This is a genomic window from Methylobacterium sp. 77, from assembly GCF_000372825.1.
GTDB lineage: Bacteria > Pseudomonadota > Alphaproteobacteria > Rhizobiales > Beijerinckiaceae > Methylobacterium.
In genome coordinates this window covers 3557216-3612778 of record NZ_KB910516.1, presented here as the reverse complement: position 1 = coordinate 3612778, position 55563 = coordinate 3557216, and the positions used below count along the sequence as shown (strand labels likewise).

Here is a 55563-nt window from a genome sequence, read left to right as displayed (position 1 = left end):
ATCGAATCCTCGGAAGACGGACCAATCCTGTGCCGATTTCTTCGTTCGCACGCCTTGGCGCGTCGGTCCTCACGCTGGCGCTGCTCGTTGCCGTGGGGCCCATCATCGCCTTAGGGCCAAGCGAGGCCTTTGCCGCTCCGAAGCCGGCTCGCTCGGCGGCCGCTGCAAAAGCCTCAAAGGCGAAATCCGTCGAAAGGACGAGATCGGTGAAGGCCAAGCCGGCCCCCGCCGCGACCGGATCCCTCGCCAAGGACGCCGGTCCCTCGGACGCGAACTCGACCGACGCGCCGGGTGTGACCTGGGCATCGGCCGAGCCGGACGAGCTCCGGTGCGGGCGCAGCCGCCGCAAGCTGTGGCAGCCCGGCGAGGGCTGGGTGGTCAAGACCGTGACCGTCTGCCGCTGACCGCGAGGGGGCCGGGTAGGACGCGTCTCGGCGACGCGCTACAAGGCTCGGCCCTCGGCGAGCATTTCTGTGCGAAATGGCTCGGGCAACCTCGTTGGGGCAATCTTGGAGCGATGACGTGATCCGCGTGCTGCATACGGGCGACTGGCATATCGGGCAGTCCCTGCGCGGCTATTCGCGCCATCACGAGCATGCCAGAGCGCTCGCCCATCTCGAAGCCATCGTCATCGGCCATGAGGTCGACGCCCTGGTCGTGGCGGGCGACGTCTACGACAGCCAGAACCCGTCCGGCGAGGCGCAGGCGCTCCTCTACGACGTGCTGGTGCGCCTGCACCGGGCGCGCCCCTCCATGACCATCGTCCTCACTGCCGGCAATCACGATGCGGCGGGACGGCTCGAGGCGCCGAGCCCGATCCTGGCGGCGATCGGCGTGCGGGTGATCGGCAACGTCCGCCGCCGCGACGGCGCCCTCTCCATCGAGCGTCACCTCGTGCCGATCCTGCGGAACGGGGACGTGGCGGCTCAGATCCTGGCGGTGTCCTATCCCACCGCCGCCTGCCTGCCTCCGATGCGGAAGGACGAAGGCTCACCCATCGTGCGGGCGGTGCGCGCGCTCTACGCCCAGGTGATGGAGGCCGCGACGCCGCATCTCTCCGGCCTGCCCCTCCTCCTCACCGGGCACCTGCACGTGGCCGGGGGAACCGAATCGGAGGGAGCCGAGCGCCGCATTCTCGTCGGCGGCGAGCATGCCGTTCCGCCCGACGTGTTTCCGGGGGAGGCCGATTACGTGGCTCTGGGCCATCTCCACAAAGCGCAGACCATAGGCGGCGGAATGGTGCGCTATTCCGGCTCGCTGTTTCCGCTCTCGGCCACCGAGCAGCCCTATGCCCATGGGGTCAGCCTCGTCACCCTCGGCGACGGGCCGGCACGGGTGGAGCACATCCCGATCCCGCGCCCGGTCCCGTTCCTGCGCCTGCCGCCGCGCGGCGACATGCGGCTCTCCGAGCTCGGCGATCATCTCGCGGCGCTCGGCCTCGACCCGGCCCTGCCGATGGAGGAGCGGCCCTACATCCAGGTCCGGCTCGCCCGAGAGGGGTTGGGACCGGGACATCGGGCGGAGGTCGACCGGATCGCGGAAGGCTTCCCCGTGCGCATCGTCGATACCCGCGTGACGGCCGCGGCCGATCCGGTCGCGGAGGCCGTGGACGCGGCCCCGCTCGTCCGCTTGTCCGAGCGCGACCCGGAAGACCTCTTCCGGCTCGCCTTCGAGCGCGTGCGAGGGGCGCCGCCGGAGCCGGCGCATCTGGACGTGTTCCACCGGGTCCGAGCCGAGGCGGAAGCCTGAACGCCACGAGCGGCTCGATCCGCTCCTCCTGATCGGCACGTCTCACGAATACTGGTCACGGGCACTTGTCACGATGCCGTTACCCTGCACATAGTCTAATTCGATTGTGCGCCATCGAGATTCGCCGGCTCATGCCGATGCGAGCTGGGCGACGGGGGAAACTGCGCCATGAGGTCCACGATCTTCGCCAGCGGCTGCGCCGTCGCGTTTGCCCTCGCCTCTCCGGTCCAAGCCGAGGAGGCGGACGCGGCCGCCATCGTCGGCGCCCAGTTCGCCGCCGGTGGCAACAAGCCCGGCGTGCGGGCGAGTGGCGCCAAGGGCGTCTGCGTCACGGGGCAGTTCACGCCCTCGGCCGAGGCGGCGAGCCTGTCGAAGGCACCGCAATTCGCGAAACCCGTCCCGGTGACCGCGCGGTTCTCCATGGGCGGCAGCAACCCGAAAGTGTCCGACAAGGCCAAGCCCGTGACGCGCGGCTTTGCCATGCGCCTGCGTGATCCCGCCGGCGACCTCGTCCTCGTCATCATTTCGGCACCGGTCTTCTCGGCGCGGACACCGCAGCAGCTGTTCGAATTCGCCTCTGTTCGCGCTCCGGGCGCCGACGGAAAGCCCGATGCCGAGAAGATCAAGGCTTTCGCCGCCGCCAATCCGGAGACCACGAAACAGGCCGCCTGGCTGAATGCACGCCCGGTCCCGGCGAGCTATGCCGGCGTCGATTACTGGGGCGTCCACGCCTATACGCTCACCAACGCCAAGGACGAGGCGAACGTGGTGAAGTTGAAGACCGTCGCCGCCGCCGGTCAGCTCGGCCTGAGCGAGGACGACCTCAAGGCGAAACCCGACAGCTTCTATGCCGACGAGCTGAAGGAGCGACTCGCCAGCGGGCCGGCCACGTTCTCCCTGGTGGCGATCCGTGGAGAAGCCGGCGATCCGACCGCCGATCCCACCGTGATGTGGCCCGAGGACAGCCGCAAGACCACGACGCTCGGCACCATCGCCATCACCGCCCTGGAGCCCGACGCCACCTGCGACGCGTCCACCTTCGATCCGGTCGTGGATCTTCCCGCCGGCATCGCCGGCCCGGCCGACGACCCGATCTTCGCGATCCGCTCGCCGGCCTATGCCGTGTCGCTGTCGCGTCGCTCGCAATAGGGGCCGGCGCGACCACCGCCGCCCGATCGCGGGGAGTTCACGCGACCGGGCGGCCGGATGAGGGCGCGGGCGTCAGAAGATGAAGCTGCCGTCCGTCAGGGAATCGGCCGTGACGCCGAGGAGGATGATCTTGTCGGACGGCCCGGAATCGCCGGTGAAGGTGATGATCGCGTTGGCCGCGCCGTGGAACGACCGGATCTCGAGACCGCTCATGTCGTCGGCGAGCGTGCGGACGTCGAGGACGTCGTTGAGCACGTCGAACTTGCGGATCACATCGCGGCCATCGCCCGCGGCGAAGACGAAGGTGTCGGCACCCGCGCCGCCGAAGAGGGAATCGCCGCCGAGTCCGCCGGTGATGACGTCGTCCCCCTTGCCGGCCTGGATGCGGTCGCCGAGGTCGGTGCCGACGATCGTGGAGCCGCCGTCGCTCAGGCTCTGCGAAAAGATCTTCGTGCCGATATCGACGCCCGTCATGGTGATGGACGCCCCGTCGCGGACATAGACTTTCTCGATGCTGGCCGAGATGCTGAACGAGACGTCGGTCAGGGCGACGGTGCTGCCCTTCGCGATGAAGAGCATGTCCGTCCCGCCGCCGCCATTCACGATCACGGGCGAGCTGCTGATGATGAGGCGATCGTCGCCGCCCCGACCGTACAATGCGTCGTCGCCGCCATTGCCGATCAGCGTGTTGGCGTCGCCGTCTCCGGAAAGGACGTCACCGGACGTACTCCCGAGGACGCTCTCGAATCCCGTATAGACATCCCCTTCCGCGTCACCGCCAGAACCGGTTCCTCCCTGAAGACCGATAATCACGCCCGCGCTGGAATGCTCGTAGCTCAAGGTATCGATGCCGCCACCACCTTTGAGAAAGTCGGAGCCGGCACCGCCTTCGATGACGTTGTTGCCGATGTCGCCGTCAATAACGTCATCATATTGCGAGCCGCGAACGTTGGCGATGTTCGTGAATGTATCCTGGACGACAGTCCCTGTACCGTCGTCGGCCTCGCCCGTCCGCAGGTCGATGTTCATCCCGTAGGAAATACCGAAGCTGGGCGCATCGAAATGCTCGTAGCTCAGGGTGTTCGTGCCCGTGCCGCCGTTGAAGATGTTGGAGCCGCGACCGCCCTCCAGCACATCGTTGCCGCCGCCGCCGTTCAGGACGTCGTTGCCGTCGCCCGTGCGGAAGACGTCGCCGAAATCCCCGCCGGTGACCCGCGTGACGTAGTCGAAGTCGCTGGAATCGCCGTAGATGCCGGCCGACCATGTCGTCAGGTCGAAGGCCTGGGACTCAGCGGACATGTCCGGCCCATCGACCACGTATACAAATCGACTTCCGAAAAGTTCATACCCTGAAACCGCCGATCCGGGCCCGAAATCGAGCGTCCTGGCGTCCGTATTAATCGACTCTTGATATCCTAAATCGGAATTGTCGGGGTCGTAGTTGCCGTTCAACGTATAACGAAAATGAGCCATCTTGAGTCACCACAGAACAGATTCGTGCCAAAATTGCTCTGCTTCGATATGACGCCGCCATTTAAAATACAGTTATGGCTTTTTCTGAAAATGACCGGACAAAGCCCGTCCGAGCCCAATACTCTCCCCTTGCGGGCGGGCGCCGAGCGGCGCCACCCTCGCGCCCGGCCGCACCGAAGGGGGCGAGATCCCTGTCGTCCTCGCCCCTACCCGGAGGCGATCATGTCCTTGATGCGGCTGGCCAGCACTTCCATCACGAAGGGCTTGGTCAGCACCTGCATGCCGGGCTCCAGATGGCCGTTGCCGACCACGGCATTCTCGGCATAGCCGGTGATGAACAGGATCTTGAGGTCGGGCCGCGCGATCCGCCCCGCATCGGCCATCTGGCGGCCGTTCATGCCACCGGGCAGGCCGACATCGGTGACGAGGAGATCGATGCGCACGTCCGATTGCAGCACCTTCAGGCCGGATGCCCCGTCGGCCGCCTCAATGGCGGTGTAGCCGAGTTCCTCAAGCACCTCGGTCACGAGCATGCGCACGGTGGGCTCGTCGTCGACGACGAGCACGGTCTCGCCGAGGAGCGCGCGCGGAGCGGCAGCGAACTCTCCGGCCTCGTCGATCTCCGAGGCCTCGCCGTAATGGCGCGGCAGGTAGAGGCACATCGTGGTGCCCTCGCCGAGTTCGGAATAGATTCGCACCTCACCGCCCGATTGCCGCACGAAGCCGTAGATCATCGACAGGCCGAGGCCGGTGCCCTCGCCCAGGGGCTTGGTGGTGAAGAACGGGTCGAAGGCGCGGGCGATCACCTCCGGTGTCATGCCGGTGCCGTTGTCGGTGACGCAGAGGGAGAGGTACTGGCCGGGTTCGAGGTTGCGCGCGCGCGCACCATGTTCGTCGAGCCACTTGTTGGCGGTCTCGATGGTGAGGCGACCGCCATCCGGCATGGCGTCGCGCGCGTTGATGCAGAGGTTGAGCAGCGCGTTCTCCAGCTGGTTGGGATCGACCAGGGCCGGCCACAGACCGGCCGCGCCGACCACCTCGATGAAGACCGCCGGGCCGACCGTGCGGCGGATCAGGTCTTCCATCCCCGAGACCAGGGCGTTCACGTTGGTGGGTTTCGGGTCGAGGGTCTGGCGCCGCGAGAAGGCGAGGAGGCGGTGGGTCAGGGCCGCCGCGCGCCGCGAGGCACCCTGGGCCGCGTTGATGTAGCGGTCGAGTTCGGTCAGGCGCCCCTGCGCCATCCGCGTCTGCAGGAGTTCGAGGCTGCCCGAGATCCCGGTGAGCAGGTTGTTGAAATCATGGGCGATGCCGCCGGTGAGCTGGCCCACCGCCTCCATCTTCTGGGATTGGCGCAGGGCCTCCTGCGCCTGGGCGAGGGCCGCCTCCCGCGCCTTCTCGTCGGTGATGTCGCGCGCCACCGCGTAGAACACCTCGCCCACCGGCGCGCTGACCCAATCGAACCAGCGATAGGCGCCGCTCGCGGTGCGGACCCGGTTCTGGTGGCGCACGGTGCGGCCCTGCCGCATCGCCTCCACGATCTCCGCGCTGATGCCGAGGAAGTCGGGATGGATGATCTCCCAGAACGGCCGCGCCAGCAGGGTCGCCTCGTCGTAGCCGAGCGTTTCGGTCCAGGCCGGGTTCACGCTGACGAGGCGGCCGTCGAGGGTGCCCGACATCAGCAGATCGGGGATCAGCGTCCAGATCCGGTCGCGCTCCTGGATGCGCTCGGCGATCTCCCGCTCGAGCTCTATCCGCGAGCGGGCCAGAACGTCCCGCGCCTCCACGATCTCCTGGATCTCGGTGCAGGTGCCGAACCAGCGCACGATCCGGCCGCCGGCATCGCGCACGGGCTGCGCCCGCCCCAGCACCCAGCGGTACTGGCCCGAGCGGTGCCGCAGGCGGTACTCGATATGGTAGGGCTCGCCGGTGTCGAGGCTGTGGCGCCAGACCGCCCAGGCCCTGTCCCGGTCGTCGGGGTGGAAGAGGCCGTTCCAGCCCTCGCCGTCGGTGGAACCCGGCGGCACCGCGGTATAGTCGTACCAACGCTGGTTGAAGTAATCGTGGTGCCCGTCCGGCAGCGTCGACCAGACCATCTGGTCGATGGAATCGGCGATGGCCTGGAATCGCCCCTCGCTCTGGCGAAGGCGCTCTTCCGCCTCCCGGCGCTCGTCGATGTCGATGACCGAACCGACATAGCCGAGGAACTCGCCATTCGTGCCGAAACGCGGCGTCGCCGCGTCGATGGCCCAGCGATAGGTGCCGTCCGCCCGGCGCAGGCGGTACTCGACCCGGAAGGGCTCCTGCCTCGCATTGGCGGCGAGGAAGGTCTCCGCCGCCAGTCCCTCGTCGTCCGGATGCGTCGCCTTGGTCCAGCCGAGGCCCAGCGCCTCCGCCTCGCTCTGCCCGGTGAATTCGTACCAGAGCCGGTTCAGGTAGATGCAGGACCCGTCCGGAATCGTCACCCACATCATCACCGGCGCATGGTCGGCCATGTTGCGGAAGCGCGCCTCGCTCTCGAACAGCGCTTCGGCCTGGGCCCTGCGCTGGGTCTCGTCCCGCGCGATCCTGAGGAAGCCGGGCGAGCGTCCCTGCATGTCCGGCGGGAGCCTGTGGAGGGAACCGGCGAGGAACACGCGCGTCCCGTCGGCCCGCCGGTGCCAGCGCTCCGCATCGGCGCGGCCCTTCTCGACCGCCTGGGTCATCTCCCCGGTATCGATGCCGCTCGACCGGTCCTCCTGCGTGAAGATCATCGACCCGTGACGGCCGAGCGCATCGGCGACGCTCCATCCGAGAACTTCGACCGCGCCGGCCGACCAGCTGGTGACGATGCCTTGCGGGTTCATGGTGAAGACGACGTGGTCGCGCGCGCCCTCCATCACGAGGTGCAGGCGCTCCTCGCGCTCGCGCAGGGCCTCCTCGGCCGCCCTGCGCTCGCTGATGTCCCGGTAGAAGACCGAGAGGCCGCTGCCGGAGGGGTAGACCCTCACCTCGATCCAGATGTCCTGCCGCGTCGAGGTGTGGCGGTAGGTGAGTTCCGCCGAGGCCTGTTCCGCCATGGCGCGGCGGTAGAGCGGCCAGGTAGGCATCTGCTCGGCATCGGGCCATATGTCGAGGAGATGGCGACCGAGGATCGCCTCCAGGGATCGCCCGTCGAGGCGCAGGCCCTCGGCGTTGATGCGACGGACCCGGAAGTCGCGGTCGAGGAGGAGGAAGCCCTCGCCCATCCCGTCGAGGACGCCGCGCGCCTCGGCCTCGCTCTCGCGCAGCCGGCTCTCGGCGCTGACGCGCCCGGTCGTCTCGGTGCAGGCGCAGAAGAAGCCGGCGACCGTGCCGTCCTCCTCCCGCACCGGCGTGTAGGAGAACGCGAAATGAGTCTCCTCGGGGAAGCCGTTGCGCTCCATGACGAAGGAAACGTCGTCCATCTGGACGGCGATACCGGCATAGGCATTGGCGACGATGGGCGCGAGATCGCTCCAGATGTCGGACCAGACCTCCGCGATGGGGCGCCCCATCGCCTCGGGATGCTTGTCGCCCATGAGTTGGGAATAGGCGTCGTTGTACAGGACGATCCGCGCCGGACCCCAGGTGATGAACATGGGCTGGCGGGCGGCGACCATCATGCCCGTCAGCGTGCGAAGGGAGACGGGCCACGACCCGAAGGGGCCGAGGGGCGTCGCGGACCAATCGATCGTCTCGATCAGCGCGCCGCACTCGCCCCCATCTGCGAGGACACTCACTGCCACCCTATCTCCGTCGCAAGCCTCGATGCAGGACGGAAACGCGCGTCTGCACAATGGGGATGAGCCCAACAACGGCCAAGGTCGAACCGACGTTCCCCGCCGGAGCCTCCGATGCGGAGACGCGCTCGCTTCGTCATCGCGGCCCGATGGCACGAGCCGGCCTCCGGTGTCAAAATCATCGGACCCTGCAACCGCCGCGGGTTCGTGTTCCGCCGAAGTCCTGAGTCGCATGTGGACATCGGCCCGCCGCGCGGCATCGGCGAAGCCCCGCATCCGTCATCCTGCGCTATGAAGCGGCAGCATTCTTCCGTTCGACCCTCCGCCGACCCGACGCTTCCGTTCCCCGATCGTCCGAGACGAGGCCACGAATCTTGCGCATCCTGGCGATCCGCGGCGAAAACCTTGCGAGCCTCGCCGCGCCCTTCTCCGTCGATCTGTCCGACGGACCCATCGGCGCCACCGGCATCTTCGCCATCACCGGCGAGACGGGAGCGGGCAAGTCCACCATCCTCGACGCCCTCTGCCTCGCGCTCTACGGCCGCTATCCGCGCGTCGCCACGAGCGGACGGGAGAGGGCGCCCGATCCTGGCGGCGACCCCATCACCATCGGCGACGAGAGGGCGATCCTGAGGCGAGGAGCGACGGAAGGCTTCGCCGAGGTCGATTTCATCGGGAAGGACGGCCAGAGCTACTGCGCCCGCTGGTCGGTCTATCGCGCCCGTGGCAAGGCCAACGGGCGGCTTCAGAACAAGTCTCGCTCCCTCAAGCGGCTCGCGGACGGGACCTTCGTCGGCGACAGCAAGGCCGGGCTCGTCGATGCGGCGATCTGCGACCTCACCGACCTCACCTTCGACCAGTTCCGCCGCACCGTCCTGCTGGCGCAGGGCGAGTTCGACGCGTTCCTGCTGGCCGCCGAGGGCGAGCGCGCCGAACTCCTGGAGAAGATCACCGGCACGGCGATCTATTCCGAGATCTCGAAGCGGGTCCATGCCGGTGCCGAGGTGCAGCGCGCGAAGGTGAGGGAGCTGGAGGCGCATCGCGACGCGGTCGGCCTCCTCGACGAGGCCGCGCGAGCCGAGAAACATGCCGAGCGCGACCGGCTTCTCGCCGAGGTGGCGGACGTCACGGGCCGGCTGATGGAGCTGAACGCGGCCCTCTCCCATGCGCGGCGCATCGCCGACACCCGTGTTCAGGTGTCGGCCGTCGCGGCACGGCTCGCCGTTGCGCGCGAAGCTCTGGAAACCCACCGGCACGAGAGCGCCCGCCTGGCCGAACTCGACGAAGTCGAGCGTCTGCGCGAGCCGGCCAGGGCCGCGTCCAGGGCGGCGCTGGATGTCACGGCCGCCGAAGCGGCTTTCGCGCAGGCTCTGACGAAGCGCGGCGAGGCCGAAGCGAGCGCGGGCGCCGCGCGCCTGGCCCATGACGAGGCCTATCGGGCGGACGAGGCCTCGGAAGCAGGGTTCAAGGCGTTCGGCCCGATCTGGACACGAGCGGCCGACCTCGACACCCGGATTGGCGAGGCGGCCCTCGAATCCGCCCAAGCCTCCGAGGCGGCTGGGGCCGCGAAGACGCGCGCGGAGGAGGCGGCGACGGCGCTGATACGGCTGGAGGCCGGCCTCGCGGCAGCGGAATCCGCGCGCGCGGACGTGGCCGGCCGGTTCGAGGCGGACAGGGGCGGGGCCTTTCTCGCCGGGCGGACCGACGAGGCCGAACAGCTCTTCACCAAGCGCGCCAGCTTGAGCACGCAACTCGCGCAGGCGAAGATCGAGCTCCGCAAGGCCGCGGACGAGGCAATCCGCCGCTCCGACCTGATCGCTGCGGGCGACCAGGCGATCACACGGACGAAGGCATCGCGTGCCGACGCGATCGAGCGCCGGGCCGGGCGCAGTGCCGCTCTGAATGAGGTCGGAGAAGCCTCGGCCCGCATGCGCGTCGGCACGCTCGACCGCTTGATCGAGCACCTGCGCGAGACGATCCCCCTGGCGCGGAGCCATGACGAGGCGTCGCTCACTCTCGACCGGGCGCGAGCCGAGGCGGAATCAGCCCGCCATGCCGATGAAGCCGCAGGGTCGGCCGGGGACGAGGCCGCCGCCAAACAGGCGCGGGCCATCGAGATGCGCAAGGCCGTGGCGCCCTTGGCGGAGCTCGCCGAGGAGGCTCTGTCGCAGCAGGCGGCTCATCTGCGCAGCCTTCTGGTAGAGGGTCAGCCCTGCCCGGTCTGCGGTGCCGCGGATCATCCGCATGTCCATGATCGGGGCGGCCTCGGGCAGGTAGCGGAGGCGCTGAAAGCGCAGCGCGCGCAGCACGATGCCGACATCGCCACCGCCCGCGCAGCGATCACGGAAGCCGCCGCCGCCAGGGCCGGTGCCGGCGCACGCTGGCGCAATGCCGAGCAGGGAATGGCGGTCGCCCGAGGAACGCTCGACCAGACGGCCGCCGCCTATGCCGGTCACCATGCCCACCTGCTGGCTGCCCATCGTGATGCCGCGATCGATGGCCGCGTACCGGAGGAGCTGGGCACCGAGGCGCACGCCACGCTCACCGGACTCGTGGAGACCGCCAGGAACGCCCGTACCCCGCTGCTCGCCGCGCTGGAGCGGGCCAAGGTTCTCCGCGATGAGATCGACGCCCTCACCGTGCGGATCGAAGGCGCGGGCCGGGAGATCGAGGCGGCGGAACTGTCCCGTGCGACCGAGCGCGAGGCCCTCCGCCTCGCCGATCTTGCCGCCAAGGGCGAGACGGTTCGGGTCGCGAGCCATACGGAGCGGGTCGAATCCCTCGGCCGCGAGATCGCGCCCTATCTCGCGGCCGCCGGCCTGTCGCTCGCCGATCTCGACCGGGACGGGGCCGGCGTCGCTCGGCGCGTGGCTAAAATCGCGGCCGAGCACCGAGCCCTCGACCAGCGCCGCAAGGGGCTCGAGCAGGAGGCCCAGGCGCTCGCTGCGCGGCGCGCCGGCGCGGCCGAGGCTGTCGGTTTCACCCGGGCTGCCGCCGATGCGGCCGGGCAGCAGGCGCGGGTCCGTTCGGAACGGCTCGCCGCCCTGCGGGCCGAGAGAGCTCCCTTGCTCGGCGGGGAGGAGACCGGCGCGCACCGGACCCGGATCAACGAATCCCGTAAGCTCGCCCGCGAAACGTTGAAGCAGGCCGAAGACGCGCGCGCCTCCGCCCATGCCACCCTCGCCTCGGCCATGACGGCGGCCGAGCACGGTGCCGCGTCCCTCGACACGGCACGGCGCCTCCGCGCGGAGGCCGATGCGACTTTCGAGACCGCCTGCGCGCCGCGTGACGTCGAGACGGTGCGCGATTGCCTGGCGCTGGCGCCCGAAATCCGCTCCTCCCTGCGCCAGGCGGTCGAGGCCCGTGCTTGGGAAGCCCGCGAAGCGGACAGCGCTCTGGCCACGCGGCAGGCCGACCTCGCCCTTCTGCTCGTCGCGCCGGAGATCGACGGCCCCGCCACCGAAGCGGCGACAGCCGGCCTCGCCGAGGCGATGGCCACTCATCAGCAGGGTCTCGGTGCGATCACGGCCGATCTCGCGCGCGACGATGCGGCGCGCGCACGGGCCGCCGGATTGGAGGAGAAAGTCGCTGAGGCGCGCGGCGACTACGCCACCTGGGAGGCGGTGAACGACGCGGTGGGCTCGGCCAGCGGCGTCAAGTTCAGGCTTTTCGCGCAAGGGGTCACGCTGGAACACCTGGTCCGGCTCGCCAACGAGCACCTGCTGGCGCTGAGCCCGCGCTACCGGCTGGTGCGCGGCGACGTGGCGAACCTTTCCCTCTACGTGGTCGATCGCGACATGGGCGAGGAGGTGCGCGCCACCCGCAGCCTGTCGGGCGGCGAGCGCTTCCTCGTCTCGCTCGCTCTGGCCCTCGCCCTGTCCGGCCTGGAGGGCCGCGAATCCTTCGTCGATACGCTCTTCATCGACGAGGGCTTCGGTTCCCTCGATGCCGAGACCCTCGATCTCGCCGTGGACGCGCTGGAGACCCTCCAGGGCCGTGGCCGCAAAGTCGGCGTCATCACCCATGTGGCGGCGATGATCGAGCGCATCGCCGTGCAGGTCAGGGTGGAGAAGCGCGGCAACGGCCGCAGCGTGGTGAGGGTCGTGGAGGCGGGGGCGGGGTGAGGAGGGAGGCGCCTCAGCCGGCCGCGAGTGGCGAGCGATCGAACCCGTCGAGCAGGTCCTGCGGATCACGGTAGATCGCGATGCAGCCGGCCTTGGAGAGGTCCGCTTCGGGGAAACCTCCACAGAGGACGCCGATCGTCGAGAGGCCGGCCTTGCCCGCCGCCTCCGCATCGTAGGGCGTATCGCCGATCACGAGGATCGAGCGGGCGTCGAGCGGCGCGAGTTTCTTTATGGCCGCTTCGAAGATGTCCGGATGGGGTTTGGAGCGCTCCACGTCGTCCGACGAGGTCGCGACGTCGACGAGATCGGCAATGCCCAGGATCTCTTGATAATGCTCGACTTCGTCGCGCTTGCCCGACGACGCGAGGGCAATCCGCTGGTCCGCCGACTTGATCCGCTCGAACAAGGCCCGCACGCCGGGAAACGGGCGCACCCGATGCAGATACTCCCGCTTGAACAGATCGGAGCGGTAGGCCTCGATCGTGTCGCCCTCGCGCTCCACGCGGTCGGGCGGCAGGAAGACCGGCATGAGTTCATCGCCGCCCTTGCCGATCTGGCGCCGGACCTTCTCGGGATCGGTCTCCACGCCGAAATGCGCGAAGGCGTCGACCCAGGCCCGGGCATGCAAGTCGACGCTGTCGAGCAGCGTGCCGTCGATGTCGAAGATCACTGCCCGCATGTGAGGCCCTCCGCGCCGACAACCCTTGGAATCAGGCGCCGTTCCGTCCTCGGCTGAGCCCGACGGGCGTCCAATCGCCGGCTCTCTCCGGTCCGACACGCCTCTATCCCGGCATCAGGGGAGCTCGGAATCCGCAGGCTCGGAGCAGGCAAGTCCGTTGCAGGTGACGTTGTGACGGTATGGCTTGCTGCTAAGGCAGCATGAATTGAGTACCGCCCTGTCTTGTGCTCAAGGCCTAGACTAACGTCTCAAACGGCTGGCGGAGTGGCTGCATCTTACACCGGCCAGGACCGCACTATTAAGGCGGACGTCTCGCGATCCGTTCGAGACGGGATATAGGTATGTGCCGGTGGTTGTTCATGGTGGGGAGTATTGAAGGGCAACTTCAGACCATGTAGGTTCAGTCAAAAAATACTTGTTGTTCAGAGGGCCTTGCCCTGCCGCTTAGCCTCGCGCTCGCGGATCCGCTCGGACCGACGCTGCTCGGCTTCCGCAGCCCTGAGTTCTGCCCGCAGGGCGCGGCGCCGGTCCTTGATCTCGTTGAGGGTGCCCTGCTCGATCTCGTCCCAGGCGGCATTCCCGGACGCGACACGCTTGTCGTCGGCCAGTGCACTGCGGAACGTATTGACGACAAAATCCGAAGAAAATTCATTGTAGCAGAAGTAATTCTCAAATATCTTCATATTTAGATCGATCACCTGCAGGCGTACATGCCGTCGATCCGATCGGAATGGATTGAGAAAGTCGTTCGTTACGATCTCGTAGCTGGGGAAATAGAAGAGCTTGTCGTCGTTCGGTTTTATCTCGCGGTAGTGCTGATCGATCGCGGCCCGCAGGATCGCCTTGGAGACGGAGCTTGCGACCTCGCAGGCGATGGGACGGAACGTTGCCGTGAGGGCTACCGGAGACAGGGTGAAGACGATGGCCGCCGACGGTCTGAAGTGCCGGATCAAGGCGTAGATCGCCCTGATGTTGTCGAGCCTCTCCCCGAACTCGCTGACACGAAACTTGTGTCTCTCGCGATCGAACACCTCCCGGGGCGGCGCTCGCCAGAAGACTTCCCCGGTCACCTCGTCGTACCAGATTTCGCTGAGGCCGAAGGTGATAATGAAGACGTCGGCTCCGTCGAACAACTGCTTCGTCGCGATCCTTGCTTCGTCGTCGTAGCCGAAATCTTCCGCTTTGTAGCCGTGCCAAATGGGCTGCTCGGGAACTCTGTTGAGCCACGCCCACTCGAACTGCTGGCGGATAGCGTGGGTGTGAACTATGCCGTCAGCCATCTGTGTGACGTAGGCTTTGCTGCGCTGCTTGCTCGTCACATTGTAGCCTGCGTCGTGCAGGTAGTCGGCCACGTAGGCGGCAAAGCAGGAGCCGAAGGCTACGATGGACGCCCCCTTATCGATGAAGGGCCGGACCGGCATCAGACCTTTGACGAGGTATTCGGGAACTACGTCGTCACGTTGTAGAGACGTGTCGGTCGGGTAGAATTTCGGGTTCTCGCCGCGAAAATAGCTGTCGGACGTCTTTCGCGTCACGCCATCCTGAAACACGTCGGTCAGTGCAATCGGTGTCTGTCTCCCGTTCCAAGAGCAAAGATCCGTAAGCGGGGTATCGCGTCAATCCCGTATTCCGGATCGGGCGCGAACAGCACGCTCCTCGTCCCGACCATGCAGAGTTTCGCGGCTCTGACGTCGACTGACGTGGTCCTCGACGTGCCGGTCCAGGTGAAGCGTGCGGCCCGCTACAGCCGCCTGCTGTGGAAGCCATCCGTGACCGAGAACATCAGGATCAACATCGCCGTGTGTCGGCGGCTGCTGCGGCAGTCGGAAGTGTTCTGAGCGACGAGGTCGCGAGCTTCAGTCTCTCTAGGCGCCCCGAGCGGAGCAGAGTATGATCCTTCCCATGGCCTTGGATTTTGCCCTGTCCGACAGGGTTCTGGCGCTTTCGGCGCCGCCGCTGGCGATCGTCGAACGCTTGGCGGACACGCATTTATTTCAGGAACGCAATAGACTTGAGTCCCTGCTAGCCCACATGGACTCTCTTTTGAGAAAGCTGGAGGAAGGCGTCAAAAGAAATCACTAGGTTTTCTGGAATTTCATGATATTTGTCGATGACAGGCCGGACGATATCATGGAAATACTTGATAGTCTTATCATGGTCAGCGATGAGCGCATCGAATGCCATGAAAGAATGTCTAAGTGGTTCCGAAGGATTATCAAAGGAGCGAGAAGGCAGTCCGGGAAGCACAACTCGCTAGCCGATCTTGATGAGCGTCTTTTCGCTGTCATTGGCAGAGAGATTGATCTGAGAGTTGAAGTTTCCTCTGAACTCCGGGCAATGCGGGCCGAGGTAAATCCTGAGGCAAGGGGTGGCCCAACATTTGATCAGCCGGGCGATCTGGCCCGATACCTCCTCAATTAGCTTGTGAAGGTTCAGGTCATGCCAAATCCAGCCTTTAAAAACACTGTCAAGAAGTTGCCGCCCCATCGGCAGCGAACAGTTGCAATGTCAATTGACCGGTTTCAATTCGAGCCATCGCTCCCAGGCTTCGACAAAAGAAAACTCGGCGGAGCTCCTGGATACTTCATCATTGATGTCAATCAGAGCGACCGAATCATACTGCATCTTATCGCCGAAGACGTATATGAAGCTGTCGACGTCAGTACTCATGACCTCTATCGGAAATGGAGCCGACGATAAGGCCCTGCTTAAACCGACGCGCGCCCCAGTCGGACCCTCACGGGCTGACAGCAGGACTTCGCCGCTCACTTACTAGAACCGCATCGGTGCCCGCCGAACCTTCGTGGCCGTCAGGGCCTCGGGCCAGTAGCCGGCCCATTCGATGAGGCCGAAGACCAGAGCGAGGGCAATCACAGCGAGGGCGACGGCAGCTTCCGTCCGCGTCCAACGCCGCCGTGTCCACCGGCTCAAGATAATCGTCAGTCGTAGAAGCTGATCCATCCGGACGGCTTACCATTCCCGTCCCGGCCGGTCGCCGCGCAACTCCCCATAATCGAGAGAAGACACCCATGGCAGCCAGCCTGGATCGCGCGGCGTTCTTCGCCAGCGCGCGCAAATCCGTGTTCGGAGGCGCCCTGACGTAGGGGCAAGTTTCCGGAATGGAGGCCATCCTCGACGCCTGTCCGCCCGACCTCGGTAGCGACGCGCTGGCCTACTGTCTGGCGACCGTGCTGCATGAGACCGCGAGGACCATGCTCCCGATCAAGGAGTACGGCGGCACGGCATACTTCACGAAGTTGTACGCCCCGCAGGGGAACCGGCCGGCGGTCGCGAAGTCGCTGGGCAACACCGTGCCGGGCGACGGCGCCAAGTTCGCGGGTCGCGGCTATGTCCAGCTCACGGGCCGTTCGAACTATCGCCGCGCAACCGGAGAGCTTCAGAACCGAGGCTCACCTCACCCGCGACCAAGACCTCACTCAGACGCCCGACAGCGCCATGGTGCCGGACATTGCCGCGGCGATCATGTTCATCGGTATGCAGGAAGGCTGGTTCACCGGCTGCAAGCTGTCCGACCATTTCGGCCCGACGAAGAGCGTCCCGGTCGCGGCCCGCGCCATTATCAACGGCATGGACAAAGCGTCGACCATCGCCGGCTACTTCCGCGACTTCCAGGCGGCGCTGCGGGCTACGGGCCATGTGCCTGGCGGCATCGCACCATTCATCCCCACGCCACCCATCACCACCGCGCCCGTGCCGCCTATCACAAACGACAATCCGCCCGCGACCGATCTCACCAAACCGGTGGTTCGTGACAATCCGCTGCCGGAGCCGACTGTCGTGGCGAGGCCGTCATGGGGTTCTCGTGGCTAGTGTCGCGGCTCTCCCGCCCATGGTTCGGTTGAACGAGGATCGCCGGTGCTCAGAGCCTCCAAGATCAATTCGCACTCATTCTTGGTCTGCTCAAGATCGAACGTACTCAAACCGACTTCAACCGGCTCGGCCGATCCGATCTTTGTGATTGTATATCCGTGACCAAAATTACCGACGGAATAAACTCTCGCCTTAAAGACAGCATTCCCGTCAAGGCTGGCAATGCTCAATATTGCAGCATCATGCCCTCTACTGAACCACGATAAGGCCATTGCAGGCTCCCGCGTCATAGTTCGAAGCATAGACTATAACCGTCCCGGTCGGTCGCCGCGCAACTCCTCCATAATGAGTATTGACATGACCCGCATCATTCTCGCGGCGCTGGCGCTCGCCTGTGCTGTCTCTGCCGTCCATGCTCCCGAAGTCGTCACGACCGTGCCGGCTGCAGCCGTCATTCTTCCGTATGGCGATTGGCTTATCGCCGCCGCCAACCTCTTCACCGCCGTCATCGTGCCGGTCCTCGGCGGCTTCCTCATCCAGGCAGTGACGAAAATTTATCCCTGGGCCGCGCTGTTCCTCACGCAGAAGCGCATGGAGCCGATGGCCAAAGCCGTCACCGAGTACGCGGTGAGCGCCGCCCCTGGCGCGGTGAAGGAAGGCAAGCTGTCGATCCCGGTGGGCTCGGCCGTCATCGCCAAGGCGATCCAGTACGCGGTGGATGCGGCTACGAAGAAAGCGCTCGCGGCGGCCGGCGGACCCGCAGGCCTCGCCAAGTTCATCGTCCGCACGCCCAACCTCGTTGACGAGGCGAACGTGCTCGCGCCGGCCATTGCGGCTCTGCCGAAGAAGTAGACGGCAGCGCTCCCCGTCGGTCTCCGGCAGCAGTGAGATGCAATGGCTTCCGAAGAAAGACGGTTCACGGCTGCCGAGTGGGCGGCAGCGCAATTCCAATATCGCGAGCAGCCAAAACGGGGCGTCCGGGCGATGTACCCGGACCCTGAAGCGGAGTGTGAGCTGGGGCCGCTCGTGCCGGCGGGCGGGTACCGGACGCCGCGCACGGCCGATCCCGTGACCTTCAAGCCGCATCCTCACCTCGAGGTCTGGTTCGCCTCGCTCGGCAAGGAGGACGTGACGCGACCCGAAACGCTGTTTGCCCTCCGGGCCTGAGACGGTTGCCTGGGTCTCGGGCAAGAGCCCAAGGAGCTCGCCAGTATGGACGGCGTCGTCGAGTTCGTCTCGTCGTCACGGACCGCGGCGAAGGTGCTGATGTGGGTCTGCGGAACGACGGCCGCTTTTGTCGGCGGCGTGATCGCACTGACGAAGGGTGGGTTCGATCTCTTCAAAACGATGAGGGGTGGCTGATGGGCCTGCGCATCTTCGGCTACGCCTGGCTGGGGGGCATCTGCCTCGCCATCATCATCCCGGCAGCCTTCCTTTGCTGCCGGCTTGCCGACCGGCATATCTCCGTCGATGTGACCAGCACGGAGGTGCTGACACCTGTCGTGAAGCCCGGCGGCAAGCTCATTATCCGGCAGACGATCCGGTACACGCGGGATTGTCGAGGTCACGTCGACCGCGTCCTGTACGACGCGCACACCCACCGAAAATGGCTGGCCGATGTCGACTATGAGCGCCCACCGCGCGGCTTGGGCGAGCACGTGGTCACCTTCGTCGAGGACGTGCCGGAGACGGTCAGCAAGGCGAGCGCTGCGAGCAACCAGGGCAAGTCGTTCAGCAGAGCGAATAATAGCAAGCCGGTGTAAGCGCCCGCCTTAGAGGTCATGATCGCTGCGACGTAGGGGGTCACCGAAAAACACTCATCGTCGCTCATTTCAAGTACCGAGTATTTCAGACAATAACTGCGGTATGTACAAAAACGTACGCTTCACCCTAAAGCGCGGGATTGCACCATGCGGAATATTGCAATCAGAAATTAATGACCCTAGAATTCAAAAAATAATCATATCTTGGGAGGTGGTATTGTCTTCCGTAACAAATCTTATAGATCTATTACTTAATAAAGCTATCGATCTTATGGATTCTTATAGACCAAACAATAAATTTCGAAAGTTGGAAATCGAGATAGCATCACTGGAGCGACGCATCGAGAAAGAAATGATGCTTAGTTCTCCGAAAGAAGATTATATCAAAAGCCTTGAAGATGAACTAAAGAATAAAATTGCCGAGCGATCTATTATGTGAAGCATTATTCTTGTGTCTGATTTTCGTCTTCGCGATCTTAATCTAAAGAGATGAGCCCTACCGCCGTCAAGGCGGGACATCATCCCAGCGCCTCGTCCATCGCCCGGTTTATGGCGTAGGATGGCGCGTGGCCAGCCAGCATGTTGCCGGTCGGGCTTGGCGACCGCATGAGGCTGTCGCGCTGCTGGCCGACGATGCCGCCTTCTCGGTCTTATCCAGCAACGTCATCCAGAAGCGTTGCCGATGATATTCTTTGCTCACCACGGAAATCTGTAGGTTGGCTACGCTGGAAAACATGCGATTATGAATTCGTGGCAGAAGTGATCAATCGTTCTCGCCAACGAAGTCATGGAGTACGTCGTGAAGGCAGCAATCCTGATTTGCGCTTGGGCTTTGAGTGCCACGACAGCGCAGGCTTTGGAAGCGAATGAAGTCGTTGGCACATGGCGGCTCGTAACAGCAACACGCAAGATTGTTGACACTGGAGAGACCGTGGATGCTTACGGCGGTCCGAAGCCAAATGGCTGGCTTAACTATGATAAAGACGGTAGAATGATGGTTATCTGCGCTTATGAAGGGCGCGATAGGCCAGTCGCCAATGATAAAATGACAGATGAAGACCGGGTAAAGCTTCATAAATCATTCTTTGCTTACGCCGGCACGTACAAAATTGAAGGCAACAAAATTACTCATAACATCGATACGTCGTGGAATGAGGCTTGGACGGGAACCGCACAAGTTCGCGACGTTGCATATCAGAATAATATTGTTACACTCACGACGGTACCATTCAAGTTCAATCTTGATGGAAAGATGAGCGTCATTACTCTTATTTGGGAAAAATATTCTCGACCTTAGTTTTTACGTATATCGAGGGCTTGCTCAGCGATTGAGCCCTCGCCCTGCTTGAGCTTATGCCGAGAGATTGCCCGCACGGCCACTTCAAGCGGTGCCTCTGTTTATTCATCGCACCCAGCCTCGCGGGCCAGTTCCACGAAGCGGCGCTTCTGTACCCCTGGCGTCAGCTTCTGGGCGCCGAGATTGTCCCATTCGTCCAGTCTCGTTCTGCTCACGCCCGGCCGCCGTCAGGGCCTGTCTGGCTCACGCCGTGGCAGGTTTTCACCGTACGACCGGGCCAAAATGATCCTCTGGCCATCTGTCGCGTTCTATTAGCTGGATGCTTACGGCAGAGGAACGGATTGATGAGCGACAGCGCCACTGCAAGCGACAGCCCCTTCATCAAAGGGCGAAATGCCCGCCTTTACGGCAAATCTCGCGATGCATGCCCGTATTCGGAGGGAACCTCGGACTACGACGCGTGGATGCAGGCGTTCGACGAAGCCGCTGTCGATGACACGGCTGCCGATGGTGGAACGGTCGACCCGCAGAAGGAAATTTGAAAGCTGAGAGGAACGCTACCGTTTCCCCGCCCAGCAACAGCTGGAGCGGGGTTTTCTTGTTCATCTGACTGGAATGCCCCCCTTCGTCCTGCTCGTCGTCGGCAGTTAAAAGGTTCATTTCATACTGCGGGCTCGCCCGGCTTACGCTTCAGCGGATTTTTCGCTTGGGTTGCCCTATATCGGCATTTCCATGAACGGAGGAAACCTCTTGCTGAATCGTATCGGCCGCCTGACCCCCCTCATCGCAGGCCTTTCCCTGTGTATTCCCCTTGCATCAGAAGCGCTTGCCCAAGCCGCAGCGCCAGCAGCCAAGCCTGCTACAACGGCGGTACAAGATCCGGCGACGCTGAAGGTGGCGCGTGAGGTCGTGGCGCAGATGCAGGGGGATCGCGCGACGACGCTATCCTCAATGGCCGCTCCCATGGCTGGCATGATGCAGCAGATGGGAATCAAGGAGGCTGACCAGGCGCAGGTCATCGTTCAAGAGGCTGTGCTTCCATTGTTGACGGCCCATTACGACGAGCTCCTCGATATCCAGGCACGCAGCTTCGCAGCCGTCCTGAGCAAAGAGGATCTGCAGGCGGTGGGAACGTTCTATGCCTCTCCGGCTGGTCGCCGCCTTGCCGCGGCACAACCTCAGCTCGTACAGGCTCAGATGGCCGGCACGACGCAGTGGATGCAGGGCCTGATGCCCGAGATGCAGACAAAGATCGTGCAGATCATCAAAGCGAAGGGATGGGGGCCTGGCGCCAAGCCCAAATAATGACTTTCGTTTGGGCGATAGCGGCCTGAAGACGTGGTCATACCCGCCCGGCTTAGACCGGGCGGGGAGGGGCGCTTTCAATTAAACCAGCACCGTGGGGCAGATCCATAGACGGCGAGCCTGGGTCCGCCTTGGCAGGTCACCAAACCTTCGGCCGCGTCACCATCGTATCGACCCTTTTCCGCGGGCCGTCTTTCCGCTCGACCCAGACCTCAGCGCAGCACAGGGCGAGGTCCGGCCCCCAATAGTAGTCGCCCTTCCAGTTGGGGTCGCGGCTCGGTCCGCGCCGAAAATCCACTTCTTCCCGCAGGACCAAGCGCAGCTTGAACTCGCCATTGTGCTGGCGCTGAAGCAAAGCGCGCAGGCACTCCGACGAGGAGAGCCAAGCCGATCCTCCGATGTCGTCGGGGAAGACCTTCGGGCCGTACTCCGAGGTTAGGAGATCGCGCCAGGCCGGCTCTTCGTCGGCGTCAGAAGCTGCCACTCAACGGCACCGGCGCTGATCTATCGGCGTCCTGCGCCGGCCGCCCAGAGTTCAGCATGTCGTCCAGCATCGATAGCAGGCCCAGCAGTTCCAGCTTGCCGTCGTTCGACACGTCCGCCTCATTCACCCGGCGCTGGATCGTGTTTCTGACGTTCGACAGGGCCTCATGGTAGCCATCGGCGCGATCTGTGCTCATGCTCGTTCCTAGCGGTGACCGCGAGGACATAGGGCCGGCTCCAGGATCGGCTACCGCCTCACCGACCAGATCGGCACGGCTCCTTTCGGCTTATCGCGTTGGGCTCAGAGATGCTGATCGGCTGTCATCCGTGATCCGGCTAGGGTGACGCCGCTTCGCGAACCGCGATGTACGTTGCCATAGGCGCCCTCCCGGTACCCTTGACGCGACTGCCGATGGATCGCCTCCCCGAGATCGCCAGCAACCTGCTGTAGGGTTGTCCGATCGCAGGTAGCCGCGACGCGTGTCCCAAGCTCTCGGGTATGGGTCCGCGCGTAGAGGAAGGTGGCCAATCGGGCCCTGGTACGTTCAGGAATGCCGGTCAACAGAGAAGGAAGAGTGCCTACGTTGGCCCGATAGATCCTGCCGAGTTGATCTTCCGAGACCGGGCATCCGTGGTCGAAATCCTCGATGCCAATCGAGCGAGCCTGAAACACACTGGTACCTGCGGGTTGAGCCGACTGCATCAGTGGGAGACTGTGGTTAATGATCGGTTCACGTCCCGGCCGGTTGGCAACGGTGTGTTAAGATTACGCCACTCCCCACTGCTCCCGTGTAGGCGAAGAGGGAATCGACCAACCATCCGAGCTTCGCTTGCATCACTTAGCGTTGTGATCCTGCCTGTCGGGATGCACGGTCGGTTCACTGGCCGCACCCATTGGCGCTCTGTGTTGGCGCACCATTTCAAGATACTCGGCTCTGCGGAGGGCTATATCCGCTTCCCTTTTCTCGGCGCTGGCTATGGTCTGATCGAGCCAAGTTTCAATTCCGGCCGAGATCGCTTTGAGCACGTTCACAGTGAGTCCTTTTAAGCGAGAGCTTGAGCGGCATTATGCGGAGCGTCAAAAAGCGCACGTATCGGAGCGGCGGTCGATCAGATGAAGAGGCAACGCCGATACAGCTCGGCGATAGTCTCAACGATGGCCGTTGCCGGCGGTGCTGACAAGCGTGCGGATCATGGCCCAAAGCGCTTGGTGTTCTGGCCCGCCACTGTCGAGGCTAAGAAAGATCGGGAGGGCCATGTCCACGATGTTGCCACCGGAGGCTTCATTGGCGTTATGCCGCACGAAGGTGTGCCCTGTACTCTCTTCGATGATGAGGTGCCATCGGTCCCCGTTGGAACTGGCGTACAGCTCACGCACGTGATCGTGCCCCCCAGTCAGCTTCGTTATGGCTCCAGCTTCTTGATTTTTGGACCATTTTTCGCGGATGAGCTGATGAGGTCTGGCGTCGCAACCGGCACGCTCTCCACCAGCGCTCTCACCATATCGGTGCGGCTATCGAGCATGATGGCCGGCGGTTCTCCGACAATGGCCTTCCAGCCCTTCACAAATTCCCCCTTTGATAGGTCATCGAGGGTATCCGGCTTCACGGATGCGGAATTGGTTCGAGAAGGGTCGGGCTTCGCCATGCCCCGCGTACGAAGCAGGCGGCCGTTAAGTTTCGCGAGTACGGCACTCGACGTCGTGGGCTAATCGGGACCACGGCTTAGCCTCTGAGTAAGTTGAGTTCGGATTGAGACGCTTCACTGCCCCGCCTTCTCCCGCCTCTCCGCCAGGGCTAGCAACCCCTCAGCGTAAAGCCCGACCTGATCCTGCGGGAAGTAGGCGCCCCTCTCGGTCATCGTTGCGAGGCGGACGGCTGTGGCGCGGAGATCGGTGGGGTCATGCGTCACTCTGCTCAACGAGATCAATACGCAGCTTCCGAGCTACATCGTTGGCTGCCACGCTCCCGGCTTTCATCGCGTCAGGGCGCTTTGCGAATTCCTGTCGAGAGCGGGCAATAAGAAAGTGGCCTGTTCCGCAATAAATGGCCCACGCTCATTCGTTGGGCTGTTCGCCAATCGCTTCAGCTTGGACTACCAGAGAGGTCGAACTATCGTGTAGCAGACCTCATCACGCCACGGTCGCCCAGGCGCCCCAAGGCGAGGTCAGCCTCGACATTTTACGACTTTAACGCACTTTTCGATCCTGGCATGCCCCAAGCGTCGTCGTGACGCTCCTAGTCGAAGGGCAATCCTCCCCATGCTGCGACGCACAGGCGTCGTAGCTACGGCTTGCGTTTAGCTCGCGGTGGGCTGAGTTGCAGGGTTTCTGTCGGGATAGCTGTCGGGGCAGCCATCAGAAACCTAGCTAAATGTTGGTCGGAGTGGCAGGATTTGAACCTGCGACCCCCACGTCCCGAACGTGGTGCGCTACCAGACTGCGCTACACTCCGACGGCCGGCGTTTCCACCGGCGAGCGGACGTATAGCGACGCCGGCGCGGAGCCGCAAGCACCATCGTGACCCTCATTTCGATCCCGCGGGCCAGTCGGGCGGGAGAACATGCCGGACGAAGCCGGCATTGGCCGCCGCGACGGCGATTGCGGCGGCATAGCCCGGCACGGTCGGGACGGCATGCAGGCTCCAGTCCGTCGTTCCGCCCGGCATCGCGAGTAGCGCTGCCTTTGCCGGCGAGACGGAGACGGCGAAGCTGTCGAGGCGCAGCGACAGGCCCTGTCCGGTCGCCTTCGCCACGGCCTCCTTGCGTGTCCAGCAGGCGAAGAACGCGTCCCTCCTGTCGCTGGGGCCGAGAGCTTCGAGCGCGGCGATCTCGGTGGCGGCGAAATGGGCGCGGGCGATGCGAAGCAGATCGGGCATCGAACGCATCTCCTCGACGTCGACGCCGATGTCCGTCGATGGGGAAAGTCCGATCAGGGCACGGGTGCCCGAATGGGACAGGCTGAAGCGGCACGAGCCTGCCACGGCGCCCGCGAGATACGGCTTGCCGGAGGCTTCGGTGGCGAAGGTGAGTTCTCGCGGGTCGGCACCGATGTAACGCCCGAGAACGATGCGCAGGGAGGCATGGCTCGCCGCGTAGCGAAGACGATCCTCGTCGCGGACGAAGCGGGCGGTGCGCGCGATTTCGTCATCGGAGAGGAGGGCGAGGCAGTCGGTACGGTGAGCGACGGCGGGCGTGAGATCGATGTCCCACACCGTCACCGGTTCAGCGGAGACGGGTAGGGTCGCACTCATCTCATATCCCGCCCCAGTCCCTGAGATGTCGGGATGCCCGTTCGCTTCCGGGGACGGCATGCATCCGAGGAGTCGGTTCAGCGGCGGTAGCAGTCTGCCGACCACGGGACGATGCTTCCACCACCAGGTGGCGCATCATCCTTCTCGAAAACCGGGCCCCACTTTTCGGGATGACGCCGTATCCCGCCCGTGGGAGATCACGAGACCGAGATAGGCGAACTGGCAGAGGGCGAGCGCACCGTAGAACGTGCCGAGGCCCGTCAACAGCGAGAAGCGATATTTGATGGCGGCGCCGATGACGGTCGCGGTGCTGATGCCAAAGAGCATAGCGAGCGACATCAAGGGTCTTTGCGTGGCAAGCCTCATCCGCTGAGCCTGCCACACATGACATTACCGGAACAATACTACCCCTCCATTCCGTTGCCGGAATAGAGAAATCCTACAACTTGCGGCCGCGTCCGACGTGCTGCCGACCCGCATCAGACGTAAACGTTGCCCGCACTCTGTGGAAAACGCTCCGCCAACGCACGCCGTAGCTTCTCCAGCGCACGGTTCTCGATCTGGCGGACCCGTTCCTTCGAGATGCCGAGCCGTCGACCAAGGGCCTCGAGGGTAGCTTGATCTTCCGTCAGCCGGCGCTCACGCAGGATGCGCAGTTCGCGCTCGGAAAGCACCGTCAACGCCTCATTGAGCCAGGTGAGCCTGCGCTCGCCATCCACCGATGCGGAGACCGTCTCGTCGGGAAGCTCAGACCCGTCGACGAGGAAATCCATCCGTTCGGACGACGCCTCGCTTTCCTCGCCCACGGGGGCGTTGAGGGACATGTCGGGGCCAGACAGCCTCGCATCCATCAGGGCCACGTCTTCGCGAGAGACACCGATGGCGGTGGCGATGCGGCGATGGATTTCGTCGCCGACATGTTCTTCCGTCGATTGCATGAGCCGGGCGCGCAGGCGGCGCAGGTTAAAGAACAGCGCCTTCTGGGCGGAACTCGTACCGCCGCGGACGATCGACCAGTTGCGCAGGATGTAATCCTGGATCGAAGCCCTGATCCACCACGTGGCATAAGTGGAAAACCGAACCTCCCGCTCGGGCTCGAACCGGGCCGCCGCTTCCATCAGGCCGACATGGCCTTCCTGAACGAGATCGGCCATGGGCAGGCCGTAATGGCGGAAGCGTCCACCGATGGCGATGACGAGACGCATATGCGCGGAGATGAGGCGGTGAAGGGCACGCTCGTCGCGCTCATCCTTCCAGCGGACCGCAAGACCACGTTCCTCGTCTCGCGCCAGGAAAGGCGCCTCCATGGCCGTACGAATGAACTGTCGCCGTATCCCCGCGATGTCCGCCATTCCCGCCTCCGCCTTCTTCCGTTGCATGCGCGCGCCGCAAGGAAGCCGTCGGGTCTAGATGACCCGATTGGTCCAGAAAGCGAGGGCATAGGCCCAGGGGCATGGCCCAGGCATCGGACAACGGAGCCGTTGCACCGATAGTTCCGCGAGCGGGACGCGACAGGGGATGTGACGTTGCGCCACTTCCGGACCATTCGGAGACTGCGCGCCGGATGAGCCGGAAAAGCAGAAGGCCCGGCGCTGGTGCACCGGGCCTTCTGCTGTGTCGCCGAACGTCGTCCTTGGACGAGGGATCGATCAGGCCGCTTCTTCCTGAATGTCGTCGCTCTCTGCATCCGCCTCGCCTTCGGCCTCACCCTTGGCGCGGCGCGGCGACTTGGCGAGGCTCTGCTCGATCAGCTTCAGCGCTTCCGTCTCGGTGATGCGGTTCACCGAAGAGATCTCGCGCAGGACGCGGTCGAGGGCGGCCTCGTAGAGCTGACGCTCGCTGTAGGATTGCTCGGGCTGGGCCTCCGAACGATACAGGTCGCGCACCACTTCCGTCACCGAGAGCAGGTCGCCGGAATTGATCTTGGCCTCGTATTCCTGGGCGCGGCGCGACCACATGGTGCGCTTGATCCGGGCGCGGCCGGTCAGGACTTCGAGGGCCTTCTTGACGAGTTCCGGCTCGGCGAGTTTACGCATGCCGACGCTGTTGGCCTTGGCGGTGGGAACGCGCAGGACCATCTTGTCCTTCTCGAACGAGACGACGAACAGTTCGAGCTTATAGCCGGCGATCTCCTGCTCCTCGATCGCGGTGATGCGTCCGACGCCATGGGCTGGGTACACGACCGCTTCGCCGGTCTTGAAGCCTTGGCGGCCAACCGTCGTCTTCTTAGCTGTGGTCATGCGAGAAGCGCCTCCAGAACATCGCGCGCGTATCGAACCGCGCCGAACCTACAATTCCGGGGTGGGTGACCCGGCTCAAGCCTCTTGTCCGCCGGCCATCGATGCATCTCGCAACGGCCAAGCAGGTCCCAGGCTAGCCGATCATTCACACCATGCGATCAGGGCCGCGGAAGCCGCACGGGCCTCCAGCGAACGATCGCATGCCGCCTCGTCTCGGCGAGGAAGCCTCCCGGAGATGGGAGACAGATCCTGTCGAAAAGTTTGGAAACCACCGCTGGGGTAGCCAAAGGCAGCACGTCAGGCACAAACGACGGCAGGCGGTCTGCATACCACAAACCGGGCCTCGAATCAAAGGATTGCCGACGTAAGGCAAGGGCGTGCGATCGGCGGAGCCGATGTTTTGCACGATTACCGTCCTACCCGGGACGAAGGGCTCCGGGGGCTTGTCCGGAGGGCCATGCCTTCGGGAAGCAGCCCGCCTGCGGCTTCATGCAGCACAGGCGAGCGCGAGGTTTTATCGCGAACGATCACCGCAAAGCGGAGACTGCAAGACGCGGCCCCGATGCGACCGGGGCCGGCGTGTGGCTCAGTCGCCCGTGCCGGGGGCGGTCGAGAAATGCGCTTCGAACTTGCCGCTGACGCCGTCCCATTCCTTGGCGTCGCCCGGTGCGTCCTTCTTCTGCGTGATGTTGGGCCAGCTTCTGGCGTAGTCGGCATTCAGCTTCAGCCAGCTTTCGAGGCTCGGCTCGGTATCGGGCTTGATCGCCTCGGCGGGGCATTCCGGCTCGCAGACGCCGCAATCGATGCATTCGTCGGGGTGGATGACGAGCATGTTCTCGCCCTCGTAGAAACAATCCACGGGGCAGACTTCCACGCAGTCCATGTATTTGCACTTGATGCAATTGTCGGTGACGACGTAGGTCATTTGCCCTTCAGCCTTATCCGTGTCCGGACGGGTTCGCGACCCGAGCCCGTTCCGACCGGGATTCTGGACCCGGCCCCTGCACGGCTCCGTTAACGCGCCCGTGGGTGACGTGCCGCCTGATTATTTCCGCACGGCTCTAGACCCTGCCACGGGGACTGACAAGCAGCGGAGGCATCACGACAACGAAGGCGGTGCAGCGGGGACACACCCCGCGACCCGAGCCGTTGGTCAGCCCGCGTCGCCCGGCTCTTCGTTCCCGCCCGCCGAGAGGTCGAGATAGAGGCGCCGGGCCTCCGGTGCGGGGCCGCGCCGATCGCCGAGATCGACCACCCGCACCGCCGCCGTCACATGTGCGGCGGCCACGGTGATCACGTCCCCGACGCCGATCCCTTTGGCGGGATTGTCGGTGCGTGTTCCGTTCACCCGTACGAAGCCGTCCTCCACCAGTGCGGCGGCAAGGGAGCGGCTCCGCGCGAAACGGGTGAACCAGAGCCATTTATCGAGACGCTGACGTCCCGGCTTCATTCGGCCTCGGCTTTTCCCAAATCAGCGTTTGCCGCCATCGCCGGCTTCGAGCTGCGCCTTGAGAGCCGCGAGTTTGGCGAAGGGCGAATCCGGGTCCGGAGCCCGCTCGCGGCGCGGCGGACGCTGTTCCTGCGGTGCCGCCGAACGCCCCTCGTCGCGGCGCTCGGGACGAACCCGGCCGGGCTCGAACCGATCCCGGCGGGGCGGACGCCCGCCTTCCGGCCGGCCACCGTCACCACGTCCGCCTTCGCGGCGTCCACCGTCCGGCCTGTCGCCCTGTCCGCTGCGCTCACCCTGGCCGCTGCGGGTATTGCGCTGAGCGCCGTCCGGACTACCGGCATGGGCGGGGCGACGGTCCTGGCGGCCTTCGCCGGGAGCGCGGTTCCCCGCCGGCGCACCGTCGCGACCACCGCGCGGGCGGTTCTGGCGCGGGGCGGAGCTGCGCTGATGCCGCTGCAGGCGCCACACCTCGACCACCACCGGTTCCGCAGCAGCCGCTTCGCCCACCGCCTCGGCGGTTTCGGTCGACGTTGCTTCGTCCGGTGCAGGCGCTTCCGCTGCCGTCTCGTCGGTCGCTGTCTCTTCCGGAGCGGTCTCCTGCGCCGAAATCTCGGTCGGCTGCTCGGTCGAATCGGCGCCTGTCGCGTGCTCCGGCTCCGGCTCGACCTGTTCGGAGGGGGGCGCCTCGGCCGGCTCCGCATGACTCTCGGTCACCTCGGCCTCGGCGGGTGCGGCCTCGGCTGGGATCTGCGAATCTTCGGTGGCATCCGGGGCCGCATCGACCTCGCTGGGCGAAGTCTCCTCCGGCGCGTCCTCGAAGGGCGCGTCGTCCTCGGCTTTCGTCGCGGTCTCACCCGACGACGCGGCGACCGGTGCGATGGGCTGGGTCGACGCGGCGGGGAGCAGCGGCACGGTGATCGCCGGACCCGGACGGGTCTCGGGAGCGTAACCAAGGGATTTCAGGATCGAGCCGAAATCCTCGCCCGAGCAGCCCACGAGCGAGGTCATCCCGACGGTAGCGACGAAGGCATCGCCGTCGGCGGTGCCGGCGGGCGCCTCGCCCGGCGTGGTCCCGGGGCGATAGGTGACGGCGGGACGGATCAGGTCGGCGAGGCGCTCCAGGATGTCGACGCGCACGGCGCGTTCGCCGCAGACGCGGAAGCCCGCCGCGCGATAGAGGCCCTTGGCGATCTCGGGATCGACCTTGATCGAGGTCCGGCCCGAGCCGGCCAGATGCGCGATCTCGTCGAGGCCGCGCTGGTCGAGGCCGCCGTTCTTGAGGGCCCAAAGCTGAGCCGCCAGCGTGCGCGGCGCCGGCTTCAGCAGGGCCGGCAGGAAGATGTGATAGGCGCCGAAGCGAACGCCGTGACGGCGCAGGGCGCCGCGGCCCTCCTGATCGAGGGTGCGCATCTCGTGCATCACCTTCGCGCGCTCCAGCACGCCCAGCGATTCAACCACCTGATAGCCGATGCCCTTCGAGAGGCCGACGAGGTCGGCCGCCGTCTCGATCTCGATCAGCGGACCGAGGAGCCGCACCACATAGGCCTTGAGCCAGGCGACCAGCCGGGTCTCGACCTTGTCGCGGGCGGGTCCGGTCAGCTGCTCGTCGGCGAGCAGCCGCACATGCGGCTCGAACAGCTTGTCGCCGGGCGTCAGCTTGGCGACCGGGTCTCCGGTCCAGCGGATGATGCCGTCATGGGACAGAACCAGGGACGAATCCGCCGCGGCCGAGAAGCGCTCGGCGCGCGCCTCGATCTCGCCGCCCAACGCCTTTTCGGCGGCGCTGCGCAGGGTCTTGGCCTCGTGGCCTTCAGCGCCCGGGTCGGCGACGAACTGAAACCCGTGCAGATGGCCGACATGCTGGCCCTCGACGGTGACGTCCCCGCCGGCGGTGATCTCAGCTTCCAACATCGTATTCTCTCTCAGGCGCCGCATCAGGACGCTGGTACGCCGATCGACGAAACGGCTCGCAAGGCGCTCGTGCAGGGCGTCAGACAGCCTGTCCTCTACCCGACGCGTCTCGCCCTGCCAATGCACGGGATCAATGAGCCAGTCGGGACGGTTCGCAACGAAGGTCCAGGTTCGCCCCTGCGCGATGCGCTGGGACAGGGCATCGATGTCGCCGTCGGTGCGGTCGATCATGGCCACGTGCTTGGCGAACCAGTCGTTCGGGATGCGTCCGGCCATCCCCCGCATGAGGAAACGGAACAATTGTGCCACCAGATCCGCATGGGTCTGGGGATGGACCTTGCGATAATCGGGCACGCCGCAGGTCTCCCACAGCCGCTTCACCGTGGTCGGAGTGGACGCCATGTCGCGGATGTCGTCCTCGCGCATCAGGATCTCGAGGGCCGACTGGTCCTCGCCCATGGGCGCACGGGTGAGGCCCTTCTCGCTCGGATGCTCGTCGAGACTCTCCTGCAGGGCCTTCAGCGAGGAAAAATCGAGGTCGGGATTGCGCCATTGCAGCACCCGCACCGGATCGAAATCGTGATTCTCCAGCGCCTCGATCATCTCGGGCTCGAACGGGGCGCAGCGTCCCGTCGAGCCGAAGGTGCCATCCGAGAGGTGGCGCCCGGCACGTCCGGCGATCTGGCCCATCTCGGGCGGCGTCAGCTTGCGGAAGCGCGTGCCGTCGTATTTCGAGTTCGCGGCGAAGGCGACGTGGTCGACATCGAGGTTGAGGCCCATCCCCACCGCGTCGGTGGCGATGAGGTAATCGACCTCGCCCGATTGGTAGAGCTCCACCTGCGCGTTCCGGGTGCGCGGCGAGAGCGCGCCGAGCACCACGGCGGCCCCGCCGCGCTGGCGCCGGATCAGCTCCGCGATGGCGTAGACCTCCTCGGCCGAGAAGGCGACGATGGCGGTCCGTCGGGGCAGGCGCCCGAGCTTCTTCTCGCCGGCATAGGTGAGCTTCGAGAGCCGGGGGCGGGTGGTGGTGTGCACGCCGGGAATCAGCGACTGCACCAGGGGCAGCATGGTGGAGGAGCCGATCAGCAGCGTCTCCTCGCGCCCGCGCTGGTGCAGCAGGCGGTCGGTGAAGACGTAGCCGCGGTCCATGTCGGCGGCGAGCTGGATCTCGTCGATGGCGACGAAGGCGACGTCGAGATCGCGCGGCATCGCCTCGATGGTGGAGATCCAGTAGCGCGGACGGTCCGGCTTGATCTTTTCCTCGCCGGTGACGAGGGCGACGTGGTCGACCCCCACCCGCGCGACCACGCGCAGGTAGACCTCCCGCGCCAGCAGGCGCAGGGGCAGCCCGATCATCCCCGTCGGATGCGCGAGCATTCGTTCGATGGCGAGATGGGTCTTGCCGGTATTGGTCGGCCCGAGCACCGCCGTGACGCCGCGCGAGCGGGCCTGCGGGGGGAGGGAACGGCGCGTCATGTGTGAGGAGCGGGTCCCTTCGGCGAAAGAGGCCGGCGACAGGTTCTTGGGACGGCCCGTTGAGAAGGCCGCCTCGGGTCAGTCGCCGCCGCGCAGGGGCCGTCCGGGCGGCCGGGTCCCACGCTGCGTCTCCCCGCCATATGGGGCGCCCCCGCTCCGATAGCCACCGCCCCGGTGGCCATAAGGGTCGACGTAGATGTCCACCGGAACCGACGGCTGCTGCGGCGCGAGATCGGCGCAGAGCGTGTCGGGCATGGCGATGAGGGGGCCACGCTGCGGTGGACGGCCCTCGACAACCTGTGCGGAGGAATAGGCGTCGCCGCCGCAGGGCGAGGTGTCGGTGCTCAGTTCGCCGGCCTGGCCGGGTCCGACGACCAGCAGGCTGCCGCAGGTGAGCAATCTGCCGAGCATGACGAGGCAGCGGTGCATCAGAGGCTCCCGAGGCCGGAACGATCGCGCCGCTCGCTCGCCGCGGGACGAGGGTATCCGTGCGCGGACGCTGGTAGCCGCGAGGACGATGAGGAACGGCCTTGCCGAGCCGGGACGCGAGACGGGAATGTCGATCTGCACGTCCATGGTTCGGACGATCCCCGCCCGATCTTTCGTCACTGATCGACCAGGGTCGCCTGAACCACTGGAACCGATCCCGGGCCTTCTGGTGCCCGCGCGGTGCCGGTCTGGCCTCCGCCGCGGTTCCACCGGGTCGCCTCGATGATGTTGGTGCCCATCGTCGTGCGCACGGCGATCCGCACCGGCAGCAGCACGCGTGTGCCCTCCACCGGCGCCAGCCACACCGACATGTCGCGGTTGTCCTCCATGAACTTCACGCCCGGCCGGTCAGGACGGTGCCCCGCGATGGCCTGATAGCGGGCGTTGCAGACGAGGACGGGGCCGGCATAGCCCGGCTTCTCGATGCTGCGCGTCTCGCCGTAGCTGAGCACCACGTTGAAGCGCGTCGCGCCATCGAAGACCGGGATGGTGCGGTTGCAATTGGCCTGATCGGTGAGATCGCCCCGACTGACCGCCGGCATCATCAGGGCGCTCGCCGGATCGACGATGCCGCGCTTGTTGGCCGGGGTCACCGGGACACGGTCGCCCATGTCGATGAGGGGCGGCGTCACCTCGGAGAGCGTGACGTTGCCGCGCGCCAGGGCCATTCGCACGGCGATGCCGGAATTCGAGGTCTTGGTGGAGATGGCGAAGGCGCTCGGCTGCGGGCCCTCGGCGATGAGGCCGCTGGCACGGGCCGAGCCCATGCCGCCGGTCACCGCGCCGACGAGGCCGGTGAGACGGGCCGAGACGTCCATGCGATAGCGCGCGCTCTCGAACTGGCCGGAGACCTGCGCGGTGCCGATGGGAATGCCGGCAAGAGCGATGCCGTAATCGACCGTGACCGTCGCCGGCGCGCCAGGCTTCACGGCGGCGGATCTGGAGCGCGCGAATCCCTCGGATGCGGGAATCACGCTCAAGCTGGCGAGAAGACTGGCGCGGAGGAGGCTGGCTCGGAAGTGGCGCATGGCGCACATGGCGTGAGGCTCTGGGGTTCCAAGGCTTGAGGCTGCCCGGCGCGAGACACCGGACGGCATTGTCTCGCCATCGTCCCCGCTCGTGGTTAACACATCGTTTGGCCGCACCGCCGCCGGGGCGGATCGGGGCAGTCGCGATGCGCAAAACTCCGCCCCGCCCTTGACGGATACCCCGGCCGTCACCTATAGGCTCGCGCCTTCAATGAGACGCCGCTCGACCGGAGTTTGGCGTGCGTGAGGCCCGTGGCGCGTTGCGACCGGTCTTCCGCCATCGCCCGGTCAGACGCGGAACGAGACGGGATTTAGAACAATGTCGCGCCGTTGCGAACTCACGGGCAAAGCCGTGCAGACCGGCCACCTCGTGAGCCACTCGAACCGTAAGACCAAGTGCCGGTTCCTGCCGAACCTGTGCCAGGTCACGCTGCAGTCGGACGCCCTGAAGCGTCGGGTCCGCCTGCGCGTCACGGCTCACGCCCTGCGCTCGGTCGAGCACCGCGGTGGCCTCGATGCCTTCCTCATCAAGGCCCGCGAGATCGAGCTGTCGCAGACGGCGCGCCTGATCAAGCGTGAGCTTCACAAGAAGCTTGCCGAAGTCGAGACCCCGGCCGCCGCGGCCTGAGGGTCGCGCCGATCGGAGCATCCGGGCGACAAACCCGCTTCGATCACGCTGATATCCGATTCCTAGCGAATGGCCGCTGCATGCATCTTGCGTGCGGCGGCCATTCGTTTTGCGTCCGGCTCCTCGTCTCACATCGGTCTGGCCTGGAGGGTGGAATCCACTTTTCGGGCTGACGCCTCAGGGTCTCCGGCTCCCCTCGATGACCGTGCTGTCGCTCATCGCCCCGATCTTCGGGCTCATCCTGATCGGCTGGATCGCGGCGCTGGCCGGGTTCCTGTCGGACAAGGTCAGCGACGGCCTGTCCGAATACGTCTTCTCCATCGCCGTTCCCGCGCTGATCATCGCGACGCTGACCCGGCCGGGCCTCTCCGGCGAGATCACCTGGTCGTACTGGTTCAGCTATTTCGGTGGGGCCGGCCTGTCCTGGCTCGTCGGGTCACTGATCGGCCTGCGTCGCGAGGGCGTCGGGCGGACGGGGGCGATCCTGCACGGCTTCGCCGCGAGCCAGTCGAACACGATCTTCATCGGCGTGCCGATGATCCTCCAGGCCTATGGCGATGCGGGCGCCTTTCCGCTCTTCATGCTGCTCGCGGTCCACCTGCCGCTGATGATGGGCTGCGCCACCTTCCTCATCGAATCGGATGGGCAGCAATCGATCCTCCAGCGCGTGAAGGGGCTCGGCCTCGTCCTGTTCCGCAACCCGATCTTCCTGTCGTTGATGATCGGCCTGTGCCTGAAAGGGTTCGGCCTGGCGCCTGTCGGGATGGTGAAGTCGCTGGTCGACGCTCTCGCGGGCACCGCTTCGACCTGCGCGCTGATCGCCCTCGGTGCCGGCCTGGTGCGCTACCGCGTGCTCCACGATCTGCCCGGCGCCATGGTGGTGACCACCCTGAAGCTCGTGCTGCATCCCCTTGCGGTCTGGGTGCTCGCCTTCCACGTCTTCACCATGCCCCCGGCCTATGCCGGCGTCGCGACCCTGTTCGCGGCGATGCCGGTGGGCATCAACTCCTACCTCCTCGCGGCTCGTTACAAGACCGAGACCGGGCTGATCGCCGCCGCCGTCATGCTCTCGACCCTGCTCGCCGCCGCGACCACCATCGCCTGGCTGGCGATCCTCGGCCATGCCTGACGCCCCTTCCACGAGGTCTTGACCCGAAGGCTCCATGTTTGTACCGATCGGTACAGATCATCACAGGAGCCCGAGCCCATGTCCGAATCCCGCCCGCCGCTACCCCCGTTCACCCGCGAGAGCGCGATCCAGAAAGTCCGCGCCGCCGAGAACGGCTGGAACGGCTGCAATCCGGAGAAGGTCTCCCTGGCCTATACCGCCGACAGCCGCTGGCGGAACCGCTCCGACATCTTCTCGGGCCGCCCCGCCATCGTCGATTTCCTCACGCGGAAATGGGCGAAGGAACACGAGTACCGGCTGATCAAGGAGATCTGGGCCTTCACCGAGAACCGCATCGCCGTGCGCTTCGCCTACGAGTTCCACGATGCGGCGGGCGACTGGTTCCGCGCCTACGGCAACGAGAACTGGGAGTTCGACGCCAACGGGCTGATGTGCGTCCGGCATGCCAGCATCAACGACCTCGCGATCTCCGAATCGGAGCGCAAGTTCCACTGGGACCGCAGCGCGCCGCGCCCCGAGGATCATCCCGGCCTCACCGATCTCGGGCTCTGACCGGGGCATGGCGAAGAAGCCGGGAGCGCGGGAGGATGCGATCCCCGCGATCGCCGAGGTGTTTCGTGAATACGGCTACGAGGGCGCGAGCCTCGCCCTCATCGGAGCCCGGACCGGGCTCGGCAAGGGCAGCCTCTACCACGCCTTTCCCGGCGGAAAGGTCGAGATGGCTGAGGCCGTCCTCGACGCCATCGGCGGCTGGTTCGAGGAGCGCATCTACGCCCCCCTGCGCGAAGGCACCGACCCGCAGGCGGCCATCCGACTGATGCTGTCGGAGACGGATTCGTATTTCCGCTCGGGCCGCCGGGTCTGCCTCGTCGGCGCCCTCGCCCTCACGGAGGGGCGCGACGGGTTCGCGGAGCGAATTGGCGGCTACTTCCTGGCGTGGCGTAGTGCCCTGGCGCAGGCGCTGGTCCGCGCCGGCCGGGAGCACGGCGAAGCGGAATGGCTCGCCGAAGATGCCGTCCTGGCGATCCAGGGCGGCCTCGTCCTCGCCCGCGCCCTCGACGATCCGGCGGTGTTCGGCCGGATGCTGGCGCGGTTGGAGAAGCGGCTCCTGGGAATGGATTAGCGCCGGCCGCCGCCGGCTCTCCGCGTCGGCATGGCGCCGCCCCCATCCTCCTCGAACAGCTCCGCCAGCTTTTCCGTCATCGCCCCGCCGAGTTCCTCGGCGTCGATGATGGTGACGGCGCGGCGGTAGTAGCGGGTCACGTCGTGGCCGATGCCGATGGCGAGGAGCTCCACCGGCGAGCGTGTCTCGATATCCTCGATCATCCAGCGCAGGTGGCGCTCGAGATAGTTGCCCGGATTGACCGAGAGGGTCGAATCGTCGACCGGCGCCCCGTCCGAGATCACCATCAGGATCTTGCGCTGTTCGGACCGGGCGAGCAGGCGCTTATGCGCCCAATCGAGGGCTTCGCCGTCGATATTCTCCTTGAGCAGCCCCTCGCGCATCATCAGCCCGAGGTTTTTTCGCGCACGGCGCCAGGGGGCGTCCGCCGATTTGTAGACGATGTGGCGCAGGTCGTTGAGGCGGCCCGGCGCGTTGGGCTTGCCCGCCGCCAGCCATGCCTCGCGCGATTGGCCGCCCTTCCAGGCGCGGGTGGTGAAGCCGAGGATCTCGACCTTGACGCCGCACCGTTCCAGGGTCCGCGCGAGAATATCGGCGCAGGTGGCCGCCACCGTGATCGGCCGCCCGCGCATGGAGCCGGAATTGTCCAGCAGCAGGGTCACGACCGTATCGCGGAAGTTCGTGTCCTTCTCCCGCTTGAACGAGAGCGGCTGGAACGGATCCGTCATCACGCGAACGAGGCGGGCGGGGTCGAGCTGGCCCTCTTCGAGGTCAAATTCCCAGGCCCGGTTCTGCTGCGCCAGGAGGCGGCGCTGCAGCCGGTTGGCGAGCCGGCCGACGACGCCCTGGAGATGGGCGAGCTGCTTGTCGAGATAGGTGCGCAAGCGCGCGAGCTCTTCGGCGTCGCAGAGATCCTCGGCGTCGATCATCTCGTCGAAGCGCGGGTTGAACACCTTGTATTCGGGCCCGCGCATCTCGTTCGGCCGGGTGTTGGGCGGCCGCTTGGCCTCGGACGCCTCTTCCGATTCCGCGTTCTCGGCCTCGTCCGGCAATTCGCCCGAAGGCGCATCGGCGGCCTCCGTCGCGCCGTCCTGCAACTCGTCGGAGGCCTCCTCAGAGGTCTCCATCTCGGAGCGGTCGCCCTGCGACTGTTCCTCGGCCTCGCCCTCGCTCGGGGTCTGCTCGTCGTCCTGCGCGTCGTTCTCGTCGTCGCTGTCGTCGTCCTCGGGGTCCAGCGGCGTCTCGTCCGCCATGTCGAGGGAGGACAGCAATTCGCGCACCGAGCGCGCGAAGGAGCGCTGGTTCTCGATATTGCCGATGAGCCCGTCGAGATTGGTGCCGGCCTTCTCCTCGATATGGGAGCGCCACAACTCGACGATCTTGCGGGCGGCCTTCGGCGGGGCTTCCCCGGTCAGGCGTTCGCGCACCATCAGGGCGACGGCATCCTCCATCGGGGCGTCGGCCCGGTCGGTGATGTCCTCGTATTTGCCGCCGCGATGGTAGCGGTCCTCCAGCATCGCCGAGAGGTTCGAGGCGACGCCGGACATGCGGCGAGACCCGATGGCCTCGACCCGTGCCTGCTCCACCGCGTCGAACACCGCGCGCGCGCCGGCATTCTCCGGCGCCAGGCGGCGGTGAACGGCGACGTCGTGGCAACCGAGGCGCAGCGCCATCGAATCGGCATTGCCGCGCAGGATGGCGACATCCTCCGGCGTCAGCTTGCGCGGCGGCTCGGGCAGGCGCGCCTTGTCGCCGGTGAGCGCCGGGCGGTCGCTGGCATAGACCACCTCGATCTCGGAGCGCTTGGCGATGGCGCGCAGGCACCCGGCGACCGAGCGCTTCAGCGGTTCGGCGATAGGCTCCCGGCGCTCGCCGGCTTTGCGGTTTGAAATGGCCACGATCGCTACTTCTTCACGGAATCGGAATCGAACGAAGAGAGCTCATCCTCATGCCGCACCGGTAGGCGCGACCTTCGGCGATCGCGTTCTCGTGCTTCAGGACCGGATGGGCCATCGCATCCTCCGAGGGATATCCCCTAGCTCAGCGCCACGTTCATCGCGCTCTCGGGCAATTCCTTGCCGAAGGCGCGCTGGTAGAATTCCGCCACCAGCGTACGCTCCAACTCGTCGCACTTGTTGAGGAAGGTCACCCGGAAGGCGAAGCCGATATCCTGGAAGATATCGGCGTTCTCGGCCCAGGTGATGACGGTACGCGGGCTCATGACGGTGGAGAGGTCGCCGTTCATGAAGGCGTTGCGGGTGAGGTCGGCCACGCGGACCATGCGGTTGACGATGTCGCGGCCGCCATCACGCTGGTAATGCGTCGCCTTCGACAGAACGATGTCCACCTCGCGGTCATGGGCGAGATAGTTGAGCGTGGTGACGATCGACCAGCGATCCATCTGGCCCTGGTTGATCTGCTGGGTGCCGTGGTAGAGGCCGGACGTGTCGCCGAGGCCCACCGTGTTGGCGGTGGCGAACAGGCGGAAGGCCGGGTGGGGGCGGATCACGCGCTTCTGGTCGAGGAGCGTGAGGCGCCCCGAGACTTCGAGCACGCGCTGGATCACGAACATTACGTCCGGGCGCCCCGCATCGTACTCGTCGAAGACGAGGGCGACGTTGTTCTGCAAGGCCCAGGGCAGGATACCGTCCTGGAAGGCGGTGATCTGCTTGCCGTCCTTCAGGACGATCGCGTCCTTGCCGACGAGGTCGATGCGCGAGACGTGGCTGTCGAGGTTGATGCGGATGCAGGGCCAGTTCAGGCGGGCGGCGACCTGCTCGATATGGGTCGACTTGCCGGTGCCGTGATAGCCGGTGACCATCACGCGGCGATTGCGCGCGAAGCCCGCCAGGATCGCCAGGGTGGTCTCGCGATCGAAGATATAATCCGGGTCGAGATCGGGAACGTGCTCCTCGCTCTGCGAGAAGGCCGGCACCTTGAGGTCGAGATCGATGCCGAAGGCCTCGCGGACGGAGACCATCCGGTCGGGCAGCGCGGCGGGGGTGTCGTCAGAGAGCATACGGGACCTCGTCGGGGCGGGCGTCGGCGCTGGCCGGGCTCGCGGATCTATCACGGTGGGCATGGCCGTTTCCTGCGACGGGCAGGACGTGGAATGCCACCTTTAAGGGGCTGCGTCGGCGGACGCCAAGGGGTGCAAGGCCTCGATATAGGGCTTCTCGCGCGGTTTGCCGCCTCCCGCCGCACGTCATTTGCAAAAACAGGTCGTTTGCGGAAACGCTGCATCGATCGTGCCGCGTGGGGAAATCCAGCTCAGCACAGGCCGGCGGCACGCAGGGTGTCGTGGGCGCGGATGATGTCGCGCAGGCGTTCCTCGAACGAGCGATCGCCGCCATTGGCGTCGGGATGGAATCGTTTCACCAGCACCTTGTACTGCGCCTTGATGGCGGCGGTGTCCGCGTTCTCGTCGAGGCCGAGCACGTCGAGAGCCTTGAGCGCCGCCACCGAGAGGCGCGGCCGGATCGGCTCCGGCTTTGCCCTGCGGGACGTCTCGCCGACCCCTTCGCTGCGCAGGATGTCGAGGGGATCGACATAGGCCCAGTCGCGCTTCGGCTCTCCGGGTTTCGCCGCATTCGTGCGCGTCGCCGGGTTGACGCCCATCGCCCAGGTCGGTCTGTGCCCGATCACGGCGTCCTTCTGGTAGGCCTGCACGGCGGCGTCGTTCATGCCGTCGAAGTAATTGTAGGTCGCGTTGTAGGCGCGCACGTGGTCGATGCAGAAGCGCCAGTACTGACCCTCCGCCTTGCGACCCTTGGGAGCCCGATAGAGACCGGCATTCGTGCAGCCGGGAGTCTCGCAGCCCTTCTGGGACGCAGCCTTGGGCTCGTCGCAGGTGGGCTTGATACGGATGCTGTCGAACAGGCGCGAGTTGAGATCCATGGTGGGGCGATTATGAGAGGGCGGGTCCGAGACACAAGGGCGGCGGGCCTGATGACGCATGCGGAGATCGGGGGTTGACGACCCCGGAGCCTGCAGGCGCTTACAGGCCGGAATTCATGAGACGGAAACGCGAGGAAACGATGGCCGACACGCTCAAGGATTGGATCACCGGAGTGCTCGGCACGCAACTGTCGCCGCAGGCCCTGACGGTGGTCGACGAATCCCACCTGCATGCGGGTCATTCGGGCGCACGGCCCGAGGGCGAGACGCATTTCCGGGTGGAGATCGTCTCCGCCGCCTTCGAGGGCAAGAGCCGGGTGGACCGTCACCGCATGGTGAATGGCGTGCTCGACGAGGCGTTCAAGCGTGGGCTCCACGCCCTCGCAGTGAAGGCGAAGGCGCCCTCCGAGGCCGCCTGAACGCACCCGACCTCTGAGGAAGATGGTGGCGATGGCCCTGCAATGCACCCCGCATCTCGCCATCGACGAGGCCGAACTCGAAGAGACCTTCGTGCGCTCGTCGGGGCCGGGGGGGCAGAACGTCAACAAGCTCTCCACGGCGGTGCAGCTCCGCTTCGATGCGCGGCGCTCGCACTCCCTGCCCGATGCCGTGGCGGTGCGCCTGATGCGGCTCGCCGGGCGGCGGCTGACGCTGGACGGCGTCATCGTCATCATGGCCCAGCAGTTCCGGACCCAGGACCGCAACCGGGCCGATGCGCGGGAACGCCTCGCCGCCCTCGTCGCCGAGGCGGCGGTGCCGCCGACGCCACGTCGCGCCACCCGCCCGACCCTCGCCTCCAAGAAGCGGCGCCTCGACGACAAGTCCCGCCGCGGCGCCACCAAGCGCCTGCGCGGTGACGGCGGAGGCGATTGAGAGCGTCGGCTCGCTTCAGTTCGACGGTCTGACCGATCCCTGCGCGTCCGGCGGATGGTACTCCTCGGCTCCGGTGACATAGGCGCTGCCGGGCTTCAGGACGGTGAGCACGATCGCCACGAAGGCGAGGAGCGCCGCAAGGGCTGCCGGGAACAGGAAGGCATCCTCGCCGTAATGGGTCTGGAGGAAGCCGCCGATGACGGCGCCTGTGCTCAGGGCGCCCCAGAGCGGTGCCTGAAGCCAGAAGGAAGGCGCCACCTTGCCCATCAGCAGGTTGGCGAGCCCGGTCCCGAACCGCACCACCGCGCCGGTGACGTAGGTGAGTGCGAGGCTGCGCCCGGCTTCGTCCTGCAGCGTCGCGTTCTGGAGGCCGAGCGCGATGACGATGGGATAGACGTGAAGCGGCCAGGAGAAGGTGCCGTAGGGCATGACGAGGCCGACGGCGAGGAGTACCGCCTGCAGCAGCAGCATCACCGAGAGCCGCCACCGCCCGACCCAGGCCGCGATCAGGGTGCCCATGAAGGCGCCGAAGCAGAACATGACGATGACGGAGCTGACGCGCGCCGTGCTCTCCCAATCGAACTTGCTCACCGAGACGCCGAAGCGGGTGGTGTTGCCGCTCATGAACGACATGAAGAGCTGTGAGTATTCGAGGAAGCCGATGGAATCGGCGCATCCTGCCAACGCCGACAGGGCGAGGGCGAAGGGGATGCGCGTGCTCGGACTTGCGGGAAACGACTTGTCGGTCTTGTCGGCCATGCGTCTGTACATGCTCCTTCGGAAGGACGGTGCGGGCTCGGCGAAGCCCGACCTTACCGATCGGGCGCGGCCGGGGAACCGCTCGCGTCCGGTCGACAGGCATCGGTTGGGGAGTGCCGTGCCGTGCAACACATGCCGCAGCGCTTCGGTTCAACCCAATCGCGCACAATTGGGATTAAGGTGCGGGGGACGGGGGTTTGCGCAACACCACGATGCGCCCCGGAACGTCGATCTCACGCTCGCGGCGTATGGCAGCGGGGTCGAGGCTCACGAGATCGAGCCCGGCCTCGTCCGACATCCGGCGCAGGTAGCGGTCGCCATGGGCGTAGCGGGCATCGGCTCCGAGGACGAGCCCGCCCTCCGCTTGCCACTGGACCGTGAAGCCGACGAGACCCGAGGGCCGCAGGATGCGGGCCGTCTCCGTCATCACCCGTCCGAGGCCGCCGACATAGATGAAGACGTCCGCCGCCACGACGAGGTCGGCGCTCCCCGACGGCTCTCCGTCGAGGACAGGGCCGAGATCGCCTTCGACCAGACGGTCGTAGCGCTTCCGCCGCGCGGCCTCGACGAGCATGCCGGGCGAGAGGTCGATGCCCATGAGGCTTCGGGTGCGGCCGGCGAGCGCCTCGCCCATCAGGCCGGTGCCGCAGCCGAGATCGATCACGTCGCCGAAGCTCGCCGGTGCGCCGGCTACCGCGCCGAGAGCCTCCACCAGCAGTTTCGGTCCGCGATAATGCAGGTCATCGACCAGATGGCGCTCGAAGCGCGCGGCGTAGCCGTCGAACAGGGCGCGGATATAGGCCGGCGAGATCGCTCCCAGCGTCGCGCCCTCGCCGATCTGGACGAGGCGCAGCCGCGCCCCGAGTTCGTCATGGGGATCGAGATCGAGGGCGTTGCCATAGGCCCTCAACGCGGCGTGGTGGTGGGCGACATCCGTCGTGGCGAGGTGGCGCGCCTCCCGTGCCCGTCCGAGCAGGAACCAGGCCGCCGCGTAGCGCGGGGCGATCTCCAGGGTCTGCTCGGCCATCTCGGCCGCACCTTCCGCATCGCCCTCGGAGAGACAGGCCTCGGCATAGGCGTAGCGCCGGTCGGCGAGAAGGTCGCCCGAACTGTTCTGGAGGGAAGTGCACGCTCGCGGGTTCATATGGGCGCCCTATATCACGTCGGATGACCCGCCCTCTCACTGTTCGGTCCCGCGCATGAGCCTTCGCGCAGGCGACCTCCTGACCCAGACCCGCGAGGGCTTGTACTGTCCCCTCGGCGGGTTCCACGTGGACCCGACCTGGCCGGTGCCGCGCGCGCTCATCACCCACGGCCATGCCGACCATGCCCGGTCCGGCCATGGCAGGGTGTTGGCTACGGGCCAGACCCTGCGCATCATGGCCGTGCGCTACGGCGAGGATTTCTGCGAGACGCGCCAGGAGGCGAAGCTCGGCGAGGCGATCCGCATCGGCGACGTCACCGTGCGCTTCGCCCCCGCCGGCCACGTCCTCGGCTCGGCCCAGATCGCGATCGAGGCGCAGGGCGTGCGGGTGGTGGTGTCGGGCGATTACAAGCGCGCCTACGACCCGACCTGCCTGCCCTTCGAGGTCGTCCCCTGCGACGTCTTCATTACCGAGGCGACCTTCGGCCTGCCGGTCTTCAGGATGCCGGATACGGCGGGCGAGGTCCGCAAGCTCCTCGATTCGGTCGCCCTGTTCCCAGAACGCGCCCACATCGTCGGCGCCTACGCGCTGGGCAAGGCGCAGCGGGTGATGGCCCTGTTGCGGGAGGCCGGCTACGACGCGCCGATCTATCTTCACGGCGCCATGGAAAAGCTGACCGAGCTCTACAAGCGCGAGGGTATCCCGCTGGGCGAGACGCCGAAGGTGGTGGCCGCCGAACGCGGCAAGCTCCAGGGCGCCATCGTCCTGTGCCCGCCCTCGGCGATCCAGGACGTGTGGTCGCGTAAATTCCCCGATCCCGTCACCTCCTTCGCCTCGGGCTGGATGCGGGTGCGCGCCCGCGCCCGGCAGAAGGGCGCCGAACTCCCCCTCGTCATCTCCGACCATTCCGACTGGCCCGACCTGTGCCGCACCATCCGCGAAACCGGCGCCGGCGAGGTCTGGGTCACGCACGGGCAGGAGGACGCCCTGGTTCATTGGTGCGGGACGCAAGGGATCAAGGCGAAGCCGCTGCACATGCTGGGCTACGGCGACGATGGCGAGGCCGAGCCTGCCGCGCCGGTGGAAGAGGCCGTCGCGTGAACGACTTCGCCGAACTTCTCGACCGCCTCGCCTACGAGCCGCGCCGCAACGCCAAGCTGCGCCTGCTGCAGGATTACTTCGCCCATGCGCCGGACCCGGAGCGGGGCTATGCGCTCGCCGCCATGACGGGCGGCCTGAGTTTTCGCGAAGCCAAGCCCGCGATGATCCGCGGCCTCGTGGAGGCGCGGGTCGATCCGGTGCTGTTCGCGCTGTCGCACAACTATGTCGGCGATCTCGCCGAGACCACGGCGCTGATCTGGCCGGCGCCGGCACAGAACCCTCTCTCCCTCGCAGAGGGGGGAGGGGACGCAGCAGCGCCCATCGGCCACAATAATCCGCCGCCCCACGTGCCGACGCTCGCCGAGGTGGTCGAGACCCTCGCCACCGTGAAGAAGGCGGACCTGCCCGCCCGCATCGCCGAATGGCTCGATGCCCTCGACGAGACCGGGCGCTGGGCGCTCCTCAAGCTGATCACCGGGGCTTTGCGCGTCGGCGTCTCGGCGCGGCTCGCAAAGACTGCGGTGGGCGCGCTCGGCGGCCACGAGCCCGATGCGGTGGAGGAGGTCTGGCACGGGCTGGCGCCGCCCTACGCCACCCTTTTCGCCTGGGTCGAGGGGAGGGCCGAGCGCCCGACGACCCTCAACCCCGCCCCATTCCGGCCGCCGATGCTCTCACACCCCATCGATGAGGAGTCGGATTTCGAAAAACTCGATCCGGCCGCCTTCTCCGGCGAGTGGAAGTGGGACGGGATCCGCGTCCAGCTCGCCGGCGGGCGCGACGAAGCGGGCGCCCAGGTGGCGCGGATCTATTCGCGCACCGGCGAGGACATCACGCACGCCTTCCCCGACCTCGCCGAGGCGGTCACCTTCACCGGCACGATCGACGGCGAGCTGCTGATCCTGCGGGAGGAGCGGGTGCAGAGCTTCAACGTGCTGCAGCAGCGCCTCAACCGGAAAGCCGTCACGCAAAAGCTGCTGGAGGAATTCCCCGCCCATGTCCGGGCCTACGACCTCCTCACCGCCGAGGGCGAGGACCTGCGGCCGCTGCCCTTCGCGGAGCGCCGCACCCGGTTGGAGCGATTCGTCGCCGCCCTCGACCACGCCCGCATCGATCTCTCGCCGCTGGTGACCTTCGCGACCTGGGACGATCTCGCCGCCGCCCGTTCGGACCCGGCGAGCGTCGGTGCGGGCGAGGATGCCGATGCCATCGAGGGGGTGATGTTGAAGCTGCGCGACAGCCCCTATCTCCCCGGTCGCCCCAAGGGGCCGTGGTGGAAGTGGAAGCGCGAGCCGCACCTCGTCGACGCGGTGATGATGTACGCCCAGCGCGGCCACGGGAAGCGCTCGTCCTTCTACTCGGACTACACGTTCGGGGTCTGGCGCGACCAGCCGGAGGGCGGGCAGGAACTGGTGCCGGTGGGCAAGGCCTATCACGGCTTCACCGATGCGGAGCTGGCCAAGCTCGACCGATACGTCCGCAACAACACCACGAAGCGCTTCGGCCCGGTGCGCGAGGTCGCCTATGGGCCGGAGCACGGCCTCGTGCTGGAGATCGCCTTCGAGGGGGTGCAGCGCTCCACCCGGCATAAATCCGGTGTCGCCATGCGCTTCCCCCGCGTCCACCGCATCCGCTGGGACAAGCCGGCGGCCGAGGCCGACCGGATCGGAGCCCTGGAGACCATCCTGGCCCGCGGCGAGCGCGAGATCGCGCCGGGCGCCGCCATCGACGAGGAGACACCATGAGAGGGTCGGGCAGGATCGGCGGGATCGAGGGGTTTCAGGAGGGAGAGGTCCGGCGCCGGGCGAGCGCCCGCCTCACCGTCTCGACGCCGGGCCAGGGTTTTACGGATGTCACCCGGGCGGTGTCGGAGTTTCTGGCCCGAAGTGGGATCGCAGACGGCCTGCTCAGCGTGTTCTGCCGGCACACCTCGGCCTCCCTGACGATCCAGGAGAATGCCGACCCGGATGTGCGAACCGACCTGATGACGGCGCTCGACGGCCTCGCCCCGCGTCACGGTGCCTATGTCCACGGCATCGAGGGGCCGGACGACATGCCCGCCCATATCCGCACCATGGTCACCGATTCCGGTCTCACCATCCCGGTGACGGACGGACGCCTCGTCCTCGGGACGTGGCAGGGCATCTACCTCATCGAGCACCGCGACCGGCCGCATCGGCGAGAGTTGGTGCTGGCCGTCATCGGCGAGTGAACGCGCCGGTTCAGTCCGCCACCGCTTCGGCCACGAACTTCGTATGGCCCTTCGCCCGGAGCTCACAGGCCGGGCAGGTCCCGCACCCATACCCCCACGCATGCCGCGCGCCGCGCGTCCCGAGGTAGCAGGTATGGGTGTCCTCGACGACGAGGTCGACGAGGGGACGACCGCCGAGATCTTCGGCGAGCTTCCAGGTCTCGGCCTTGTCGATCCACATCAGTGGCGTGTGGAGGACGAAGCGGCGGTCCATGCCGAGATTCAGCGCGACCTGAAGCGCCTTGATCGTGTCGTCTCGGCAATCGGGATAGCCGGAATAATCCGTCTCGCACATGCCGCCGACGATGTGGCCGAGGGATCGGCGATAGGCGAGGGCGGCGGCGAAGGTGAGGAAGATGATGTTGCGGCCGGGCACGAAGGTGTTGGGCAGGCCGCCCGCCTCGAGGGCGATCTCGGTGGTGCGGGTGAGCGAGGTCTCCGAGACCTTGCCCAGCGCGTCGAGTTCGATCGTGTGGTCGCGGCCGAGACGGCGGAACCAGGCCGCCTTCATGGCGGCCATGCTCTTGCGCAGGGTCGCCCGCTGGTCGAGCTCGACCTTGTGGCGCTGGTTATAGTCGAAGCCGAGGGTCTCCACCCGCGGGAACCGTTCCAGCGCCCAGGCGAGGCAGGTGGTGGAATCCTGCCCGCCGGAGAAGAGGACCAGGGCGCCGTCGTCGCTCATCGTCAGCCCTCGTATTCCGCCCAGGACATCGGGGTTTCCATCACCTTGACCGAGGACAAGCCCGGCAGAGCCGGCTTCGTCCGATGCCAGATCCAGGCCGCGATATGCTCGGCGGTGGGGTTCTCCAGGCCCTCGATCTCGTTGAGGCAGTAATGGTCGAGCTGGAGCAGGATCGGCGCGAACGCACTCTCTACGTCGAAGAAATCGACCACCCATCCGGTCTCGGCGTCGACATCCCCCGAGATCGTCAGCTCGACCCGGTAGGAGTGGCCATGCATCCGGTGGCAGCGGTGCGTTACGGGCACGTTGGGCAGGCGATGGGCCGCCTCGAAAGTGAAAGCTTGAGTGATCTTCATGACGTGACTCTGAGGTTCTTCGCGCGCCGACGTGACCGGCAGAGGATCAGGGAATGGCGGTCACGGGATTCCGATGATCTTGTGGGTCTGGAGCGACAGCCGCCAGCGCGCGTCGCGGCGGCAATACTCCACCGCCGCCTGGGTATGAGCAAGCCGGTCCGGCCCGTCCATGGGCTGGAGCCAATGGTGGCGGAAGTCGAGGGCTGCGAAGCGCTCGGGCAGGGCCGCTGCCTGCGGGTAGACCAGCTTCAATTCGTGGCCCGTGGTCTGGACCAGGGCATTGCCCGCCTTCGGGCTCACGCAGATCCAGTCGATTCCCTCGGGCGCGCTGAGCGTGCCGTTGGTCTCGACCGCGATCTCGAAGCCGCGCGCATGCACGGCCGTGATCAAGTCGGGGTCGAGCTGCAGCAGCGGCTCGCCGCCGGTGAAGACCACGTAATGGTGCGAGGCGCCGCCCTCCCAGGTCGCGGCGATGGCGTCGGCCAGGGCGTCGGGCGTGGCGAAGCGGCCGCCGCCCTCGCCATCCATGCCGATGAAATCCGTATCGCAGAAGGTGCAGGCGGCGGTCGCGCGATCCTCCTCGCGGCCGGACCAGAGATTGCAGCCGGAAAACCGGCAGAAGACCGCGGCCCGGCCCGCCTGGGCACCCTCACCCTGGAGGGTATGGAACAGTTCCTTGACCGCGTAGCCCATCGCTCTCTCAGCCGATCTCGTCAGAATCCGTTCCGCAGGGGGAACGGCCCGACCTCTCGTCGAGACCCCATAGCGGTCCGAGCCACCGGAGGCCATGGCGCGCGGCCGGACGCATCCATGCGTTCGCCGAGGAACGAGGATCGACCGGGGCCGATCCTCCGACGGCCCCGAAAATCGGAAGCGAGTCCATGATCACGACGTCGCTCCCGCCGTCGGAGGCGCGCGCGGCGCCAGGGCCGCGCGCGCCTGTCGGGAACCGGCCTTACCGTGTTTTGACGTCGTAGCGGTCGAGCATCATCATCTTATTCCACACCGTCACGAAGTCCTTGGCGAACCGCGCCTCGCCGTCGCTGCTCGCATAGACTTCGGCGACCGAGCGGAGCTGCGAGTTCGATCCGAACACGAGGTCGCAGCGGGTGGCGGTGAACTTCGCGACTCCGCTGTCACGATCGACCAGCGAGAAGGTCATGCCGGCCTCGTCGGCCTTGTGCCATTCGAGATCGACGCTGGTCAGGTTGGTGAAGAAGTCGTTCGACAACACCCCGACGCGATCGGTGAAGATACCGTGCGTCGAGCCATCGTGGTTGGCGCCGAGCGCACGAAGGCCGCCGACGAGGGCGACCCATTCGGGCGCGGTGAGCGAATACAGGTACGCCCTGTCGAGGAACAGTTCCTCGGGCGAGACCCGCGCCGCGGTGATCGCCGCGAAGTCATCCGCCACGTAATTGCGGAACCCGTCGACGACGGGCTTCAGCCACTGGAACATCTCGATGTCGGTCAGGTCCTGCCGGGTGTCGACGCGGCCGGGCGTGAACGGAACCGTGATGGCGTGACCGCCATCGGCGAGGGCCTTCTCGACCGCCGCGCATCCACCGAGCACGATGAGATCGGCCAGCGACACCCGCTTGCCACCCTGCGCGCCGTTGAACGCGTCGGCGACCTGCCGGAGCGCCGCGACCACCGGCAAGGTCCGCCGGTTGATCGCCCAATCCTTCTGCGGGGCCAGAGCGAGACGTCCGCCATTGGCGCCGCCGCGCTTGTCGCTGTCGCGATAGGTCGCCGCCGCCGAGAAGGCGGTGAAGGCGAGGTCGGAGACAGACTGGCCGGTCGCCATGATGGCCTGCTTCAGCGCGGCGATGTCGCTCGCGTCGATCAGCTCGAAGTCGCGCGGCGGGATCGGGTCCTGCCACAGCAGATCGTCCTCGATCGTCACTTCGGGCCCGAGGTAGCGTTCCTTGGGACCCATGTCGCGATGGGTCAGCTTGTACCACGCCTTCGAAAAGGCCAGCGTGAACGCGTCGAAGTCGTTGAGGAACTTCTCGCAGACCTTGCGATATTCGGGGTCGAGCTTCAGGGCGATGTCGCTGGTCATCATCATCAGGCCGTGCATCTGGCCGGGGACGTGCGCGTCGGGGGTCTTGGGCGCGTTCGGGTCAGCCGGCGTCCATTGGGAGGCGCCGGCCGGGCTCTTGGTCTGCACCCACTCGAACTTGAAGAGGTTCTCGAGATAGGCGTTGTCCCACTGGATCGGGTTCGGCGTCCAGCTGCCCTCGATGCCGTTGGTCATCGTGTACTGGGCGAAGCCCGTTCCCTTCGGGTTGTGCCAGCCGAGGCCCATCGCCTCCATCGGCGCGATTTCCGGCGGTGGGCCGACCTGATCGGCCGAGACCATGCCGTGGCTCTTGCCGAAGGCGTGGCCGCCGGCGATCAGGGCGACGGTCTCCTCGTCGTTCATCGCCATCCGGGTGAAGGTGGTGCGGATGTCGCGCGCCGAGCCCAGCGGATCGCCGTTGGCGTAGGGACCCTCGGGGTTCACATAGATCAGCGCCTGATGCGAGGCGGCCAGGGGCGTTTCGAGGTCGTAATCGGCATCGCCGTTCTGGCCGCGCCAGCGCTTGTCGCGGGTGACCATGCTGTCGAACGATGTGACGTCGGTCGGATCCCAGATCTCAGGCCCCCAATAGGTGGCGTTGTCGGCCTCCCACGCATCCTGGCGTCCGCCGGCGAAGCCGTAGGTCGGGAAGCCCATGATTTCGAGGGCGCAATTGCCGGTCAGGACCATCAGGTCGCCCCAGGACAGGGCGCTGCCGTATTTCTGCTTGATCGGCCAGATCAGGCGGCGCGACTTGTCGGTGTTGCCGTTGTCCCACCAGCTGTTGATTGGCGCGAAACGCTGGAGCGCCTCACCGGCACCGCCGCGGCCATCCGCGATGCGATAGGTCCCTGCCGCGTGCCACGCCATGCGGATCATCTGCGGGCCGTAATTGCCGTAATCCGACGGCCACCAGGCCACCGAGGTCGTGAGGAAGGCTTTGATCTCTCGCTTCAGCGCGTCGAGATCGATCTGCTCGAACGCGGCCTTGTAGTCGAAATCCGCGCCCAGCGGATTGGCCTGCGGCCCGTTCTGATGGAGCAGCTCGACCTTCAGGCGGTTGGGATACCAGTCGTTGAGGGTCGGAGGCGTGCCCACCGCGCCGCCGATCCTGTCGCCGCCGAAGGGGCACTTGCCCGCCATCTCGAAGGTCTTCGCATCGAGCTGGTCGTTCTTCGTCGTTTTGAGAGCGTGAATATCGTCCACGTGGATGTCCTTTGAAAAGTCGCTGTCGTCCGGGCGCCGGGCGGGCTCGGTCGACCCGAGACACCGGTTCCTCGGCGCGTGCCTAGGTTGTTCTTGTCGTCCGTTCACGACCGGAGGTCGAGCGGGATCGCAACGATCGCAACGATCGCACACGCGGACCGCCGCGACATGTAGGGCGCCATCCCGATCCCTCGATCACGATCCCGCGCCGGAGACGCGGAAACGTCCGACCCCACGAGGTGTCCGGCGTCGGCGGCCGACCGTTCGTCATGAACACGGTCCTGCCTGCCTCCGAAGACATTTGCATGAAGGCGATCTGCCGCAGCGGCATCGCAACGAGGCCGCGCCCGGACAGGATGGAATCGAATGCCAGAGGGGCGGGCGCCGACCGGAGATCGGGAAAAGCCCCGGTGGCCCGCAAGCCCGCTCCGATCGGGCGTGTTGTCGCCAGGCCCCGTGAGGCCAGGCCCCGTGAGGCCAAGTCCCGTGAAGCCAAGTCTCGTGAAGCCAAGTCTCGTGAAGCCATGCGTGTGCGACGCACCATTGCCGCCATCCATCGCCATGGTCTTGCCACGGAGACCGCGTTGATGAGCCTCGCCGTGGGCTCGGGCCTCTCGACGGCCGGATTCTGGCATCCCTCGCCAAAGCTCGGCCGTTGCGGTAACTTTTTCTCCGGACGGACCGGCCATGATGGCGTCGGGGCGTTCCCAGTCGAGACGGGCCTGATGTCGAACCGAGTGTTGAGCCGCGTCGTCCTTGGTCTCGCGGTCGCAGCGGGCCTTCTCGGATCGGGTGCGGCCGGCGCGGTGACCTCGCCCATCCTCGTGGTCGAGGTCGATTCGGGCAAGGTCGTCTACGCCCAGGGCGCCACCGATCCGTGGTTCCCCGCCTCCATCACCAAGCTGATGACCGTCTACGTCGCCCTCGACATGGTGCGGCAGGGCAAGGTCACCCTCGATACGCTCATCACGATCTCGCCCGCCGCCGCCGCCGAGCCGCCTTCGAAGATGGGCTTCCGGCCGGGAACGCAGCTGACCCTCGACAACGCCCTGAAGATCATCATGGTCAAGTCGGCCAACGACGTGGCCTGGGCGATCGGCGAGAATCTCGGCGGCTCCGTCGAGGGCTTCGCCGCCATGATGAACGAGGCCTCCGCCCGGATCGGCATGCGCGAGAGCCGCTGGACCAATCCCAACGGCCTGCCGGATGCCCGGCAATGGACCTCGGCCCGCGACATGGCGGTGCTCGGCCGGGCGCTGATCCGCGATTTTCCCGACAACCGCGCCCTGTTCTCGATCAGCGCGATCCAGTTCGGCAAGTCGATCATGGCGAACCATAACGGCCTTCTCGGGCGCTATGCCGGGGCCGACGGCATGAAGACCGGGTTCATCTGCTCGGGCGGCTTCAACGTGGTGGCGAGCGCCACCCGCAACGGCCGCCGCCTCATCACCGTGGTGATGGGCCAGCCGAGCGCCCGCGAGCGCGACCTTAAGGCCTCCGACCTGTTCGACCACGGGTTCAGCCAGTCCGCCGGCTGGACGGCGCAGACCCTCGACGCGCTGCCCACCTCCGCCATCTCCGAGCCGCCGGACCTGCGCCCCTACATCTGCGACAAGCGCAAGCCGATGCCGATCGACGAAGGCCCCGGCCCGATCGCCTCCCAGGCCGGCAGCGAGAATGCATCGATCCTCGCCGCAGCGGCCCCCGTGGGCTCGGCCCTGGCCTTCGCGACCCTGAACAACGGCTCGATGAAGGGCCGCGCCCTGCCGCCGCGCGCGCCGCTGCAGCCGATCCTGGTCTGGATCGGCCGCGATCCGGCCGAGGGCGCCATCGCCCTCAACGAGCAGGCCGAGGCCGAGAAGGCGGAGCGTGCCGCCAAGCTCGCCGAGATCCGCAAGACCAAGATCGAGGCCGCGAACGCCAAGCGCGAGGCCGCCAAGCTCGCCAAGTCGGAGGCCAAGGAAAAGTCGGATGCCAAGGGCAAGGGTGATGCGAAGTCCAGGGCGGGCGGCAAGGGTGCCGTGCCGGCGACCGCCAGCGCCTATGCGCCGGTGGAGACGACGCCCGTGATCGCGGGGGCCGCCAAGGCCTCCAAGTCCTCCAAGGCCGATGTCGGAAAGAAGCCCGCCGCGAAGGCCGCGACCAAGCCGGCGCACGCGTCGCCGGAAAAGCCTGCCACCAAATCTGTCGCCAAGCCGGCGAAGAGCGCGGCCAAAACCTCCAGCAACAAGACCTCCACCGCGAAATCCGCGGAGGATTGAGCCGGCGGCGCGGGCGAGGTAGGCCGGTTCCATGGCTCATCCTTCCCCGCCCGCTTCGGTAGAAGCCGATCCCCGTCGTCCCGAGCCGATCCCGCTCACCGTGCTCACCGGTTTCCTGGGTGCCGGCAAGACGACGCTCCTCAACCGGATGCTGCGCGATCCGGCGCTGTCCGACACCGTGGTCATCGTCAACGAGTTCGGCGAGATCGGCCTCGATCACCTGCTGATCGAGACGGTGGACGAGGACATGATTCTCCTCGGCGCCGGCTGCCTGTGCTGCACCGTGCGCGGCGACCTCATCGCCACTCTCGAAGACCTGCTGCGCAAGCGCGACAACGGCCGGATCACGCCGTTTCGCCGGGTGGTGATCGAGACCACGGGGCTCGCCGATCCGGCCCCCATCCTGCACGCCCTGATCTACCACCCCTATCTCGCCATGCGGTACAGGCTGCAGGCCGTCGTCACCGTGGTGGACGCGGTCAACGGCGCCGCCACCCTCGATGATCATCCCGAGGCGCTACGGCAGGCCGCCGTCGCCGACCGGATCGTGCTGGCGAAGGACGATCTCGCCACCGGTGGCAGCGATGCTTTGCGTGCCCGCCTCCACGCCCTCAACCCGATGGCGCCGATCCATGGCCCCGACGTCGCCCCGGCCGACCTGCTCGGGGGATTCTTCGGCCTCGACGGCAAGAGCGACGACGTGCGTGCCTGGCTCGGGGCGGAGGCCTTCTCCGACCATGGCCATCATCACGGCCACCACCATCACGACGTGAACCGGCACGATGCCTCGATCCGCGCCTTCACGCTCACCAGTGACGTGCCGGTGAAGCGGGCGGCCTTCGAGATGTTCCTCGACCTCCTGCGTTCCGGCCACGGCCCCAAGCTCCTGAGGCTGAAAGGCCTGGTGGCACTGGCCGACGAGCCGGATCGTCCCGTGGTGGTCCACGGCGTGCAGCACGTGATCCACACGCCCGTCCAGCTCGCGGCTTGGCCCGACGCGGACCACCGCTCTCGCCTCGTCCTGATCGTCCGCGACCTGGAGCCGACCTTCGTCACCGGTCTGTGGGATGCGTTCCTCGGGCGTCCGAGGATCGACGCACCCGACGCCGCGGCGCTGACGGAGAACCCTCTGGCGATCCCCGGCGGCTAGGATTTCGGTCCAGTCCGCCGCCCGCTCCGGGGCCCGTCTTCCGGTCGTCGTCGGAGACGGCTCGCTCCCTGCCGTAGGCCTCGTGCCGCGGCGGATGCTGCGACCTCTGCGTCTCGTTTCGAGTACGGCCGGCGCGGCATCGCTTTTGATCCCATCCCCCTACTCGGCCGCAGAGCGGCAGGCAGCGTCCCATCCCGGGACGGATCGGTAGCAGGATCGCTGGAATGAGACAGGGGCTGAGCGTCATCGAAGGCGGGCGTCTCTCGGAAGCGGATCCTATGGGGGCTGACATGGACCCGGACGATTGGCGCATCGATTTACGGCGGCCCCACGCGGTGGAGCCGGTTGAGGCCGAGGCCTGGCGTATGCTGCTGACCCGCATCCGCTGGCCGGAGCCGATCTACGCCGATCCCGACTACCTGCTCACGGCTGCCGTGCATCAGTCGGGCGGCCGGGACCTCGTCTTCGCCTTCGCCTGGAGCGGAGAGGGCGAGCGCTCGCGTCTGCGCGGCGTCGTTCCCCTCGCCATGCCGCACGGACTCTGGGGCAACGGCCGGGCGCAGGTCTGGTACCCGCCGGGGCCGGTCCTCGCGCCCACGATCGAGCCCGGATGCCTCGACGAGGTCGAAACCGCCTTGCGGGCGGCGATCAGGGCCGTCCATCCCCGCTCGACCCTGGTCCTGATGCCGCCTCCCGCCGCATCGGCCTCCGAGGGGGAGCGCACTGCCCCACGCGATTCCGTGACCAGGGCGATTCCGGCGAGGGACCGCGTCGGCGTGCGCCTCACCGGGCCGTGGATCCGCGATGGCGTGGAGATCGAGCGCATCACCGAGCCGCGCCGCATCCGCGATGCGGTCGAGGCCTATCTCTCGTTCGATGCGCAGGTATCCGGCAGCCCGATCGTGCGGGATCCGTCCGCCTCGTCCATGGTCAGGGTGGTGACGCGGCGCTTCGCCCAGAGGCGCCAGACCAGCGTCGATTTCGCGCGCAAGGACGGCATCCTCGTCGCGGCGGCCCTGCGCCTCGGTACCGGCGCGGGCTCGATCGTGTGGCGGCAGGCCGAAACCCGAGCGGCTTAGAGCATCATCCCGAAAAGCGGGAACCGGTTTTCGGACAACATGATGCTGGAAATCGCCCGACCGGGCGTCGCCTCCGGGCCTACTCGTCCTCGCCGAACTTGTTGGCGAGGAGGTCGGTGATGGCCGTGAGGCAGGCCTCGGCGTCGCTGCCCGACGCCACCACGGCGATCGACGTGCCCTGCGCCGCGCCCAGCGTGAGCAGACCCATGATCGAGCGCCCGCCCACCGTCTCGCCCGAACGGGTGACGGTCACCGCCGCTTCGAACTTCTCGACCGTCTGCACGAACTTGGCAGAGGCCCGCGCATGCAGGCCGCGCCGGTTGATCACCGGAACGATGCGAAGGTGGCCACCCTCGGGAACCGAGATTTCGGGCTCGACATCGTCGTCGTAAGCGTCGCTCATGCGCGTCTGCCGTCCCTGTCGCT

Annotated in this window: 58 protein-coding genes and 1 tRNA gene; 28 read left to right on the top strand and 31 right to left on the bottom strand. The window is 66.4% G+C overall.

The window, feature by feature from the left end; all coding sequences use genetic code 11:
• Nucleotides 1-206 precede the first annotated feature (206 nt).
• From A3OK_RS24645 to A3OK_RS0117160, 3 genes are all read left to right on the top strand, one after another.
• The gene (locus tag A3OK_RS24645; RefSeq protein WP_019906124.1) at nt 207-404 is read left to right on the top strand and encodes a hypothetical protein; all 198 of its coding nucleotides are present in this window, start codon (nt 207-209) and stop codon (nt 402-404) included.
• Nucleotides 405-522: 118 nt separating this feature from the next.
• Nucleotides 523-1749 (top strand): exonuclease SbcCD subunit D, encoded by a 1227-nt coding sequence (locus A3OK_RS0117165; protein ID WP_019906123.1) that lies wholly within the window; start codon nt 523-525, stop codon nt 1747-1749.
• Nucleotides 1750-1917: 168 nt separating this feature from the next.
• Nucleotides 1918-2898: a catalase family peroxidase gene (locus A3OK_RS0117160; protein ID WP_019906122.1), complete on the top strand. Its 981-nt coding sequence runs from the start codon at nt 1918-1920 to the stop codon at nt 2896-2898.
• Nucleotides 2899-2970: 72 nt separating this feature from the next.
• Here the strand turns inward: A3OK_RS0117160 and A3OK_RS0117155 are convergent, their stop codons facing one another.
• On the bottom strand, nt 2971-4197 hold the full coding sequence (locus tag A3OK_RS0117155) for a calcium-binding protein (protein ID WP_019906121.1): 1227 nt from the start codon (nt 4195-4197) through the stop codon (nt 2971-2973).
• Between the two features lie 380 nt (nt 4198-4577).
• Nucleotides 4578-8108 carry a PAS domain S-box protein gene (locus A3OK_RS0117150; protein WP_019906120.1) on the bottom strand — a complete coding sequence of 1177 codons (3531 nt, stop codon included), beginning with the start codon at nt 8106-8108 and terminating at the stop codon, nt 4578-4580.
• 374 nt (nt 8109-8482) lie between these two features.
• On the opposite strand from A3OK_RS0117150, the gene A3OK_RS0117145 reads away from it, so the two are divergent.
• A complete protein-coding gene (locus A3OK_RS0117145) occupies nt 8483-12232 on the top strand; it encodes an AAA family ATPase (protein ID WP_019906119.1) in 3750 nt (1249 codons plus the stop codon).
• A gap of 13 nt (nt 12233-12245) precedes the next feature.
• Here the strand turns inward: A3OK_RS0117145 and A3OK_RS0117140 are convergent, their stop codons facing one another.
• Together A3OK_RS0117140 and A3OK_RS23015 are read right to left on the bottom strand one after the other, a co-directional pair.
• Nucleotides 12246-12911, bottom strand: a complete 666-nt coding sequence (locus A3OK_RS0117140) for an HAD family hydrolase (protein ID WP_019906118.1) — start codon at nt 12909-12911, stop codon at nt 12246-12248.
• Between the two features lie 422 nt (nt 12912-13333).
• Nucleotides 13334-14446, bottom strand: coding sequence for a GSCFA domain-containing protein (locus A3OK_RS23015; protein ID WP_245259376.1), 1113 nt, complete (start codon nt 14444-14446; stop codon nt 13334-13336).
• Between the two features lie 132 nt (nt 14447-14578).
• On the opposite strand from A3OK_RS23015, the gene A3OK_RS24155 reads away from it, so the two are divergent.
• Genes A3OK_RS24155 through A3OK_RS24150 form a run of 3 tightly spaced genes read left to right on the top strand, consistent with a single transcriptional unit; the run spans nt 14579 to nt 15332 of the window.
• Entirely contained in the window at nt 14579-14749 is a 171-nt protein-coding gene (locus tag A3OK_RS24155; RefSeq protein WP_019906116.1) for a hypothetical protein, read from the top strand.
• 52 nt (nt 14750-14801) lie between these two features.
• On the top strand, nt 14802-14993 hold the full coding sequence (locus A3OK_RS0117125) for a hypothetical protein (RefSeq protein WP_019906115.1): 192 nt from the start codon (nt 14802-14804) through the stop codon (nt 14991-14993).
• Between the two features lie 15 nt (nt 14994-15008).
• Nucleotides 15009-15332 carry a hypothetical protein gene (locus tag A3OK_RS24150; RefSeq protein WP_155912065.1) on the top strand — a complete coding sequence of 108 codons (324 nt, stop codon included), beginning with the start codon at nt 15009-15011 and terminating at the stop codon, nt 15330-15332.
• An 87-nt stretch (nt 15333-15419) separates the two neighbouring features.
• Here A3OK_RS24150 and A3OK_RS24145 read toward each other — a convergent pair whose 3' ends face one another.
• Together A3OK_RS24145 and A3OK_RS0117110 are read right to left on the bottom strand one after the other, a co-directional pair.
• Nucleotides 15420-15581 (bottom strand): hypothetical protein, encoded by a 162-nt coding sequence (locus A3OK_RS24145; RefSeq protein ID WP_019906113.1) that lies wholly within the window; start codon nt 15579-15581, stop codon nt 15420-15422.
• A 102-nt stretch (nt 15582-15683) separates the two neighbouring features.
• Nucleotides 15684-15842, bottom strand: a complete 159-nt coding sequence (locus tag A3OK_RS0117110) for a phage tail protein (protein WP_245259375.1) — start codon at nt 15840-15842, stop codon at nt 15684-15686.
• A gap of 525 nt (nt 15843-16367) precedes the next feature.
• On the opposite strand from A3OK_RS0117110, the gene A3OK_RS24390 reads away from it, so the two are divergent.
• The 9 genes from A3OK_RS24390 to A3OK_RS0117075 all read left to right on the top strand — a co-directional run bounded on the left by A3OK_RS24390 (nt 16368) and on the right by A3OK_RS0117075 (nt 21107).
• The gene (locus tag A3OK_RS24390) at nt 16368-16742 is read left to right on the top strand and encodes a hypothetical protein (protein WP_019906110.1); all 375 of its coding nucleotides are present in this window, start codon (nt 16368-16370) and stop codon (nt 16740-16742) included.
• Nucleotides 16743-17099: 357 nt separating this feature from the next.
• Nucleotides 17100-17594: a hypothetical protein gene (locus A3OK_RS23005; protein WP_019906109.1), complete on the top strand. Its 495-nt coding sequence runs from the start codon at nt 17100-17102 to the stop codon at nt 17592-17594.
• Between the two features lie 42 nt (nt 17595-17636).
• Nucleotides 17637-17909: a hypothetical protein gene (locus tag A3OK_RS24140; RefSeq protein WP_155912064.1), complete on the top strand. Its 273-nt coding sequence runs from the start codon at nt 17637-17639 to the stop codon at nt 17907-17909.
• A gap of 45 nt (nt 17910-17954) precedes the next feature.
• Entirely contained in the window at nt 17955-18104 is a 150-nt protein-coding gene (locus A3OK_RS24135) for a hypothetical protein (RefSeq protein WP_019906107.1), read from the top strand.
• On the top strand, nt 18104-18505 hold the full coding sequence (locus A3OK_RS0117085; protein WP_019906106.1) for a hypothetical protein: 402 nt from the start codon (nt 18104-18106) through the stop codon (nt 18503-18505). Before A3OK_RS24135 ends, A3OK_RS0117085 begins: the two co-directional genes overlap by 1 nt.
• A 103-nt stretch (nt 18506-18608) precedes the next feature.
• Nucleotides 18609-18944, top strand: a complete 336-nt coding sequence (locus A3OK_RS24130) for a hypothetical protein (RefSeq protein WP_155912063.1) — start codon at nt 18609-18611, stop codon at nt 18942-18944.
• 360 nt (nt 18945-19304) lie between these two features.
• Nucleotides 19305-19802 (top strand): lipocalin-like domain-containing protein, encoded by a 498-nt coding sequence (locus tag A3OK_RS23720; RefSeq protein ID WP_245259374.1) that lies wholly within the window; start codon nt 19305-19307, stop codon nt 19800-19802.
• Between the two features lie 344 nt (nt 19803-20146).
• Entirely contained in the window at nt 20147-20344 is a 198-nt protein-coding gene (locus tag A3OK_RS0117080; protein WP_019906105.1) for a hypothetical protein, read from the top strand.
• A 169-nt stretch (nt 20345-20513) separates the two neighbouring features.
• Nucleotides 20514-21107, top strand: a complete 594-nt coding sequence (locus A3OK_RS0117075) for a DUF2059 domain-containing protein (RefSeq protein WP_245259373.1) — start codon at nt 20514-20516, stop codon at nt 21105-21107.
• Nucleotides 21108-21246: 139 nt separating this feature from the next.
• Here A3OK_RS0117075 and A3OK_RS0117070 read toward each other — a convergent pair whose 3' ends face one another.
• From A3OK_RS0117070 to A3OK_RS0117000, 15 genes are all read right to left on the bottom strand, one after another.
• Nucleotides 21247-21591, bottom strand: coding sequence for a hypothetical protein (locus A3OK_RS0117070; RefSeq protein ID WP_019906103.1), 345 nt, complete (start codon nt 21589-21591; stop codon nt 21247-21249).
• Nucleotides 21578-21787, bottom strand: a complete 210-nt coding sequence (locus A3OK_RS0117065) for a hypothetical protein (RefSeq protein ID WP_019906102.1) — start codon at nt 21785-21787, stop codon at nt 21578-21580. The genes A3OK_RS0117070 and A3OK_RS0117065 overlap by 14 nt, the downstream gene beginning before the upstream one ends.
• 638 nt (nt 21788-22425) lie before the next feature.
• The gene (locus A3OK_RS24125) at nt 22426-22617 is read right to left on the bottom strand and encodes a hypothetical protein (protein WP_155912062.1); all 192 of its coding nucleotides are present in this window, start codon (nt 22615-22617) and stop codon (nt 22426-22428) included.
• Between the two features lie 123 nt (nt 22618-22740).
• The gene (locus A3OK_RS23715; RefSeq protein WP_081631211.1) at nt 22741-22968 is read right to left on the bottom strand and encodes a hypothetical protein; all 228 of its coding nucleotides are present in this window, start codon (nt 22966-22968) and stop codon (nt 22741-22743) included.
• Between the two features lie 26 nt (nt 22969-22994).
• Nucleotides 22995-23237 (bottom strand): hypothetical protein, encoded by a 243-nt coding sequence (locus tag A3OK_RS23710; RefSeq protein WP_155912061.1) that lies wholly within the window; start codon nt 23235-23237, stop codon nt 22995-22997.
• A gap of 729 nt (nt 23238-23966) precedes the next feature.
• Nucleotides 23967-24043 (bottom strand) — tRNA-Pro (locus A3OK_RS0117045).
• Nucleotides 24044-24115: 72 nt separating this feature from the next.
• On the bottom strand, nt 24116-24841 hold the full coding sequence (locus tag A3OK_RS0117040; protein ID WP_036302355.1) for a 4'-phosphopantetheinyl transferase superfamily protein: 726 nt from the start codon (nt 24839-24841) through the stop codon (nt 24116-24118).
• A gap of 135 nt (nt 24842-24976) precedes the next feature.
• On the bottom strand, nt 24977-25207 hold the full coding sequence (locus A3OK_RS0117035) for a hypothetical protein (protein ID WP_155912060.1): 231 nt from the start codon (nt 25205-25207) through the stop codon (nt 24977-24979).
• Between the two features lie 113 nt (nt 25208-25320).
• Nucleotides 25321-26193, bottom strand: coding sequence for an RNA polymerase factor sigma-32 (locus A3OK_RS0117030; protein WP_026597358.1), 873 nt, complete (start codon nt 26191-26193; stop codon nt 25321-25323).
• A gap of 297 nt (nt 26194-26490) precedes the next feature.
• Entirely contained in the window at nt 26491-27081 is a 591-nt protein-coding gene (locus A3OK_RS0117025; RefSeq protein WP_019906096.1) for a CarD family transcriptional regulator, read from the bottom strand.
• Nucleotides 27082-27667: 586 nt separating this feature from the next.
• Nucleotides 27668-28006, bottom strand: a complete 339-nt coding sequence (gene fdxA / locus A3OK_RS0117020; protein ID WP_019906095.1) for a ferredoxin FdxA — start codon at nt 28004-28006, stop codon at nt 27668-27670.
• Between the two features lie 228 nt (nt 28007-28234).
• The gene (locus A3OK_RS0117015; protein ID WP_019906094.1) at nt 28235-28531 is read right to left on the bottom strand and encodes a S4 domain-containing protein; all 297 of its coding nucleotides are present in this window, start codon (nt 28529-28531) and stop codon (nt 28235-28237) included.
• A gap of 21 nt (nt 28532-28552) precedes the next feature.
• Nucleotides 28553-31918 (bottom strand): helicase-related protein, encoded by a 3366-nt coding sequence (locus A3OK_RS0117010; RefSeq protein ID WP_019906093.1) that lies wholly within the window; start codon nt 31916-31918, stop codon nt 28553-28555.
• A 78-nt stretch (nt 31919-31996) separates the two neighbouring features.
• Nucleotides 31997-32329 carry a hypothetical protein gene (locus A3OK_RS22995; protein WP_245259444.1) on the bottom strand — a complete coding sequence of 111 codons (333 nt, stop codon included), beginning with the start codon at nt 32327-32329 and terminating at the stop codon, nt 31997-31999.
• A gap of 194 nt (nt 32330-32523) precedes the next feature.
• A complete protein-coding gene (locus tag A3OK_RS0117000) occupies nt 32524-33435 on the bottom strand; it encodes a DUF3108 domain-containing protein (RefSeq protein WP_036303075.1) in 912 nt (303 codons plus the stop codon).
• Between the two features lie 319 nt (nt 33436-33754).
• Between A3OK_RS0117000 and rpmB the strand changes: the two genes are divergently transcribed.
• The 4 genes from rpmB to A3OK_RS0116980 all read left to right on the top strand — a co-directional run bounded on the left by rpmB (nt 33755) and on the right by A3OK_RS0116980 (nt 36315).
• On the top strand, nt 33755-34063 hold the full coding sequence (gene rpmB, locus A3OK_RS0116995; RefSeq protein ID WP_019906090.1) for a 50S ribosomal protein L28: 309 nt from the start codon (nt 33755-33757) through the stop codon (nt 34061-34063).
• Between the two features lie 199 nt (nt 34064-34262).
• Entirely contained in the window at nt 34263-35192 is a 930-nt protein-coding gene (locus A3OK_RS0116990; RefSeq protein WP_019906089.1) for an AEC family transporter, read from the top strand.
• 78 nt (nt 35193-35270) lie between these two features.
• Nucleotides 35271-35744 (top strand): nuclear transport factor 2 family protein, encoded by a 474-nt coding sequence (locus A3OK_RS0116985; RefSeq protein ID WP_019906088.1) that lies wholly within the window; start codon nt 35271-35273, stop codon nt 35742-35744.
• Nucleotides 35745-35751: 7 nt separating this feature from the next.
• Nucleotides 35752-36315, top strand: coding sequence for a TetR/AcrR family transcriptional regulator (locus tag A3OK_RS0116980; RefSeq protein WP_019906087.1), 564 nt, complete (start codon nt 35752-35754; stop codon nt 36313-36315).
• On the opposite strand, the gene cobT is transcribed toward A3OK_RS0116980, so the two are convergent.
• From cobT to A3OK_RS0116960, 3 genes are all read right to left on the bottom strand, one after another.
• Nucleotides 36312-38213, bottom strand: a complete 1902-nt coding sequence (gene cobT, locus A3OK_RS0116975) for a cobaltochelatase subunit CobT (protein ID WP_019906086.1) — start codon at nt 38211-38213, stop codon at nt 36312-36314. The two genes, A3OK_RS0116980 and cobT, sit on opposite strands and share 4 nt — an antisense overlap.
• Nucleotides 38214-38350: 137 nt before the next feature.
• Nucleotides 38351-39334 carry a cobaltochelatase subunit CobS gene (gene cobS / locus A3OK_RS0116965; protein WP_026597357.1) on the bottom strand — a complete coding sequence of 328 codons (984 nt, stop codon included), beginning with the start codon at nt 39332-39334 and terminating at the stop codon, nt 38351-38353.
• Nucleotides 39335-39585: 251 nt separating this feature from the next.
• Nucleotides 39586-40212, bottom strand: coding sequence for a DnaJ domain-containing protein (locus A3OK_RS0116960; RefSeq protein ID WP_019906082.1), 627 nt, complete (start codon nt 40210-40212; stop codon nt 39586-39588).
• A 140-nt stretch (nt 40213-40352) separates the two neighbouring features.
• Here A3OK_RS0116960 and A3OK_RS0116955 point away from each other — a divergent pair, with 140 nt between their 5' ends.
• The gene (locus tag A3OK_RS0116955; protein WP_019906081.1) at nt 40353-40631 is read left to right on the top strand and encodes a BolA family protein; all 279 of its coding nucleotides are present in this window, start codon (nt 40353-40355) and stop codon (nt 40629-40631) included.
• Nucleotides 40632-40662: 31 nt separating this feature from the next.
• On the top strand, nt 40663-41085 hold the full coding sequence (gene arfB, locus A3OK_RS0116950; protein ID WP_026597356.1) for an alternative ribosome rescue aminoacyl-tRNA hydrolase ArfB: 423 nt from the start codon (nt 40663-40665) through the stop codon (nt 41083-41085).
• A 15-nt stretch (nt 41086-41100) separates the two neighbouring features.
• Here arfB and A3OK_RS0116945 read toward each other — a convergent pair whose 3' ends face one another.
• On the bottom strand, nt 41101-41844 hold the full coding sequence (locus A3OK_RS0116945; protein ID WP_019906079.1) for a YoaK family protein: 744 nt from the start codon (nt 41842-41844) through the stop codon (nt 41101-41103).
• Between the two features lie 175 nt (nt 41845-42019).
• Complete coding sequence (locus A3OK_RS0116940; RefSeq protein ID WP_019906078.1) at nt 42020-42988, bottom strand: methyltransferase domain-containing protein; 969 nt, start codon at nt 42986-42988, stop codon at nt 42020-42022.
• A gap of 55 nt (nt 42989-43043) precedes the next feature.
• Here A3OK_RS0116940 and A3OK_RS0116935 point away from each other — a divergent pair, with 55 nt between their 5' ends.
• The 3 genes from A3OK_RS0116935 to A3OK_RS0116925 are packed head-to-tail and all read left to right on the top strand — an operon-like array spanning nt 43044 to nt 46299.
• A complete protein-coding gene (locus A3OK_RS0116935; RefSeq protein ID WP_019906077.1) occupies nt 43044-44090 on the top strand; it encodes a ligase-associated DNA damage response exonuclease in 1047 nt (348 codons plus the stop codon).
• On the top strand, nt 44087-45832 hold the full coding sequence (locus A3OK_RS0116930; RefSeq protein WP_019906076.1) for a cisplatin damage response ATP-dependent DNA ligase: 1746 nt from the start codon (nt 44087-44089) through the stop codon (nt 45830-45832). Before A3OK_RS0116935 ends, A3OK_RS0116930 begins: the two co-directional genes overlap by 4 nt.
• The gene (locus tag A3OK_RS0116925; RefSeq protein ID WP_019906075.1) at nt 45829-46299 is read left to right on the top strand and encodes a secondary thiamine-phosphate synthase enzyme YjbQ; all 471 of its coding nucleotides are present in this window, start codon (nt 45829-45831) and stop codon (nt 46297-46299) included. The genes A3OK_RS0116930 and A3OK_RS0116925 overlap by 4 nt, the downstream gene beginning before the upstream one ends.
• A gap of 10 nt (nt 46300-46309) precedes the next feature.
• Here A3OK_RS0116925 and queC read toward each other — a convergent pair whose 3' ends face one another.
• From queC to katG, 4 genes are all read right to left on the bottom strand, one after another.
• Nucleotides 46310-47020: a 7-cyano-7-deazaguanine synthase QueC gene (gene queC / locus A3OK_RS0116920; protein WP_019906074.1), complete on the bottom strand. Its 711-nt coding sequence runs from the start codon at nt 47018-47020 to the stop codon at nt 46310-46312.
• 2 nt (nt 47021-47022) lie between these two features.
• A complete protein-coding gene (queD, locus tag A3OK_RS0116915; protein WP_019906073.1) occupies nt 47023-47376 on the bottom strand; it encodes a 6-carboxytetrahydropterin synthase QueD in 354 nt (117 codons plus the stop codon).
• Between the two features lie 60 nt (nt 47377-47436).
• Complete coding sequence (queE, locus tag A3OK_RS0116910; RefSeq protein ID WP_019906072.1) at nt 47437-48069, bottom strand: 7-carboxy-7-deazaguanine synthase; 633 nt, start codon at nt 48067-48069, stop codon at nt 47437-47439.
• A gap of 262 nt (nt 48070-48331) precedes the next feature.
• A complete protein-coding gene (gene katG, locus A3OK_RS0116905) occupies nt 48332-50584 on the bottom strand; it encodes a catalase/peroxidase HPI (protein WP_051093030.1) in 2253 nt (750 codons plus the stop codon).
• A 788-nt stretch (nt 50585-51372) separates the two neighbouring features.
• Between katG and A3OK_RS0116900 the strand changes: the two genes are divergently transcribed.
• The 3 genes from A3OK_RS0116900 (at nt 51373) to A3OK_RS0116890 (ending at nt 55137) form a co-directional block, all read left to right on the top strand.
• Nucleotides 51373-52908, top strand: coding sequence for a D-alanyl-D-alanine carboxypeptidase family protein (locus tag A3OK_RS0116900; protein WP_026597354.1), 1536 nt, complete (start codon nt 51373-51375; stop codon nt 52906-52908).
• Between the two features lie 31 nt (nt 52909-52939).
• Nucleotides 52940-54058 (top strand): GTP-binding protein, encoded by a 1119-nt coding sequence (locus tag A3OK_RS0116895; protein WP_026597353.1) that lies wholly within the window; start codon nt 52940-52942, stop codon nt 54056-54058.
• Between the two features lie 224 nt (nt 54059-54282).
• Nucleotides 54283-55137, top strand: a complete 855-nt coding sequence (locus tag A3OK_RS0116890; protein WP_026597352.1) for a hypothetical protein — start codon at nt 54283-54285, stop codon at nt 55135-55137.
• Nucleotides 55138-55216: 79 nt separating this feature from the next.
• Here A3OK_RS0116890 and A3OK_RS0116885 read toward each other — a convergent pair whose 3' ends face one another.
• Nucleotides 55217-55540: an HPr family phosphocarrier protein gene (locus A3OK_RS0116885; protein WP_019906067.1), complete on the bottom strand. Its 324-nt coding sequence runs from the start codon at nt 55538-55540 to the stop codon at nt 55217-55219.
• Nucleotides 55541-55563 lie beyond the last annotated feature (23 nt).

Bases quoted from the DNA above. Each gene is read 5' to 3' on its own strand.
- A3OK_RS0117160 (WP_019906122.1), top strand. From the start codon at position 1,918: ATGAGGTCCACGATCTTCGCCAGCGGCTGCGCCGTCGCGTTTGCCCTC.
- A3OK_RS0117155 (WP_019906121.1), bottom strand. From the start codon at position 4,197: ATGTCCGCTGAGTCCCAGGCCTTCGACCTGACGACATGGTCGGCCGGC.
- A3OK_RS0117140 (WP_019906118.1), bottom strand. From the start codon at position 12,911: ATGCGGGCAGTGATCTTCGACATCGACGGCACGCTGCTCGACAGCGTC.
- A3OK_RS24155 (WP_019906116.1), top strand. From the start codon at position 14,579: ATGCAGAGTTTCGCGGCTCTGACGTCGACTGACGTGGTCCTCGACGTG.
- A3OK_RS0117125 (WP_019906115.1), top strand. From the start codon at position 14,802: ATGATCCTTCCCATGGCCTTGGATTTTGCCCTGTCCGACAGGGTTCTG.
- A3OK_RS24150 (WP_155912065.1), top strand. From the start codon at position 15,009: ATGATATTTGTCGATGACAGGCCGGACGATATCATGGAAATACTTGAT.
- A3OK_RS24145 (WP_019906113.1), bottom strand. From the start codon at position 15,581: ATGAGTACTGACGTCGACAGCTTCATATACGTCTTCGGCGATAAGATG.
- A3OK_RS24390 (WP_019906110.1), top strand. From the start codon at position 16,368: ATGGTGCCGGACATTGCCGCGGCGATCATGTTCATCGGTATGCAGGAA.
- A3OK_RS23005 (WP_019906109.1), top strand. From the start codon at position 17,100: ATGACCCGCATCATTCTCGCGGCGCTGGCGCTCGCCTGTGCTGTCTCT.
- A3OK_RS24140 (WP_155912064.1), top strand. From the start codon at position 17,637: ATGGCTTCCGAAGAAAGACGGTTCACGGCTGCCGAGTGGGCGGCAGCG.
- A3OK_RS24135 (WP_019906107.1), top strand. From the start codon at position 17,955: ATGGACGGCGTCGTCGAGTTCGTCTCGTCGTCACGGACCGCGGCGAAG.
- A3OK_RS0117085 (WP_019906106.1), top strand. From the start codon at position 18,104: ATGGGCCTGCGCATCTTCGGCTACGCCTGGCTGGGGGGCATCTGCCTC.
- A3OK_RS24130 (WP_155912063.1), top strand. From the start codon at position 18,609: ATGTACAAAAACGTACGCTTCACCCTAAAGCGCGGGATTGCACCATGC.
- A3OK_RS0117080 (WP_019906105.1), top strand. From the start codon at position 20,147: ATGAGCGACAGCGCCACTGCAAGCGACAGCCCCTTCATCAAAGGGCGA.
- A3OK_RS0117065 (WP_019906102.1), bottom strand. From the start codon at position 21,787: ATGAGCACAGATCGCGCCGATGGCTACCATGAGGCCCTGTCGAACGTC.
- A3OK_RS23710 (WP_155912061.1), bottom strand. From the start codon at position 23,237: ATGGCGAAGCCCGACCCTTCTCGAACCAATTCCGCATCCGTGAAGCCG.
- A3OK_RS0117040 (WP_036302355.1), bottom strand. From the start codon at position 24,841: ATGAGTGCGACCCTACCCGTCTCCGCTGAACCGGTGACGGTGTGGGAC.
- A3OK_RS0117035 (WP_155912060.1), bottom strand. From the start codon at position 25,207: ATGAGGCTTGCCACGCAAAGACCCTTGATGTCGCTCGCTATGCTCTTT.
- A3OK_RS0117030 (WP_026597358.1), bottom strand. From the start codon at position 26,193: ATGGCGGACATCGCGGGGATACGGCGACAGTTCATTCGTACGGCCATG.
- A3OK_RS0117025 (WP_019906096.1), bottom strand. From the start codon at position 27,081: ATGACCACAGCTAAGAAGACGACGGTTGGCCGCCAAGGCTTCAAGACC.
- fdxA (WP_019906095.1), bottom strand. From the start codon at position 28,006: ATGACCTACGTCGTCACCGACAATTGCATCAAGTGCAAATACATGGAC.
- A3OK_RS0117015 (WP_019906094.1), bottom strand. From the start codon at position 28,531: ATGAAGCCGGGACGTCAGCGTCTCGATAAATGGCTCTGGTTCACCCGT.
- A3OK_RS0117010 (WP_019906093.1), bottom strand. From the start codon at position 31,918: ATGACGCGCCGTTCCCTCCCCCCGCAGGCCCGCTCGCGCGGCGTCACG.
- A3OK_RS22995 (WP_245259444.1), bottom strand. From the start codon at position 32,329: ATGCTCGGCAGATTGCTCACCTGCGGCAGCCTGCTGGTCGTCGGACCC.
- A3OK_RS0117000 (WP_036303075.1), bottom strand. From the start codon at position 33,435: ATGCGCCACTTCCGAGCCAGCCTCCTCCGCGCCAGTCTTCTCGCCAGC.
- rpmB (WP_019906090.1), top strand. From the start codon at position 33,755: ATGTCGCGCCGTTGCGAACTCACGGGCAAAGCCGTGCAGACCGGCCAC.
- A3OK_RS0116990 (WP_019906089.1), top strand. From the start codon at position 34,263: ATGACCGTGCTGTCGCTCATCGCCCCGATCTTCGGGCTCATCCTGATC.
- A3OK_RS0116985 (WP_019906088.1), top strand. From the start codon at position 35,271: ATGTCCGAATCCCGCCCGCCGCTACCCCCGTTCACCCGCGAGAGCGCG.
- A3OK_RS0116980 (WP_019906087.1), top strand. From the start codon at position 35,752: ATGGCGAAGAAGCCGGGAGCGCGGGAGGATGCGATCCCCGCGATCGCC.
- cobS (WP_026597357.1), bottom strand. From the start codon at position 39,334: ATGCTCTCTGACGACACCCCCGCCGCGCTGCCCGACCGGATGGTCTCC.
- A3OK_RS0116960 (WP_019906082.1), bottom strand. From the start codon at position 40,212: ATGGATCTCAACTCGCGCCTGTTCGACAGCATCCGTATCAAGCCCACC.
- A3OK_RS0116955 (WP_019906081.1), top strand. From the start codon at position 40,353: ATGGCCGACACGCTCAAGGATTGGATCACCGGAGTGCTCGGCACGCAA.
- arfB (WP_026597356.1), top strand. From the start codon at position 40,663: ATGGCCCTGCAATGCACCCCGCATCTCGCCATCGACGAGGCCGAACTC.
- A3OK_RS0116945 (WP_019906079.1), bottom strand. From the start codon at position 41,844: ATGGCCGACAAGACCGACAAGTCGTTTCCCGCAAGTCCGAGCACGCGC.
- A3OK_RS0116940 (WP_019906078.1), bottom strand. From the start codon at position 42,988: ATGAACCCGCGAGCGTGCACTTCCCTCCAGAACAGTTCGGGCGACCTT.
- A3OK_RS0116935 (WP_019906077.1), top strand. From the start codon at position 43,044: ATGAGCCTTCGCGCAGGCGACCTCCTGACCCAGACCCGCGAGGGCTTG.
- A3OK_RS0116925 (WP_019906075.1), top strand. From the start codon at position 45,829: ATGAGAGGGTCGGGCAGGATCGGCGGGATCGAGGGGTTTCAGGAGGGA.
- queC (WP_019906074.1), bottom strand. From the start codon at position 47,020: ATGAGCGACGACGGCGCCCTGGTCCTCTTCTCCGGCGGGCAGGATTCC.
- queD (WP_019906073.1), bottom strand. From the start codon at position 47,376: ATGAAGATCACTCAAGCTTTCACTTTCGAGGCGGCCCATCGCCTGCCC.
- queE (WP_019906072.1), bottom strand. From the start codon at position 48,069: ATGGGCTACGCGGTCAAGGAACTGTTCCATACCCTCCAGGGTGAGGGT.
- katG (WP_051093030.1), bottom strand. From the start codon at position 50,584: ATGGCGGGCAAGTGCCCCTTCGGCGGCGACAGGATCGGCGGCGCGGTG.
- A3OK_RS0116900 (WP_026597354.1), top strand. From the start codon at position 51,373: ATGTCGAACCGAGTGTTGAGCCGCGTCGTCCTTGGTCTCGCGGTCGCA.
- A3OK_RS0116895 (WP_026597353.1), top strand. From the start codon at position 52,940: ATGGCTCATCCTTCCCCGCCCGCTTCGGTAGAAGCCGATCCCCGTCGT.
- A3OK_RS0116890 (WP_026597352.1), top strand. From the start codon at position 54,283: ATGAGACAGGGGCTGAGCGTCATCGAAGGCGGGCGTCTCTCGGAAGCG.
- A3OK_RS0116885 (WP_019906067.1), bottom strand. From the start codon at position 55,540: ATGAGCGACGCTTACGACGACGATGTCGAGCCCGAAATCTCGGTTCCC.